Raw genomic sequence first — 53,654 nt, 5'->3', positions numbered from 1 at the left:
AGTCGAACTAGGGCACGCGGTCGCGCGTCATCCCACGCGGGCCGCGGGGCAGGTTTCGTTTCCTGTCATCAGCGCGGAAATCCTAGATCAGCGGATTGGCCTGCCTTAAGAAGGACGAAGGCGAGTTCTTGGTGCTGTCAGGCTTTCTGCGCGTCTCCACGCGAGAGTGCGTCTATGAGGTCTTGGGCGAGGAGTGCTGTCGACACGGAGACGGTGTCGGGATCACCGACGCCTTGCTCTGCGCGGCCGGCCATGGCCGATCCGATCGCATCCGGCCCGCTGGCGAAGTAATCCTTGAGATAGCTCAGGGCCACCTCAGTCACTTTTCGGCTCAGATCATCAGCTAGCAGTCTTGCCGTAGCGTGCGCCAAATCAGCGGTTTCGGTGGCTTGAAGGATCCGGTACAGATCGTGGGCATCTTTATCTTGCAGGCGCTCAGGATCGTCGACGCGTTCGCCGATCTTGTGGAGCTTCGCGACGAGTAGTGCGGCATTGCCCGCAACCTTTGCTGTGGAGCTTCGTGAGTCTTGTGGGTCAAGTGAGCGGATAAACATCTCGCTGTTGTCGACAAGCGCCGCCTCGAGACCGACCGCTCGGCGGGTGGCGTGCTTATCGTGAGGGGGAATCTCGGCCGAACGTCTACCTTTTCCGGCGAGCCGTTCCGGAATCATCAAGTCAATCGGAATACCGTCGGGTCGCACCCACGCGCCTGGCTGGTCCGTGGGGAGGAATCCAGCGCGACGCATTGCCGCTTCGAGGAGCGGGTCGTCGTGGAGCTCGCGCGGATCGATCGTCACGTCGCTGTCTTTGGTTGTCTCAGCTAGCGCGACCTTTAGTGATCCTGTGCGAAGGTATACCGCCTGCGCCCCAACTACGATCACGGCGTCGCGCTGCTCGTCGAGCGCTTCGAGTACGTCCAAGAGCGCAGATCGCGCTCGAACGAGGATGTCACTGGAGATTGCGCCAGTCATCTTCGTGTCCTTTCATCCATTCCAGCAGTTCTTCGGCCTCGCTGGGCGACCTTCCTGGCCCGGTCATGAGATCTACGGCGGCTTGGGCTGGCGCAACCACGCGAATCCCATCGGGCCGGTTGGACGCACCGCGCATGAGTGCAGGGAAGGCCGGTGAAGCGAGGAGAACGTTTGCGCCGCTGTCAGTCTCGCGCAACCCCATGAGCTTCGCAGTTTCAACGACCCCCTGAGTGAAGAGCATCGCTGACCGAGTTGGTGCGTATTCCGCCCAAGTAGAAGCCGCAATGGTTCCGGTTGCGGCGTAGCCTTCGTAGGAACTGTTCCGTAATTTCTCTAAGGCATGGTCTAAGCCTCGAGGTGCGATCCATCGAGTGACCGTGTTCGTGTGCAAGAACTCGTAGTCGCGACTCCACCGGCGAAGGATTTGGCTCCAGTCCGGGACGTGAATGAGGCCATCGTCACGGGTGACGAGTGCTTCGCTACTCAGGAAGTCGACGACTCGGTAGACAGAACCCGTTGCAGCCTCTGACGCGGTGATGAGGGAGCGCATCTTCCAAGGGCCCCGGGTATCGATCAGCGCACGCACGACCTGCGCCGCTGGGGCTCCGTTCAGCGTGCTCCTCGGGCGCCCGGGACCGCGCCATGGGTCGTGGTTCGCGCCACGATCACCAATGAAGAGCGCCGGTCGTTCTGAATGAATGTAGATGTTTCCTGTTGCATCAACATAAGACAGCTCGGCTTCCTTGAGTCGCTTCCGGGCTGTTTCCGAGAGGTACCGGGCGGCAACGAGAGGGATGTCGGCTTGCTGTGCCTGAAGTGCGCCGTGGAGTCGCTCGGCTAGACGTGGGACGTCGCGCGGTTCAACCAGCCGCTTTGTCTCGACAGCAATTCTGCACACCAGCTCGGTTGCTGTTCTCAGCGTGTACCACGCGTCGATACCGTGGTCTGGCCTCGAAGGCACGGGCTCGCGCGACAGGGTCCAGCTGCGAGGGAGCCTCTGCTGTAGCGAGGACTCGACGACGGCGATCAGGTCGGATTCCCTCATCTCGGGCGGCTGTCCGGTGCGCTGGTACATGTTCAGATAATACCAGGGCTCCGTAGTCAACGGAACTCTGGCGTTAGCTGAACGTGGAGCGTATGCAAAGCGAGATGCGCAACTCCTGATTTGGTGATGCGAGCGTACCGGGTTGCTCCGGCTCATGGCTAGGGGGCCTCATCGTGGCGATGGCGACGATGGTGGTACAGCGCCCGGTCGAGCGAGCAGCCCGACCGTGTCGTTCGTCACGCGGAGAAGCCGCAGGCCAACTAACCCCGCACGCGGCGCGCGCCATCCCGCGCGGGCCGGCCCGCGGATCCGGTGCGGGTTTACCATGCTCGTATGCAGCGAGGGAAAACCCTGGATCAGCAGATTGCGGTCTTTGGCGAGAGCGGCAGCGGCAAGACGGTGTTGCTGTCGTCGTTTTATGGGGCGACGCAGGAGGCGTCGTTTCGCGGGCGCGCGCTGTTTGACGTCGTCGCCGACGACATCGGGCAGGGCACGCGGCTACACCGCAACTATCTCGGCATGCGCGACTCGGCGATGGCGCCCACGCCGACGCACTTCGCCGCGACGTCGTATGCGTTCTCGCTGAAGCTGAAGCATCATCGCAAGAACGAGCGCTTCGATGCGGTGCGGCTGACGTGGCACGACTATCCGGGCGAGTGGTTCGAGCAGTCGGTGAGCGGGCCGGAGGAGGCGCACCGCAGGGTGGAGACGTTCCGGGCGCTTCTCGGATCCGATGTCGCTTTCCTGCTCGTCGACGCGCAGAAGCTGCTCGATCACGCGGGGGAGGAGGAGCGCTATCTCAAGTCGCTGCTCGGAAACTTCCGCAACGGGATCCTCTCGATGCGTGAGGGGCTGCTGCGCGGCAAGGGGCCGCTGATCCAGTTTCCGCGCATCTGGGTGATGGCGCTGTCGAAGGCCGATCTGATGCCGGAGGCCGACGTGTATGCGTTCCGCGACCTCATGATCGCGAAGGTTGCCGACGAGATCGACGCGCTGCGCGAGACGATCGCGGGCCTCATCCAGGGCGGATCCGCGTTGTCGGTCGGCGAGGATTTCATGCTGCTGTCGTCGGCGAAGTTCGACCCGCAGCGCATCGACGTGAGCGAGCGGGTGGGCGTTGAATTGATTCTGCCGATCGCGGCGATGCTGCCGTTCGAGCGGCACGTGCGGTGGGCGCAGCGGAAGGAGGCGCCGGGCAAGGTGCTCGAGCAGCTGAACAGCGGGGTGAACCTCATCGCCGGCGCCCTGCTCGGGCGGCTCATCTCGCGCACCGGGCCCGTGGGATTGGTCATGAAGCTGCTGAGCGCCGACCTCGTCGACGAGGCCTCGCGCCTCGCCGGAGACGCCCTGCGCAAGGCGAACGAAGAGGCGAAGTCGAAGCACGAGAACGTCCGCGCGATCCTCACCAGCTTCCGGCTCGAGCTCGACGAGGCCGAAGAGAAGGCCGTGCTGATCCGGAGCCGGCGATGAGCCTCATGTGGGCCACCCGCGGTCGCCGCTGGGGCTTCCGTTTTCTCGAAACGGCCGGGCATGCGGATCCGCTACCCGCCTACGACGCCGCCTTCGGCGCCGTCGGCGACGAGCGGCGCGCGTGCAGCCGGGCGGGCGACGTGGTCGCGCTGCGGTTCCCGGATCCGCTCGGCCGGCGGGACCAGGCCGGCCGGGAGATCCCACACGAGTTCGTGGTCACGGGCGAGCTCGCCGCGCGCGTGCACACGGTCGACGACGGCATCGCGGTGGTGTGGCCGCTCGTCGCCGAGAGGTATGCCGCGGTGTGGGATGCGGAGCCCTAGTATCGCGTTTGCAGAGATTTGACTATCGCGTTTGCAGAGATTTCAGTAACGCGTTTGCAGATCTTCCGCGTTGTTTCTGCCTCGCCTACGCCGACATCGTGACCGGGGCGAAGTCGATGTTGAGGCGCTCGGCGGCGCACAGGTCGACGAAGGCCTGCGAGGCGAGGACCATCGACGGGTACGTGCGGTCGCGCGCTAGCAGGAAGTCGTCGCTCGCGTCGCCGCGGTAGACGACCGACAGCGGGAACCTGGATCCGCTCGACGAGGTGCGCCAAGAGGTCGCGTCGGGGTCGAGCAGGTCGCGATATTCGCGGATCCGCGGGAGCACGAACGTGAGTTCCTTGCCCTTGCAGGTGATCGCGCACGCATAGCCGGGCACGTGGGCCGCGAGGCGCTCGGAGAAGAGCGGGATCGGCAGGTTCGCGGAGAGGTAATCGGACTTCTCGAGCATGCGCGGGCGGAACCGCCCCTGCGCCTCCGCGGTGATGCGGGCGCCGTGCTGGATCGCGCGGTCCAACGGATCCGCGTCTTCGCCCATCACGAGCGCGTTCCAGATCCGCCGATCCGGATCCGCGATGTCGATCACGTCGCCGCGCGTGGGAGCCGTGCTGACCAGGGAGTAGAGCTGCGTCATGGTGCCCATCATGGCGTATGGGGGTGTCCTCCCGGTGACGGGTCGGTTCGTTTGTCGGTGGGGCGCGACCGGGCTCGTTTCGTTTGTCAGTGGTCGGCGATTGACTGAATCATGGACATTTTCGGCAGGGCTGGCGGGCAGGGCGCGGTGGTGCGCGACGTGTCCGTCCGGCGAGCCGCGTCTTCTTCGTGGGCACGATCGCGGTGGTGCACGGACGCTTCAGATCCGTCGCCGTACCTGCTCGCTTCGTTTGTCAGTGCTCGGTGATGGACTGAATCATGGACATTTTCGGTGTGGCTGGCGGGCCGGGCGCGGTGGTGCGTGACGTGTCCGTTCGTCGACCCCGCGTGTTCTTCGTGGCCACGATCGCGGTGGTGCTCGGACGCTTCAGATCCGTCGCCGTACCTGCTCGCTTCGTTTGTCAGTGCTCGGTGATGGACTGAATCATGGACATTTTGGGCGGGGCCGTCGAGCAGATCGAGGTGGTGCGCGATCTGCTGGGCTCCGCCGATAACGTCGCGGGAACGACGCCGCAGCTCGGCGACGACGATGTCATGGGAAAGATGCGACGGCTCGGCGATGATGCCGTCTTCGACATCTCGCAGCACATCGCCGATGCGAGGCGCGCGCTCGACAGCGTGGAGGCTGTGGCGATCGGCGTGATTGCCGAGCGCTCGTCGCGCGAGGCGGGGCAGGACGGGCTCGCGCAGAAGCGTGGGCACCGCAATGCGGCGGCGTTGGTCCAGACGATCACCGGATCCGGAAAGGCAGCAGCCAATCAGCGGATCCGCGTGGGCCGCGCCGTGCTCGAGGGCGCGCCCGCGGGTGGCGAGCGGCCGGATCCGTGGCACGCCCCGATCGCCAGCGCGTTGCTGTCGGGCGAGATTTCGACCGAGCAGAGCGACGCGATCCGGATGGGTCTCGATGCGCCGCCCGAGGGAATGGAAGACGCGTGGCGCGGAGCCGCACGCGACCTCGTGAGGGAGGCCGCGGAGCGCACGCTGGAGGAGTTGCGGGCGCAGGCGCGGCTCTTGCGAGATCTCATGGATCCCGACGGCGCCGAGCGCCGCTTCCTCGCCCGGTACGACGCGAGATCGTTCCGTTCGTGGACGACGGCGGAGGGTATCCACCGGGCCTCGATCGTGTTCGACGACGAGGGCTTCGCCACGGTCTCGACGATCGAATCGGCGGCGCTACGACCGCGGCGCGGAGGCCCACGCTTCGTCGACTCGGCCGAGATCGAGGCGGCGAAGAAGCTCGTGGACGACCCGCGCACCAACGACCAGCTGCTGTACGACCTGATGCTCGACCTGCTGAACGCGGGCGCGGTCGCCGACGCGGAAACGGTCCACGGCACCCGCAAGGCGGGCGTCCGCATGGTCACGATCGTGAACGACCCGCCCCCGCCCACCCACCCCCGCGAGATCGCACCCGTTTCTGAGGGCAGGACAGATCCTGGTGGGCAATCCCGCGAGATCGCACTCATTTCCACTGGCACCGCGGATCCCGACGGAAAAGCCCGCGAGATCTCATCCGTTTCTACCGGCACCGCGGGCGCCGGCGCTGGTGCCCGCGAGATCGCATCGATTTCTACCGACAACGGGCGAACTCGCCGAGGTGCAGCCGCGGCTGTCGACAGCACGAGCTCGGATATCGACCAACGCGCGGGCGGCGCTCGACATCGAGACGCCGCGGGCCCACCACCGGGCGAAAACAGATATGGCGCTGGAGGCATGAAGCCTCGGGGAGGGTATACGGAAGACGGCATGCGTCCTCTACCCCAGGCTGCCATCGAGCAGCGCATCTGCGATACGGGCACGGTGAAGGTGACCGTTGACGGGTCCGGCGATCCACTCAACGTTGGCCGCGAGAGCCGGCTCTTCACGAGCCCGCAGCGCGTGGCGCTCGCGGCGAGGGACGGCGGATGCCGCTGGCCGGGATGCGAGAGCCCGGCGTCGCATTGCGAGGCACACCACATTGATCCGTACTCGGAGGGCGGACGCACCGACATCGATCGCGGCATCCTGCTCTGCCGCTTCCACCACATGCACCTGCACCATCAAAAGTGGCGCATCACGCGCGACGGCAAGGCCGAATTCGTCCTCCGGGGCCCCAACGGCGAGACCCGCGAGATGCCGCGCCGAGCAGGACTCCGCCATCTCTTCGAAAACTACGAACCACCCCCGCGCCGCTTCCGCCAACAGGAGTGACCCGCGCGACCGCCCCACGGTAGCCGCCCGCGGGCGTTCGGCAAGGCTCTTCAGCCTCGGCTTCGAGTCCGCATCAAGGATCGGACTGGATTCCGTGCCGTTATGGGTTCCGACCGCCGAGAGCGACTTCTCTCGGCGCACGCTCACGAACACACGCGAGCGTGACCCGGCACCGCTCAGGACCCGCGGAACTGCGCGGCCCTGCACACGCACCGTCGGACTCGTACTCGCGCGTCGCCCCGCGATCACGGCCCGCGCGGCCGGATCCGGAACCACCCGCGCCACCGCGCCGCACCCGCAACCCGCACCCGTGCGAAACGCGCCGCACCCGCGCCCGCGCGCGGAACGCACCGGATCCGCGGTCAGCTCATCACGAAGGCGGCGAGCTCGTCGGCGCCGAAGTGGTCGTCGGCGGTGATCGTCACGACCGCGTCGGGGCGGAACAGCACCATCTGCCCGTACGCTCCGTGCAGGCGCCATCCTTCGCCCGGGCCGCGCCACGCGCCCAGCGCGTAACCCTCGTACCCCGGACCCGCCGTACGCGAGAACCAGTCGCTGTGCATCGCGTCGATCCAGTCCGATGCCACCAGCCGCCGGCCCTCGTATACGCCACCGTCGCGCAGCAGCACGCCGAGCCGCGACATCTCCTCCGTCGTCAGCGAGATGCCCTCGCCCGCGAGCACGTGCCCGCCGGGGCAGCGCCGCCACGAGATGCCGTCCCACCCGAGCGGAGCGAACAGGCGCGGCTCGAGCCACTCCTCCACATCGCCCACGCGCGCGGCGAGCGTGCGCATCGCGACGTACGTGCTCGCGTTCGCGTACTGGAACACGCGCCCGCGCGGCTCGCGCGCGAGGAACGACGTATACACATCGTCATCGTCGAACATCGTCGGCGACCACGGATAGTCCACGCCACTCGTCATCCGCAGCAGATCGCGCATCGTGTAATCGTGCGCGACGACCTCATCCGGATCAATCAGACCCTCATCCCGCGCCATCCCTACCGCGAGAACCGCGATGGCCTTCGCGACCGAGTGGATCTCCTCGCGCACGTCCGGCGCCCACCGCCGCTCGGCCGTCTCGTCGCCCGCGCGCACGTGCACGCCGTGCGCGACGAACCCGCTCTCGTCAATACGGGATCCGATGCGGTCGAGAAGTTCGCTTGCGACAGTCACACTGCCTATTCTCCCGCGCGCAGGTACTCCACGAGCGAGGCGTCGGCGTCGGCCGGCACGAAGCCCGTCGCCTCGATCTTGTTGAGCGACAGCACGCTATTCGCCGGCCGCGGCGCGATCGGGCCCTGCGCGTTCGCGAAGTACGCCTCCGTCGACGTCGCGCTCACGCGCCCCGCGTCGTGGCCCGTCAGTTCGAACACGCGCCGCGCGACGTCGAACCAGCTCCCCGCGGCACCGGATCCCGTGAGGTTGTACGTGCCAAACGGCGCGCCGCTCTCGAGCAGGTGCCGGATCCCGCGCGCGATCTCGCTCGCGAAGCTCAGCCGGCCGATCTGGTCGTCGACGACCGCCGGATCAATTCCACGCGACGCCAGCGACGCCATCGTCCGCACGAAGTTATTGCCCTCGCCGATCACCCACGACGTGCGCACGATGTAGTGCCGCGGAGCCGTCGACGCCGCCACATCACCCGCCGCCTTCGACTGCCCGTACACGCCGACCGGCGCGAGCGCCGCGCTCTCGTCGTACGAGGTCTCGGATCCGTCAAAAACGTAGTCGCTCGACACGTGAACCAGCGTGATCCCGTACTCGGCCGCGATCCGGGCGAGCTGTGCGACGCCCGTCGCGTTCGCCGCCCACGCGCCCGCGCGGTCGGTCTCGGCCTTATCGACCGCCGTGTACGCGCTCGCGTTGATGATCGCGCCATAGTCGCGCCACCGCCGCGCGCCCGAGATGTCGCTCGTGAGATCCAGGTCGTCCCGACTCGCAAACTCGATGTGCGAAGGGACGGATCCCGCACCGATGGATCCCGCGCCCGCGAGCGAACCCGCGCCGGCGGATCCGGCGCCCGCACCCGCGCGCGAAGCGGCATCCGCGGATCCGGCGCCCGCACCCGCGCCCGCGCGCGAGGCGGCTTCCGCGGATCCCGCGTCGGAGGATCCGGTGCCCGCGCCCGCGAGCGCGCCCGCGGATCCCGCACCCGCGTACGAGTCACGAAGCGCGCGCCCAACCTGCCCGTTCGCTCCGATAATGAGGATCTTCTTCGGCGCGATCGGCACCACGTCGGCGAGGCGTGGGTGTGCGCGATCCTTGTCCGACAGCTCGGCCTCCGACAGCGGAATCGGCCAGTCGATCGCGACCGTCTCGTCGGCGAGGTTCAGGAACGAGTACGACGCGTCCGGCGACCAGTGATCGTTGACGAGGTACGTGTACGCGGTGCCGTCCTCGAGCACCTGGAACGCATTCCCCACCCCGCGCGGCACGAAGATCGCCTTGTCGGGCCCGATCTCGGCCGTGAACACGCGCCCGAATCCCTCGCCCTCGCGCAGGTCAACCCACGCACCAAAGATACGTCCGGTCGCGACGGACACCCACTTGTCCCATGGCTCTGCGTGGATCCCGCGCGTCGTCCCCGCGGTCGCGTTGAACGAGATGTTGTTCTGCACGGGCCCGAAATCGGGAAGCCCCGCCGCGACCATCTTCTCGCGCTGCCAGTTCTCCTTGAACCAGCCGCGGTTGTCGCCGTGAACGGCGAGGTCGAACAGCAGCAGGCCGTCGATCGTGGTCTGCATCACTGGCCCTTCGACGCGTAGAACGCCTCGACGCCGTCCTTCGACGCCGCCCACCAATCCTCGTTATCGCGATACCACTGGATCGTCGCCTCGAGCCCCTCGCGGAAGTTCGTGTACGTCGGCGTCCACCCGAGCTCGCGGCGCAGGCGCGACGAGTCGATCGCGTACCGCAGGTCGTGCCCGGGCCGGTCGGTCACGAGATCGTAGGCCGACGGATCCTGCCCCATCATCTCGAGGATCGTCTCGACGACGACCTTGTTGTTCTCTTCGCCGTCGGCGCCGATGAGGTACGTCTCGCCGATCTCGCCCTTTTCGAGGATCGTCAGCACGGCCGACGAGTGGTCGTCGGCGTGGATCCAGTCGCGCACGTTTTCGCCGGTGCCGTAGAGCTTCGGGCGGATCCCGCGGATCACGTTCGTGATCTGGCGGGGGATGAACTTCTCGACGTGCTGGTACGGCCCGTAGTTGTTGGAGCAGTTCGAGATCGTCGCGCGCACCCCGAACGAGCGCACCCACGCGCGCACGAGCAGATCCGACGCGGCCTTCGTCGACGAGTACGGCGACGACGGGTTGTAGGGCGTCGTCTCGGTGAACCGCTCGGGGTCGTCGAGCTCGAGGTCGCCGTACACCTCGTCGGTCGAGATGTGGTGGTACCGCACGTCGTGGCGGCGCACGGCCTCGAGCAGCGTGTACGTGCCGATCACGTTGGTGTCGAGGAACGGCCGCGGGTTGTCGAGCGAGTTGTCGTTGTGGCTCTCGGCGGCGTAGTGCACGACGGCGTCGGCCTTCGCCACAAGCGAGTTGACAAGCGAAGCGTCGACGATGTCGCCCACCACGAGCTCGACGCGGTCGAGGCCCTCGATCGAGGCCTTGTTGCCCGCGTAGGTGAGCTTGTCGAGCACCGTGACGGTGTGATCCGTGTGTGCGATCACGTGGTGAACGAAGTTGCTACCGATAAAACCGGCGCCGCCGGTGACCAGGAGATGCGCCATTATCGGCCTTCCTTCAAGAGGTTGAGCAGGTACGTTCCGTACCCCGACTTCACGAGCTTCTCGGCGCGGGCGCGCAGACCGTCGTCGTCGATGAAGCCGCGACGCCACGCGATCTCCTCCGGGGATCCGATCTTCTGCCCCGTGCGGTGCTCCATCGTGCGGACGAAGTTGCCGGCCTCGATCATGTCGTCGAAGTTGCCGGTGTCGAGCCACGCGGTGCCGCGGGGGAGAACCTCGACGTTGAGGCGCCCGCGCGACAGGTATTCGCGGTTGACGTCGGTGATCTCGTACTCGCCGCGCGCCGACGGCTGGAGGTTGCGCGCGATCTCGACCACGTCGTTGTCGTAGAAGTAGATGCCCGGCACCGCGTAGGTGCTCTTGGGCTCGGCCGGCTTCTCCTCGAGCGACAGCGCCCGACCGTCGTCGTCGAATTCGACGACGCCGTAGGCCGAGGGATCCGAGACCGAATACGCGAAGACCGCGCCGCCCTCGAGATCCTTGAATCGCGCGAGCTGCGAGCCGAGACCCGGGCCGTAGAGCAGGTTATCGCCGAGCACGAGGGCGACCGAGTCGTCGCCGATGAAGTCGGCGCCGATCGTGAACGCCTGCGCGAGCCCATCCGGCGAGGGCTGCTGCGCGAACGTGATCGAGATGCCGAACTGGGATCCGTCACCCAGCAGGCGCTCGAACCCGGGCGCATCGTGCGGCGTCGTGATCACGAGGATCTCGCGGATCCCCGCCAGCATCAGCGTCGACAGCGGGTAATAGATCATCGGCTTGTCGTAGACCGGTGCGAGCTGCTTCGAGATCCCGAGGGTGATCGGGTTGAGGCGCGTGCCGCTGCCGCCGGCGAGAATGATGCCCTTCATAGCCTCCATCGTGTCATACGGGCCCGCAAGAGAACGGGAAGCTAGCGTAGCCAGAGTGGATTCGACGCGTGACACCTTCTGGCAGCGGCTTCACTGGCCCCTGCTCTCGACGCTTCTGACGATCGCGCTCGCCGCGTCGCGCGTACTCATCAACCCCCGGTTCTATTTCACCGACGACACCGAGCGCGGATCCTTCGGGCAGTGGTGGGCGCTCGGCGAGTACCTGTCGCGCGGGGAACTGCCGATCCTGGATCCGTCTGCCTGGCAGGGCGGCAACTACTTCGCCGAGGGACAGTGGGGCATCCTCAGCCCCATCACGTGGCTCATCGGGCTGACGGCATACGCCGCGCCCGATGCCGCCGTGCACGTCACGATCTGGAAGATCGCGTTCCTCGCCGTGTTCTCGATCGGCATGTACCTGCTGGCAACCCAGTTCGGATCCTCGCGCCCGTGGGCCGCGCTCGTCGCCGTGCTCGCGCCGGCGGCCGGGTTCACCGTCTACATGGACGCCGCCAGCTGGTCGACCGGGCTCTTCGACGCATGCCTGTTCCCGCTCGTGTGGTGGGCGCTGCGCCGCGCCGTCGAGTACGGCAAGTCGCCGTGGCCGTACGTGCTCGCGAGCTTCACCCTCATCACCATCGGATACGTCTTCGGCGTCATCGTCCTCGTCGTCGTGCTCGTCGCCACCCTCGTCGAGCACATCGTTCGCCGCGACCGGATCCGGATCCTGCGCACCCTCGCCGCGAGCGCGTGGGGCGCGCTGTGGACGCTCGTCATCTACCTGCCCGCGATGGCGACGAGCGCCGTCACCACGCGCAGCGAGGCGCCGTACGAGAACACCGGATTCCTCAACGCCGATGTCGCCGACCTCTTCACGACGGCGTCACCGCTGACCACCGGATCCATCTACTCGTGGAACGGCTACACCGACGGACCGCTGATGTACATCGCGTGGATCCTGCCGCTCTTCCCCCTCTTCCTGCCGATCGCGCGCGCCCGCACCCTCGTGCCGGTCTTCGTTCTCGGATCCGCGATGCTCGCCTTCGTGCTCGGCCCGAGCGACCTCGGCGCGATCCGCTGGCCGATCCGCATGATGCCGTACGTCGTCATCGCCGTGCTCGTCGTGTTCGCCGTCGCGGCCACGCGCGCGTACCCCGAGCGCATCACGCGCGCGAAGGTGTGGTGGTCGTTCGGCCTGATCGTGGCGATGGCGTACATCACCTGGGTCGCCGAGATGTGGTCGTGGAAGTCGATCCTCGTCGCGGCCGCCCTGCAGACGGTCGCGCTCGCCGCGTTCAGCTTCACCGGATCCGCCTCGGCGAACTACGTCGCCGGCCGCGCCCCGCGCTGGCAGCGGCAGACGAACCTCGTGGTGGTCGCGTCGCTCGTGGTCACCCTCGGCGTCGGCGGGGTGCAGATGCTGCAGTGGCGCGAGTCGCCGCTGCCGGGGGTTGACGCGCCGACGTCTACCTCTGCTCTGGAGTCGGTGCTCGAAGACGCTTCGGGCGACGCGATCGTCGTCGGCGACTATATGAAGGGTGCCACGGATCCCGAGAGCTGGGACGAGCGCCTCATGGCGAACCTCTGGTACCTGAGCGACACCAACGTGTCGAGCGTGTACACGGTGCTGCCGTTCTCGGCGTACGCGACCGACCTGTGCAGCGACCTGCGCGGGGTGACGTGCGACGACGCGCTCGACGTGTTGTGGTCGGTGGACTCGGAGACCGGGCTGCCGGTGGCCGACCTGCTGGATGTGTCGACGATCATTGCGGCGAAGAAGACGTTCCCGTCTCAGCCCGTTGCCCCCGACGGATGGCACCTCGCCGAGGACGGCGACTACACCTGGCGCTTCGACCGCGACGAGCCGTTGCCGTCGGCGGGCGGCGTGACGTGGACGGGCGAGGGAACCTTGATCGCCGACGAGACGGTGAGCGACACGTCGGTGTCGTTCACGGTGACGTCCGTCGGATCCGACCCCCGTGTGACGCTCTCGCGCCTGCCCTTCCCGGGCTACTCGGTCTCGGGGGCGACGCTCACGGACCCGGTGCGTGACTACCTGCTGACGGTGTCGCTCGCCGACGCTTCGGTGGGCGACACGGTCACGGTGACGTTCCTCCCGCCGCCCTTCCCGGTGCTGGTGGCCTCGTTCGTGGGCGCGTGGCTGGTGCTGCTGGCCTGGCTGATCGCCCGCGCGGCGGCCCGCCGGGCCACCCGCCGCTCCGCCCCGGCCCCGGCCCCGGCTTCGGTTGCGGGCGACGCGTAAGTCAGCCACCCCCCGCGAGGTCGCACTCTTTTCGCGAGGTCGCACTCTTTTCGCGAGGTCGCACTCATTTCGCGAGGTCGCACTCATTTCGCGAGGTCGCATTCGTTTCGCGAGGTCGCACTCGTTTCGCGAGGTCGCACTCGTTTCGGTGCGATCTCGGCAAATGAGTGAGATCTCGCGGGCCGGGCGCCGGATCCACGGGGCTACGCCGCTCGCGCGCACGCGCGCGTGCGCGAGCGGCGCGTACGCGAGGGGCGGACACAATGGGTCGCCATAAAACGCCGCCTCCACGTACCTCGAAGCGACGTTTTGTGGCGACCCACTGTGGAGCAGCGGCCCACCTCCCGCGAGGTCTCACTCATTTCGCGCGAACGCCCGGAAAAGAGTGCGATCTCGCGAAACGGGTGCGACCTCGCGGATCCGGATCGCGCGCTGATCCAGCTCGCGCGCAGAGCGCGGCAGCGCGGGTCTGTCGCCGGCCGAACCCGCGCGCACGTACCCGCGCGCGAGAGCGGACACGGTGGGTCGCCATAAAACGCCGCCTCTACGTACCTCGAAGCGACGTTTTGTGGCGACCCACTGCGGAGCAACGGGCCCGCCTCCCGCGAGGTCTCACTGTTCCCGCGAGATCGCACTCATTTGGGTGAGATCTCACGAAAAGAGTGCGATCTCGCGGATCCGTGGGCCCGGAAAAAAGTGCGATCTCGCGAAAAGAGTGAGATCTCGCGGATCCGGCGGCGCGGATCCGGCGGCGCGCCCGGGCTAACGGGGGAGGGGGCCGTGTTCCGCGACGGCGAAGGCGTAGAGGGGGCGGGCCTGCACCTCTTCGTAGATGCGCCCGATGTATTGCCCCAGCACGCCGAGCATCAGCATCTGGATCCCGCCGAGGAGGAACATCCCGGCAGTTATGAACGTCCACCCCTCGACGACCGAGTCGGGGAACGCCAGCCGCGACACCGCCAGGTACACCGTCCACAGCCCCGCGCCGACGGCGAGCACCATCCCGATCGCGCTAATGAGGCGCAGGGGGAAGGAGCTAAACCCGATGATCCCGTCGGCGGCAAGCTTGATCATCTTGCTCAGCGGGTACCCGGTCTCGCCCGAGTGACGCGCATCGCGGTCGAACTCGACGGCGCGCTGGTCGAACCCGATCTCGGCGACCATCCCGCGCAGGAAGCGGTTGCGCTCGGGATAGCGGCGCAGCTCCTCGACGACGCGGCGATCCATGAGCCGGAAGTCGCCCGTATCGCGCGGAATGTCGATGCGCGCCATCTTCGACAGCACCCAGTAGAACATCCCCGCGGTGAGCTTCTTGAAGTAGCCGTCCTCGCGTGTACGGCGCTTCGCGTACGCGACATCGGCGCCGTCCTCCCATGCCTCGATGAGGGCGTGCGACACCTCGGGCGGATCCTGTAGGTCGCTGTCCATCACGATCACCGCGTCGGCGTCGGCCACGTCGAGCCCCGCTGTCACCGCGATCTGGTGCCCCTTGTTCCGCGCGAGCGAGTACACCGACACCCGCTCATCGGCGGCGCGCAGCCCCCGCAGGAGCGACAGCGAGCGATCCCGTGAACCGTCGTTCACGAAGATGAACTCGCACGTGAACCGCCCCTCGAGCGCCGCGGCAACCCCCACGAGGCGCTCGTACAGCAGCGGAATGTTGCCCTCTTCGTTGTAGATCGGCAGCACAAAGGCGAGTGTCTTCATCGCTTCACCAACTTCAGCACGCGGTACACCATGCGGCGCTGGCGGGCCAGCGACCGCGCCTTCGCGGATCCGCGGGCGACATCGGCCGCAGAAACCGACGAGAACACGGATCCGGCCCACTCGAACAGCCGCGTCATCTCGGCCGCCTGCTCGTCGACGAGCGCGACCGACCACTGCCCGCCGCCGACCCGGAAGGTCGAGGCGACCTCGTCGTCGCGGACGAAGGATCCGTGCTGGAGCACCCCGTAGTAGCTCGCCACGTCGATCGCGTACGACCACTGCCCCTGCCACCCGCCTGCGGCCTCGAGCGCCGACCGCCGCATCATGACCGCGCCCGGCTCGCCGAACGGGTTCGTGCCCGAGATCACCGACGCGCGCACGGCGTCGCCGCCCGACATGATGGGGGAGAGGCCCTGCAATCCGCGGCGCTTGGCGAGGGTGCGGCCGGAGGCGTCGATGATCCGCCGCCGCCCACCGACGAGCGACGCATCGGGGTTCGCGTCGAGAAGCGCGACCTGTCGGGCGAGGGATCCGGGAAGCACGGTGTCGTCGCCCGGGAGCAGCTTGATAAATTCGCCGGTCGCGCGCTCGGTGACGGCCGCCCAGTTCGCGGCGGCTCCGCCGCCCGCGGGCGTCTGGAAGACGCGCACCCGCGGATCCGCCTCAAAAGATTTCGCGACCGCGTAGGTGCCGTCGTCGGAGGAGTGGTCGGCGATGATCAGCTCGAGGTCAACATCTGCCTGATCGAGCACGGAACGGACGGTCTCGGCGAGCACGCCGGCCTGGCGGAACGCCGGTACAACGACGGAGAGCCTGGTCATGCGGAGTCTTTCTTGCTGCGTCGGAAGGAGAACTGGCTGTGGCCGAACCAGCTGATCACGGCGATGACGACCGTGAACGCGAGCTGGGCCAGGATCTTGGGCCACCCGAGCCAGAGCACGACGGGCGGCACGACGAGGAGGTTGAGCGCGGCGCTCGTGGCGTTGACGAGGAGGAAGCGCCCGTAGTCGAGCCAGAAGTGTCCCGTTACCCGGAACACGAGGTGGCGGTAGAGGAAGAAGGCGCAGGTCGCGGACGTCCACTGCGAGGCGAGGATCACGGCGAAGACGTTCCAGGCGGCGTCGGCATCGATCCAGTCGAACAGGGCCGAGAACGCGATGAACCACACGAATCCGATCGCGGTGTTCATGCCGCCGACGAGGATGAACGCGATGCCGCGGTTGCGGAAGAGCTTGAGGAACGGGCCGTCGGGCCCCGCCATCCCGCCTATGGCCTCGGTTTCGTTCGTCACTCGTACCTTCGATCGAAATAACTTCGGCGGGCCCTGTACCTGTCGCGCCGTTAGATGTAAGACTAATCTCGCGCGCTGACCAGCCGCCTACGACACCACGAACCCGAGGGGGAACAATGGGACTCGACGACCTCATCAACAAGGGCAAGGCCGCCTTCGAGGACAACAAGGACAAGATCGACGAGGCGCTGAAGAGCGAGAAGGCTGAGGAGCTCAGCGACAAGGCGCTCGACGGCGCAGCGAACCTCGCGAAGAAGGTCGCTCCGGACTCGGCCGACAGCAAGATCGACGAGGTTCGCGCGAACCTCGACGGCAAGATCGGCAACCAGTAAGCCGGATCCTTAACGGCCCCCCCCCGCGTTCGCGCGGGAGGGGCCGTTTTGCGTACCTGAGAAGACGCCGACGGGATCCGCGAAAACCGCGGAATCACGCGGCACACAGCGCGACACGCCCGGGTTGATTTCTGGGGTGTGGGCCTGGCAGAATAGAGAGGTTCCACATTCTGGTGTTTCCAGATCACTGCGCTGGCAGTGCACGGGCGGCGCATCGCGCACAGACCCGGGCCGCAGGCAGAGGAGCGACACCCACAGATCACAGGAAGCATATTCCTGCCTGCGGGCTGATAGGTGAATATGGCGCAACGTTCGGAAGAACTCGTTCAACTGACGTGGTGTGCCGACCCGAAGGGTTTCCGGAGGGTACGTGCGTCCAATGCCCGAGAGGTAAGACGCTGAAGAGAGTGAGCAGACAAATGGCGGGACAGAAGATCCGCATTCGCCTGAAGTCGTATGACCACGAGGTCATCGACACGTCGGCACGCAAGATTGTCGACACCGTGACCCGCGCTGGTGCGCAGGTCGTGGGCCCGGTGCCCCTCCCGACGGAGAAGAACGTCGTGGCGGTTATCCGTTCGCCCCACAAGTACAAGGACAGCCGCGAGCACTTCGAGAAGCGCACCCACAAGCGCCTCATCGACATCGTCGACCCGACCCCCAAGGCGGTTGACTCGCTCATGCGTCTGGACCTTCCGGCCGACGTCAACATCGAGATCAAGCTCTGAGGTTCGACATGGCTGACATCAACAACAAGATTTCGAAGGGCATGCTCGGCAAGAAGCTGGGCATGACTCAGGTCTGGAACGAAGCTGGCAAGCTCGTTCCGGTGACGGTGATCGAGCTTGCTCCGAACGTCGTTACGCAGATCCGTACCCCTGAGAAGGACGGCTACAACGCCGTTCAGATCGCCGCTGGCGAGATTGACCCCCGCAAGGTCACCCAGCCCCTCACCGGCCACTACGCAGCTGCTGGCGTTACGCCCCGCCGCAAGGTCGCTGAGATCCGCACGGCAGACGCCGCGAACTACACCCTCGGCCAGGAGATCACCGCTGGTGACACCTTCGAGGCCGGCCAGCTCGTCGACGTCGTCGGCACGAGCAAGGGTAAGGGTTTCGCTGGTGTGATGAAGCGTCACAACTTCGCCGGCGTGGGTGCCTCGCACGGTGCACACCGCAACCACCGCAAGCCCGGTTCGATCGGTGCTTCGGCTACGCCCAGCCGCGTCTTCAAGGGCACGCGCATGGCCGGCCGCATGGGTGGCGAGCGCGTGACCGTCCTCAACCTCACGGTGCACGCCGTCGACACCGAGAAGGGTCTGCTGCTCGTCAAGGGCGCCGTCCCCGGTGCTCGTGGCCGCGTCGTGTACGTCCGCAACGCAGTGAAGGGGGCCTGAGTTAGATGGCTGACTCGACTCTCGTTCTCGACGTCCTCGGCACCGACGGAAAGAAGACCGGCACGGTCGAGCTTCCCGCGCACGTGTTCGACGTCAAGACGAACGTTCCGCTGATTCACCAGGTCGTTACCGCGCAGCTTGCTGCTGCTCGCCAGGGCACCCACTCGACGCTTCGTCGTGGTGAGGTCTCGGGTACCGGTGCGAAGCCGTTCAAGCAGAAGGGCACCGGCCGCTCGCGCCAGGGCTCGATCCGCCAGCCGGAGCACCGCGGTGGTGGCATTGTCCACGGCCCGAAGCCCCGCGACTACTCGCAGCGCACCCCCAAGAAGATGATCGCGGCGGCCATTCACGGCCTGCTGAGCGACCGTCTCCGCGGTGAGCGCATTCACGTTGTCGACACGTTCGGCACCGAGAAGCCCGCCACGCAGGCTGCTGCCAAGTTCCTCTCGACGTTCACGGAGAACAAGAAGACGCTCGTCGTCCTCGGCCGTGACGAAGAGATCAGCTACCTCAGCGTCCGCAACCTCGGTAACGTGCACACGCTCGTCGCCGACCAGCTCAACGCTTACGACATCGTCCGTAGCGACGACGTCGTCTTCACCAAGGCCGCCATCGACGCGTTCATCGCGCAGAAGGCTGGCGCCAAGGAGGTCTCGGCATGACCGCTCTCAACAAGGACCCGCGCGAGATCATCTTCGCGCCCGTCGTTTCGGAGAAGAGCTACGGCCTGATCGATGAGGGTAAGTACACGTTCCTCGTGGACACCCGCTCGAACAAGACCGAGATCAAGCTCGCGATCGAGAAGATCTTCGGTGTGAAGGTCGCTTCGGTGAACACCCTGAACCGTCAGGGTAAGAGCCGCCGCACCCGCTTCGGCACTGGCAAGCGCAAGGACACCAAGCGCGCCATCGTCACGCTGAAGTCGGGCACCATCGACATCTTCACGGCTGTCGCCTGATAGCTGGGAAGGACTAGGAAACGAATATGGCTATTCGCAACTACAAGCCCACGACCCCCGGTCGCCGCGGCTCGTCGGTGGCAGACTTCGCCGAGATCACGCGATCGACGCCCGAGAAGTCGCTGCTCCGTCCGCTGCCCAAGACTGGTGGACGTAACAACCAGGGCCGCATCACGACCCGTCACATCGGTGGTGGCCACAAGCGCCAGTACCGCGTGATCGACTTCCGTCGTGCGGACAAGGATGGCGTGAACGCCAAGGTCGCTCACATCGAGTACGACCCGAACCGTACCGCGCGCATCGCGCTCCTCCACTACTTTGATGGCACCAAGCGCTACATCATCGCTCCGGCGAAGCTGAAGCAGGGCGACATCGTTGAGTCGGGCGCAAACGCTGACATCAAGCCGGGTAACAACCTGCCCCTCCGCAACATCCCCACGGGTACCGTGATCCACAACGTGGAGCTCCGTCCCGGTGGTGGCGCGAAGATGGCTCGTTCGGCCGGTTCGTCGGTCCGCCTCGTCGCTAAGGACGGCCCCTACGCGCAGCTCCGCCTGCCGTCGGGTGAGGTCCGCAACGTCGACCTGCGCTGCCGCGCAACGATCGGCGAGGTCGGCAACGCCGAGCAGTCGAACATCAACTGGGGTAAGGCCGGCCGCATGCGCTGGAAGGGCGTTCGCCCGACCGTCCGTGGTGTCGTTATGAACCCGGTTGACCACCCGCACGGTGGTGGTGAGGGTCGTACCTCTGGTGGTCGTAACCCTGTTACGCCCTGGGGTCAGCCTGAAGGCCGTACCCGTCACGCCAACAAGGAAAGCGACAAGTACATTGTGCGTCGCCGTCCGTCGGGCAAGAACCGCAAGTAGGAGTTCAAGAAGATGCCACGCAGTCTGAAGAAGGGCCCCTTCGTCGACGAGCACCTGCTTCGCAAGGTGAGCTCGCAGAACGAAGCGGGAACGAAGAACGTCATCAAGACCTGGTCGCGCCGCTCGATGATCGTGCCGGCCATGCTGGGTCACACGATCGCCGTGCACGACGGTCGCAAGCACATCCCCGTGTTTGTGTCCGAGTCCATGGTTGGTCACAAGCTGGGCGAGTTCGCGCCCACCCGCACCTTCCGCGGCCACGTGAAGGACGACAAGAAGGGCCGTCGCCGCTAAGGCGACGCTGAGAGGAGAGAGAAATGGTGGAGTCCATCGCACGCGTGCGACACATCCGCGTGACCCCTCAGAAGGCCCGTCGCGTTGTTGCTCTGATCAAGGGCAAGCAGGCGGATGAGGCGCTCGCGATCCTGAAGTTCGCAGCACAGAGCGCTTCGGAGCCGATCTACAAGCTCGTTGCGTCTGCAAAGGCCAACGCGCAGGTCAAGGCCGATGCGGCCGGTGAGGCACTGAACGAGGACGACCTGTTCGTGAAGAACGCGTTCGTCGACGAGGGTGTGACGCTCAAGCGTTTCCGCCCCCGCGCACAGGGTCGCGCTGACCAGATCAAGAAGCGCACGAGCCACATTACGGTCGTGCTCTCGACGCCCGAGAACAAGAAGGCGAGCAAGTAATGGGACAGAAGATCAACCCTTACGGCTTCCGTCTCGGCATCACGACGGACCACACGTCGCGTTGGTTCGCCGACTCGACGAAGCCGGGCCAGCGTTACGCTGACTACGTCGCCGAGGACATCAAGATCCGCGCTCTTCTGCAGAAGAACCTGGATCGTGCTGGCGTGAGCCGCATCGACCTCGAGCGCACGAAGGACCGCGTTCGCGTCGACATCCACACCGCGCGTCCCGGCATCGTGATCGGCCGCCGCGGTGCGGAGGCCGAGCGCATCCGTGCCGAGCTCGAGAAGCTCACGGGCAAGCAGATTCAGCTGAACATCCTCGAGGTCAAGAACCCCGAGGCTGACGCTCAGCTCATCGCCCAGGGTGTTGCAGAGCAGCTTGCTGGTCGTGTGGCGTTCCGCCGCGCGATGCGCAAGGGCCTGCAGGGCGCCATGCGCGCCGGCGCCAAGGGCGTCCGCATCCAGGTCTCCGGCCGCCTTGGCGGCGCCGAGATGAGCCGCACCGAGTTCTACCGCGAGGGTCGTGTGCCGCTGCACACGCTTCGCGCGAACATCGACTACGGCTTCTACGAGGCGAAGACCACCTTCGGCCGCATCGGCGTGAAGGTCTGGGTCTACAAGGGCGACCTCACGAACAAGGAGCTCGCTCGCGAGGAGGCTAACAAGAAGCCTGCTCGTGGTGGCGACCGTGGTGGCCGTCGCGGCCCGCGTCGTAACGACGCTGGCGCCGAGAAGCGCGCACCGGAAGGAGCATCGGCGTAATGCTTATCCCCCGCAAGGTTAAGTTCCGTAAGCAGCACCGCCCCGGCCGTTCGGGTCAGGCGACGGGTGGCACCAAGGTGTCGTTCGGCGAGTACGGCATCCAGGCGCTGACCCCGGCGTACGTGACGAACCGTCAGATTGAGGCGGCTCGTATCGCCATGACGCGTCACATCAAGCGTGGCGGAAAGGTGTGGATCAACATCTTCCCCGACCGCCCGCTTACCAAGAAGCCTGCCGAAGTCCGAATGGGTTCGGGTAAGGGTTCGCCGGAGTTCTGGGTTGCAAACGTCAAGCCGGGCCGCGTCCTGTTCGAGGTGGCCGGCGTGAGCGAGGAGCTCGCAAAGGGCGCCCTGACCCGGGCAATGCACAAGCTGCCGCTCAAGGCACGCATCATCAAGCGCGAGGAGGGCGACGCGTAATGGCGATCGGCACCAAGGAGCTCGCTCCGAGCGAGCTCGACACGTTCGAAGACCAGCGCCTCCTCGAGGAGCTGCGTAAGGCCAAGGAAGAGCTGTTCAACCTGCGCTTCCAGTCGGCCACCGGTCAGCTGGAGAGCCACGGTCGCATCCGCGCCGTGAAGCGCGACATCGCGCGTCTCTACACGGTCATCCGTGAGCGCGAGCTCGGGATCCGTGCGACCCCGGCTCCGGTTGAGAAGGCCAAGAAGAGCAAGGCGAAGAAGGCCGACGCGGCCGTCGCTGAGGGAGGGGCTGAGTGATGACCAGCGAGAACACCGTCGAGCGCGGTTACCGCAAGTCTGTCCGCGGCTACGTCGTGAGCGACAAGATGGACAAGACCATCGTTGTCGAGGTTGAAGACCGCGTGAAGCACCCGCTTTACGGCAAGGTCCTTCGCCGCACGAAGAAGCTGAAGGCCCACGACGAGACCAACAGCGCCGGCATCGGCGACCTCGTCGTGATCAACGAGACCCGTCCGACCAGCGCCACCAAGCGCTGGCGCCTGGTCGAAATCGTCGAGAAGGCCAAGTAAGCCTTCGGGCTCACTTGAAGGAGTAACCAGTGATTCAGAACGAATCCCGCCTCAAGGTCGCCGACAACTCCGGCGCGAAGGAGCTGCTCACGATCCGCGTTCTCGGTGGTTCGAACCGCCGTTACGCGGGCGTGGGTGACACCATCGTCGCGACGGTCAAGGACGCGATCCCCGGCGGCAACGTGAAGAAGGGCGACGTCGTCAAGGCGGTTGTCGTCCGCACCGTCAAGCAGACGCGTCGTGAAGATGGCTCGTACATCAAGTTCGATGAGAACGCGGCCGTCATCCTGAACAACAACGGCGAGCCCCGTGGCACGCGTATCTTCGGACCGGTTGGCCGCGAGCTTCGCGACCGCAAGTTCATGAAGATCGTGTCGCTCGCCCCGGAGGTGCTGTAATTCATGGCCAAGATCAAGAAGGGTGACCTGGTTCAGGTCATCACCGGCGCTTCGCAGGAGCGCGGCGGCGACCGTGGCAAGCAGGGCAAGGTCCTGGCTGTCATCGGCAACCGCGTGATCGTTGAGGGCGTCAAGTACGTCACCAAGCACAACCGCGTCGGTCAGACGCAGCGTGGCACCAAGACCGGTGGCATCGAGACCGTTGAGGCCCCGATCCACGTGTCGAACGTCGCGATCGTCGACCCCGAGACCAAGAAGCCGACTCGCGTGGGTTACCGCGTCGAGGAGCAGGTCAAGGACGGCGTCAAGAAGACCGTGCGCATCCGCGTCGCCAAGGGTTCGGGTGCTGACATTCCCGACCCCAAGGGAAAGTAAAGGGTTAACAGATGAGCACTGAAAGTGCCGCGCAGACTGGCAAAATCCAGCCGCGCCTGAAGCAGGTTTACCGCGGCGAGATCCGCCAGAAGCTGCAGGACGAGTTCGGTTACGAGAACGTCATGCAGATTCCGGGCCTCGTCAAGGTTGTTGTCAACACCGGTGTCGGTGAGGCAGCCCGCGACAGCAAGGTGATCGAGGGCGCGGTCGCAGACCTCACCGCCATCACCGGTCAGAAGCCCGTCGTCACCAAGGCGAAGAAGTCGATCGCTCAGTTCAAGCTGCGCGAAGGCCAGGCCATCGGCGCGCACGTCACCCTCCGTGGTGACCGCGCGTGGGAGTTCCTGGACCGACTGATCTCGCTCGCTCTGCCCCGCATCCGCGACTTCCGCGGTCTGTCGGCCAAGCAGTTCGACGGTAACGGCAACTACACCTTCGGTGTGACGGAGCAGTCGATCTTCCAGGAGATCAACCAGGACAAGATCGATCGCGTCCGTGGCTTCGACATCACCGTTGTGACCACCGCCAAGACCGACGCGGAGGGCCGTGCGCTTCTGACGCACTTCGGCTTCCCGTTCGTCAAGGAGGCCTGAGTCTCGACTCAGGGAAACTGCTGAAGATGCCGGGCTCGGTTTGACCGGGCCCGGCGTCTTCGCGGACAATTGAATATTGTCTATCCACGTCGTGGAAGGTCGGCTAGTCGTGTAACGGCTACCGATACCTCATGAACAAAGGAACACTCATATGACCATGACAGACCCGGTCGCAGATCTGCTGACCCGTCTGCGCAACGCGAACTCGGCGCACCACGACCAGGTGTCGCTGCCGTCGAGCAAGCTCAAGAAGAACATCGCGGCAATGCTCCAGCAGGAGGGTTACATCGCGGGCTTCGAGGAGGCCGACGCTCGTGTCGGTAAGACCCTCACGATCACGCTGAAGTACGGCCAGGGCCGTGAGCGTGCGATCGCGGGCCTCAAGCGCGTGTCGAAGCCCGGCCTTCGCGTCTACGCGAAGTCGACGGAGCTCCCCAAGGTCCTCGGTGGCCTCGGCGTTGCCATCCTGTCCACCTCCAACGGTCTTCTGACTGACCGTCAGGCCGAGCAGAAGGGCGTGGGCGGAGAAGTTATCGCCTACGTGTGGTGATCGAATAATGTCGCGTATTGGAAAGCTTCCCATCGACATCCCCGCGGGCGTGACCGTTTCGGTCAACGACCGTGTTGTGACTGTCAAGGGCGCCAAGGGCGAGCTCTCGCTCACCGTGGCCCAGCCCATCGACGTCAAGGTCGAGGACAACCAGGTTGTCGTTACTCGTCCGGACGACGAGCGCGCGTCGCGTGCCCTGCACGGCCTGACCCGCACCCTCATCAACAACGACATCATCGGCGTGAGCCAGGGCTACTCCAAGGGCCTTGAGATCGTCGGCACCGGTTACCGCGTGCAGCAGAAGGGCCAGGGCCTCGAGCTCGCCCTTGGCTTCTCGCACCCGGTCAACGTCGAGCCGCCGGCGGGAATCACCTTCTCCGTCGAGGGCAACACCAAGATCACCGTCTCCGGCATCTCGAAGCAGGCCGTGGGCGAGTGCGCCGCGAACATTCGTAAGATCCGCAAGCCCGAGCCGTACAAGGGCAAGGGTGTGCGTTACGCCGGCGAGCAGGTCCGTCGCAAGGCCGGAAAGGCTGGTAAGTAATCATGGCTGTGAAGTCGAAGTCTGCTGCGCGTTCGCGCCGCCACGCTCGCCTTCGCAAGAAGGTCGTGGGATCCGCCGAGCGCCCGCGTCTCGTCGTGTCGCGTTCGTCGCGCCACGTCTTCGTGCAGGTTATCGACGACGCCAAGGGTCACACTGTGGCCTCGGCGTCGACCCTCGAGACCGAACTGCGCGCCTCTGACGCCGACAAGACCGCGAAGGCCCGCAAGGTTGGCGAGCTTGTCGCCGAGCGCGCGAAGGCTGCCGGTGTTGAGGCTGTCGTGTTCGACCGCGGTGGTAACCGCTACGCCGGTCGCATTGCGGCCATCGCCGATGGTGCCCGCGAAGGAGGGCTGAGCCTGTGAGTGACATCAAGGAAACCGAAGTGGCCACGGAAGCTCAGGCTCCCGCTGAGGCACAGAACAACGAGCGTCAGGATCGCCGTGGCGGCAACGACCGCGGTGGCCGTGGCGGCCGTGGTGAGCGCCGTGGAAACGACCGTAACAACGGTCGCGCCCAGGAGAGCCAGTACCTCGAGCGCGTTGTGACCATCAACCGCGTGTCGAAGGTCGTCAAGGGTGGTCGTCGCTTCAGCTTCACCGCTCTCGTCGTCGTCGGCGACGGTGACGGCCTCGTGGGCGTCGGTTACGGCAAGGCCCGCGAAGTGCCCCTCGCTATCTCGAAGGGTGTTGAAGAGGCCAAGCGCAACTTCTTCCGCGTTCCCCGCGTCGGCAAGAGCATCCCGCACCCCGTCCAGGGTGAGGCTGCCGCTGGTGTCGTCATGCTCCGCCCGGCTTCGGAGGGTACCGGTGTTATCGCCGGTGGTCCCGTCCGCGCCGTGCTCGAGTGCGCCGGTATCCACGACGTGCTGTCGAAGTCGCTCGGTTCGTCGAACACGCTGAACATCGTGCACGCTACGGTGGCAGCCCTGAAGGAGCTCGAGGAGCCCCGTGCCGTTGCGGCGCGTCGTGGCCTCGACTTCGACCAGGTTGCGCCGGCGCGTCTCGTCCGCGCGGAGGCTGAGAAGGCCGCCGCTACCGCGAAGGCAGGTGCCTAATGGCTGCTCGTCTGAAGGTTACGCAGATCAAGTCCAAGGTGAGCGAGAAGCAGAACCAGCGTGACACGCTGCGCAGCCTCGGTCTCAAGCGCATCGGTGACGCGGTTGTCCGCCCCGACGACGCTCAGACCCGCGGCTACGTTCGTGCCGTTGCTCACCTCGTGAAGGTTGAGGAGATCGACTGATGGCTGAGAACACTGAGCGTCCCGCAGTGCTGAAGGCTCACCACCTCCGCCCGGTCCCCGGCGCCAACACCGCGAAGACCCGTAAGGGTCGCGGTGAGGGTTCGAAGGGTAAGACCGCTGGCCGTGGAACGAAGGGTACGCGCGCTCGTAACACCGTGCGCGTGGGCTTCGAGGGTGGCCAGATGCCGCTGCACATGCGCGCACCGAAGCTCCGTGGCTTCAAGAACCCCTTCCGCACCGAGTACCAGGTTGTGAACCTGGCCAAGCTCGCTGAGGTCTTCCCGGAGGGTGGCGACATCAACGCCGACATCCTCGTGGCGAACGGTCTCGTGCGCAAGAACCAGCTCGTGAAGGTCCTCGGCGATGGCGACATCACCGTTGCCTTCAACGTTTCGGTCGACAAGGTTTCGGCTTCGGCCCAGGCCAAGATCGAGGCCGCTGGCGGTTCCGTCAAGTAAGGATTCGCGCTCAGCGAATCACTCGGATAGGCCCGGGAGCGTCATGCTCCCGGGCCTTTTCCGTTAGTCTGGAGAGCGGTGTGTTTGTGTACACGCCGAAAGTTTCTGGGAGGAACCTTCTTGTTCAGCGCCATCGCCCGGATCTTCCGCACGCCTGACCTGCGTCGCAAGATCGGCTTCACGCTCGGCATCATCGCCATCTACCGCTTCGGCGCGCACATTCCGGCGCCGTTCGTCAGCTACCCCAGCATCCGAGAATGTCTCGATGCGACCGCGGGTGCCGGTGGTCTCATGTCGATCGTCAACCTGTTCTCGGGCGGCGCTCTGCTGCAGCTCTCGATCTTCGCCCTCGGCGTGATGCCCTACATCACGGCGTCGATTATCGTCCAGCTGCTGCGCGTGGTCATCCCGCACTTCGAGGCGCTCCAGAAGGAGGGCCAGGCCGGCCAGGCGAAGCTCACCCAGTACACGCGTTACCTCACGATCGCCCTCGCGCTCCTGCAGTCGACGACGCTCGTCACGGTGGCCCGCACGGGGCAGCTCTTCGGCGTCACCGACGTCGCGGCCTGCAACAACCTGCTGCTGAACAACAGCTGGCTGACGCAGAGCATGATCGTCATCACGCTGACCGCCGGTACCGGCCTCATCATGTGGTTCGCCGAGCTCGTCACCGAGCGCGGCATCGGTAACGGCATGTCGCTCCTCATCTTCACGTCGATCGCCGCCTCGTTCCCGGGCGCGCTCGGATCCATCTGGGCCGCGAAGGGCTTCGAGGTCTTCGCCCTCGTCATCATCGTCGGCATCGTGATCATCGGCCTCATCGTCTTCGTCGAGCAGTCGCAGCGACGGATCCCGGTGCAGTACGCCAAGCGCATGGTCGGTCGCCGCACGTACGGCGGCACGAACACGTACATCCCGATTAAGGTCAACATGGCCGGTGTTATCCCGGTCATCTTCGCCTCGTCGCTGCTCTACCTGCCGACCCTGATCGCGCAGTTCAACACCCCGAGCGACGGCACCGCGCCGGCCGCCTGGGTGCAGTGGATCAACACGTACCTCGTCACGGGGGACCACCCCATCTACATGGCGGTGTACTTCCTGCTGATCGTCGGCTTCACGTACTTCTACGTCGCCATCACCTTCAACCCCGTTGAGGTGGCCGACAACATGAAGAAGTACGGCGGCTTCATCCCCGGCGTGCGCGCCGGACGTCCGACGGCCGAGTACCTCGACTTCGTGCTTACGCGCATCACCCTCCCTGGTGCGCTCTACCTGGGCCTCGTGGCCCTCATCCCGCTCATCGCGCTGAGCGCGGTCAGTGCAAACCAGAACTTCCCGTTCGGCGGCACCTCGATCCTCATCATGGTTGGTGTGGGCCTCGAGACCGTCAAGCAGATCGACGCGCAGCTTCAGCAGCGCCACTACGAAGGGCTTCTTCGATGACGACACGTCTTCTGATCGTCGGACCGCAGGGATCCGGCAAGGGTACGCAGGGCGTGCGCGTGGCAGAGGCTTTCGGTGTTCCCGTCGTTTCGACGGGCGACATCTTCCGCGCCAACATCAAGGGCGGAACAGAGCTGGGTCTTAAGGTCAAGGCCATCACCGACGCGGGCAACCTGGTTCCCGATGACGTGACCGGTGACATCGTTCGCGACCGTCTCTCCCAGGACGACGCGACGACGGCCGGCTTCCTCCTCGACGGATACCCCCGTAACGCCGCCCAGGTCGCCTACCTCGATGGTTTCCTCGCCGAGTCGGCCGCCGCGCTTCACGCGGTGATCCTGCTCGACGTGCCGCGCGAGGAGTCGCTCGCCCGCATCACCGAGCGCGCCAAGGTCGAGGGCCGCAGCGACGACACCGAAGAGGCCGTTGCGAAGCGCCTCGACATCTACGAGTCGGAGACGGCTCCGATCATCGAGACGTACGAAGACCGCGGGATCCTCGACCGCATCGACGGCGTCGGCTCGCTCGACGACATCACGGCTCGCATCTTCGCCGCGCTCGACGCGCGCGGCCTCAAGCGCGCCTAAGCGGATCCGCCCGTGTTCCGCCGCTCGGTGTACAAGAAGCCCGCGCAGCTGCGCGGGATGGTCGAGCCCGGTCTCGTGACGTCTGCGGCGCTCGACGCCGTCGCGAAGGCCATCCGGCCCGGCATCACGACGCTCGAGCTCGACGCGATCGCCGAGCAGGCGATCACCGAGCGCGGGGCGCACTCGAACTTCCAGCTCGTCGACGGCTACCACCACACGGTGTGCGTGTCGGTCAACGAGCAGGTCGTCCACGGGATCCCCGGCGGGCGCGTGCTCGAGGCGGGCGACATCGTGTCGGTCGACGCGGGCGCCGAAACCGCCGATGGCTGGAACGGCGACTCGGCCCGCACCTTCATCGTGCCGGGCGAGCCCGTGGATCCGGAGCTCGTCGCGCAGCGACAGGAGCTCTCGGACGTGACCCGCGGATCCATGTGGGCGGGTATCGCGGCGCTCGCATCGTCGAAGCACCTCGGCGAGGTCGGCGCGATAATCCAGGACTACATCGAGGCGAATCCGCTTCCCTCGACGGGCCAGCCTGCGGGGATCCTGCGCGACTACGTCGGTCACGGCATCGGCCGCCAGATGCACGAATCGCCCACGCTGTTCCACTACGCGACCCCGGGGCGCGGCGCGGAGATCAAGCCGGGCCTGTGCATCTGCGTCGAGCCGATGATGACCGCCGGTAGCGAAGAGGTCTTCATCGAGGATGACGACTGGACGATCACGACCGTTGACGGCTCGCAGGGCGCCCACTGGGAACACTCGGTCGCCGTCCACGCCGGCGGCATCTGGGTCCTGACGGCCGAAGACGGGGGAGCGGCGGGCCTCGCGCCCTTCGGCGTGACCCCGGTGCCGATCGCCTGACGCCGTGAAGAACCGCAGCAGCCTCTGGGCGATGCTCCTCTCGATCGTCGTCGTCATCGCCATCACGGTGGTCGCCGTCCTCGTCTACCTGATGAACCGCGACGCCGTTACCGAGGTCGAGGCGCCCGACATCGCGGTCGTCGACCAGGAGTCCGGCGCGATCGTCGTCGGATCCGGCGAGCACGTCCTCGAGACGTACGTCGACTTCATGTGCCCCTACTGCGGCGAATTCGAGCGCAGCTGGGGAGCCGACATCGCGTCCGCGGTCGAAGACGGATCCATCACCCTGCGGGTCGTGGCGGTCGGCTTCCTCGACTCGCAGTCGTCCGGGACGAACTATTCCACGCGTGCGGCGAGTTCGCTGTACTGCGTCGCCGACGAGGATCCCGACGCGGTGGTGCCGTACATGGCGGCCCTCTACGCCGACCAGCCGGTCGAAGGATCCGAGGGGCTCTCGGACGAGGAACTGCTCGCGCATGCGGCCGACGTCGGGGTCTCGTCCTCGTCGTTCCAGTCGTGCGTGACCTCACAGGAGTACGCCGATTTCATCGCGCAGCTGAACGGCACGGTGCCGGTCAACCCCTCGACGGGGAACCGCGGGATCCCGGCGATCCTGCTCGACGGCGACCGGATCGACTACACCGAGGGACCCGGCGTTCTCGCGACCCTGTGATATTTTCAGCTCACGCATACGGCTTGTTCATGCGGGAACGGCAAGCTGGATCGCGGAGTCCCTTCCACACTTCTTGATCCGGAGAATCTTCCATGGCAGCAGCAGCCAAGAACCGCAGTCTCTTCGCGGTGATCATCTCAATCGTCGTTGTCGTAGCAGTCGTCGCAGTCGCGGTGCTCGTCTACATGATGAACCGCCAGGCCACCGCGCCCGCGGCAGCACCGACCTCGGCAGACGGCGCGACCGCGTCGGTCACGATCGACCAGGAGAGCGGCGCGATCCGCGTTGGATCCGGTGACCAGACGGTGACCGAGTACATCGACTTCATGTGCCCTGTTTGCAACTCGGCTCACGCCGCGTACGACGACACGCTCTCGGAGCTCATCTCGAACGACACGATCACGCTCGAGATCATCCCGACGAACCTGCTCGATAACTACTCGCAGGGCACGAAGTACTCGTCGCGCGCGGCCTCGGCCGCGTACTGCGTTGCGGAGAACGACCCCGACGCGTTCTACCCCTACATGGACCTGCTGTTCGACAACCAGCCCTCCGAAAACACTGAGGGTCTGACGAACGACGAGCTCGTGAAGCTCGCCGAGCGCGCCGGCGCGACGAACTCCTCCAGCTGCATCACCGACGAGACGTACGCCGACTTCGCCGCGCAGCAGACGACCAACATGCCCATCATGCCGGGCGCCTCGGGCCGTGCCACCCCGACGATTCTCGTGAATGACGAGTTCGTCAGCGTCGCCTCGACCGGCTTCAACGCCGAGAACGACCTCGTCGCGAACCTCGACTGATATCACATACGCGACACGCCCAAGTTGATACATCTGGGCGTGTCGCTTATGATTGCTCTTTGGTGTGTTGTGTCCGCGCTCGCGCGCACGGAACACCTTCCATCCAACTACCGCAGACCGGCTGGTCTGCACAGAAGGTTAGCGAATTTATGGCTAAAGACGGTGTCATCGAGATCGAAGGCACGGTGACTGAATCTCTCCCCAACGCGATGTTCCGCGTTGAGCTGACGAACGGTCACAAGGTGCTCGCCACGATCTCCGGAAAGATGCGACAGAACTACATTCGTATCATCCCGGAGGACCGCGTGGTCGTGGAGCTCAGCCCCTACGACCTCACGCGCGGACGCATCGTTTACCGCTACCGCTGATCGGCCCAGCCGAGAAGTAACGGCTCGCGCACCCGCGAGCACGAAGACAGCGCATAAGGAACATCATGAAGGTTCAGCCCTCCGTCAAGCCCATCTGCGACCAGTGCAAGACGATCCGTCGTCACGGCGTGGTCATGGTTATCTGCAAGTCGAACCCGCGTCACAAGCAGCGCCAGGGCTAATTGCTCTTTCCCTCTTCTCGCGAGAGGGTCTGACAACTCAATAATTTGGCAGGATCAATAACCCGCATCACGCGGGGGACACCTCGGGGTGGAGGCCCGGGCACCGATCCTGCTCCATACCTCTACTTATCTACAGGAGAATCGCATGGCACGTCTTGCCGGCGTTGACATCCCGCGCGACAAGCGCGTGGTGATCGCACTCACGTACATCTACGGTGTTGGCCGTACCCGTTCGGTCGAGATCCTCGCCAACACGGGTATCGACGAGAGCATCCGTGTGAAGGACCTCACCGACGACCAGCTCGTGGCGCTTCGCGACGCGATCGACGCCTACAAGGTTGAGGGTGACCTCCGCCGCGAGGTTGCTGCTGACATTCGTCGCAAGGTCGAAATCGGCTCGTACCAGGGTATCCGCCACCGCCGCGGCCTTCCCGTTCACGGCCAGCGCACCAAGACCAACGCTCGTACCCGCAAGGGCCCGAAGCGCACGGTCGCTGGTAAGAAGAAGGCACGCTAAGGCGTAAGGGTTTAGGAGAACAACATGGCTACACCGAAGAGCGCCGCGCGCAAGCCGCGCCGCAAGGAGAAGAAGAACGTCGCGCTGGGCCAGGCCCACATCAAGTCGACGTTCAACAACACGATCGTTTCGATCACCGACCCGTCGGGCGCCGTCCTGAGCTGGGCTTCGTCGGGTGGCGTGGGCTTCAAGGGCTCGCGCAAGTCGACCCCCTACGCCGCTGGTATGGCTGCCGAGTCGGCCGCCCGCCAGGCGCAGGACCACGGCGTCAAGAAGGTCGACGTCTTCGTCAAGGGCCCGGGCTCGGGACGCGAGACCGCGATCCGTTCGCTGCAGGCCGCTGGCCTCGAGGTCGGTTCGATCTCGGACGTGACGCCGCAGGCCCACAACGGCTGCCGTCCCCCGAAGCGCCGCCGCGTCTGAGTACGCTTCTGCCGGGGTGAGCCTCGCTCACCCCGGCAACTCGTCGTTCCAACTGCGCGCATGCGCGCAGGTCTCACAAGTCACAGACCTCATTCACAAGTGTCATATAGCGGGCACTTGATCGAAAGGAACACATAGTGCTCATCGCACAGCGTCCGACCCTCACCGAGGAGAAGCTCTCCGAGTCGCGGAGCCGCTTCGTTATCGAACCGCTCGAGCCCGGCTTCGGCTACACGATCGGCAACTCGCTGCGCCGCAGCCTGCTGTCGTCGATCCCCGGTGCCGCCGTCACGAGCATCCGCATTGATGGCGTCCTGCACGAGTTCAGCACGATCCCCGGTGTCCTCGAGGACGTTACCCAGATCATCCTGAACGTCAAGAAGCTTGTTGTCTCGAGCGAGCGCGACGAGCCGATCACCGCCTACCTGCGTAAGACGGGTGCCGGCGAGGTTACGGCTGCCGACATCTCGGCCCCCGCGGGTGTCGAGGTTCACAACCCCGAGCTCGTCATCGCCACGCTCAACGAGGACGCGAAGTTCGAGCTTGAGATCACGATCGAGCGCGGTCGCGGCTACGTTTCGGCCGGCCAGAACCGCAACGAGTACGCCGAGGCCGGTCAGATCCCGGTTGACTCGATCTACTCGCCCGTCGTGAAGGTCGCCTACCGCGTCGAGGCAACTCGTGCCGGTGAGCGTACCGACTTCGACAAGCTGATCATCGATGTCGAGACGAAGCCGTCGATGCTTCCTCGCGACGCCGTTGCATCGGCCGGTCGTACGCTCGTCGAGCTGTTCGGCCTCGCTCGCGAGCTGAACGAAGAGGCTGAGGGTATCGAGATCGGCCCCGCGCCGGTCGCCGAGGTCCTCACCACCGAGCTTTCGATGCCCATCGAAGACCTCGACCTCTCGGTTCGCTCGTACAACTGCCTCAAGCGCGAGGGAATCAACACGGTCAGCGAGCTCGTCGCCCTCTCGGAGACGCAGCTCATGAACATCCGCAATTTCGGACAGAAGTCGGTGGACGAGGTGCGCGACAAGCTCATCTCGCTCGGTCTGTCGTTGAAGGATTCGGTCCCCGGTTTCGAGGGAACGAACTTCTACGCCGGATACGAGAACGACGAGACGCTCTGATCCATCCTTAACTGTTCGATACAGGAGTATTGAGAAATGCCTAAGCCCACGAAGGGTGCCCGCCTCGGTGGCGGCGCCGCTCACGAGCGCCTGATCCTCGCGAACCTCGCGTCGGCGCTGTTCATCAACAAGTCGATCAAGACGACCGAGGCTCGCGCCAAGCGCCTGCGTCCCGTCGCCGAGCGCCTTGTCACGTTCGCGAAGCGCGGCGACCTCGCCTCGCGTCGCCGCGCCCTCGCGGTGCTGCGTAACAAGGAAGCCGTGCACGTTCTCTTCACCGAGATCGCGCCGCTCGTTGCCGACCGCCAGGGTGGCTACACCCGCATCATCAAGGTTGGCTTCCGCAAGGGTGACAACGCCCCCATGGGTGTCATCGAGCTCGTTCTCGAGCCCGTGACCCCCAAGGTCAAGGCCACCAAGACCGAGGCGCCCGCCGCTGAGGTTGAGGTTGAGGCCGAGGTTTCGGCTGACGCTGAGGTTTCGGCTGAGGCTGAGGTCGAGGTCGTCGAGGAAGCTGCCGCTGACTCGGCCGCCCCGCTCGAAGACGGCTCGGCCCCCGAGGGCTTCGACGTCAAGGGCAAGAACTCGACCAAGAAGTTCTACGCCCCCGGCGACGCGGGCTACGCCAACGTGAAGGCAGACATCTACTTCGCGTCGGCCGAGGCCGCTGAGGCCGCTGGCTTCGCCAACTAAGTATCGCCCGGAACGCCCCGCCCCCCACTGGGAGGCGGGGCGTTCCGCCGTCCCGCCCCCCCTTTCCCGCGAGGTCGCATTCTTTTCTGGTCCCACCCCCGCGAGGTCGCATTCTTTTCTGGTCGCATCCCCGCGAGGTCGCACTCTTTTCTGGTCCCACCCCGCGAGATCGCACTCTTTTCTGGTCCCACCCCGCGAGATCGCACTCTTCTCGCGAGATCGCATCGAATTCAGTGCGACCTCGCGAAAAGAGTGAGATCTCGCGGGGAGGGGGAGGGCGTGGCGCGCCCGGGGGTGGCGCCGATTTCTCCTCGTGCGTCATCCTGCGTAGTATTGTTGCTTGCGCCTCCGGTCGTCTGGAAAAGTCGGACGGGTGCGCATATGGCAAGTTGCCCGAGCGGCCAAAGGGAGCTGACTGTAAATCAGCCGTCATCGACTTCGGGGGTTCGAATCCCTCACTTGCCACGTTGGGAAGGCCCGGTCACTGCGACCGGGCCTTCTGCGTTACCAAGAGTTATCCACAGATCCGCCTTCTTCCTGACTCCGTGCCAGCTACGTGCCAGGATGAGTGCATGTCGTCATCACCGAAGTCAGACATCCCGAAGCTCCTCAAGGGCGTGATGTGGGTTGCGATCGTCGCGCTCATCGCCGGCGCCTTTATCTGCGTCTACTGGGTGCTGTTCACGCCTAGCGGCGACGTGATCCCGAAGGCGTTCCTGACGATCCTGCTGCTCGCAGGCTTCGCGGGAGTGGCGCTCGGAGACTCGTACCTCGCACCGAACCGCCCCGCGTGGCTCATCCCCGCGAGCATGGCAGCGTGGATCCTGATCCTCCTCGCGGGCATCTTCCTCATCTGGGTGCCGAACGAGGCGTTCGACTTCGATTACGGATTCGGCGGCGCGTACAAGTTCTGGAACTTCATCCTCGTTGTCGTATACGTCCAGCTCGCGCTCCTGCACCAGCGCCTGATCTGGCGTGCACACGCCCGGTACGTGACGACGTTCACGCGCAGCCTCGTGCTGGTGACGACGGGCCTCGTGTTGGCGCTCCTGGTGACCGCGCTGATCCCGCTCGTCTACCCCCACGACTACCCGCCGCTCTACGGGCGCGTCATGGTTGCCCTCGCGATCCTCGCCGCCGTCGGAACGGCGCTTGTGCCGCTCGTGACCGCGATGTTCGCCCCGCGCACGCCCCGCGCGGCCGCGGCCTCGCGCCCCGCGGCGCAGGCGGCGCTTCCGTGGCCGACGTACGGCGACGGAGTGACGCCGCTTCCCATGCTCCCCAACGGCCAGCCCGACTTCGAGGCGCAGCGCACCGGAGTCCCGTCGCCCGGATCCCGTTCCTTCGGTCCGCAGCCGGCCGCGCACCAGCCGGATCCGGCTTTCACGCGCCAGCAGCACCTCGACCCGTTCGGGGCCGCCGGATCCGCGCAGCCGACCTCCGGGATCCCTGGATCCCTCTCGCAGGATCCGCCGGCGGGCGCCCCGCACCCGCCGCTCTAAGCGATCCCCCCCCCGGAACGCCCCGCCTCCCCCGGGAGGCGGGGCGTTCCGCTGTCCGCGCCCGCCCTTGCCCCATTCCCGCCCCGCCCCGCACCCATCCCACTCCGCGAGGTCGCATTGTTTTCGCGAGGTCGCACTCATTTCAGTGCGATCTCGCGAGATGAGTGCGATCTCGCGGGGCGGGAGGGGGTGGATCCGTGGGGCTTGAAGCGGGCGAATCGCGTGCGTGTACGTGTGTTCACGTCACAGAACTCGGAAGAATCACGAGGCTCGGAGGTTTTCGCTCCAGGGGGCCGATTCTCGTGATTTCTCCGAGGTTTGTGTCCGCGCCGCCCCCGCGAGGCACGGATCCCCCGAGTCTCACGTCACAGAAGTCGGAAGAATCACGAGGCTCGGAGGTTTTCGCCCCAGGGGTCCGATTCTCGTGATTTCTCCGAGGTTTGTGTCCGCGCCGCCCCCGCGAGGCACGGATCCCCCGAGCCTCACGTCACGGAACTCGGAAGAATCACGAGACTCGGAGGTTCTGGCCCCAGGGGTCCGATTCTCGTGATTTCTCCGAGTCTCGTGCGCGCACCACCCCTGCGTGGCACGAATTCCCCGACCCCACACCCGCGGGCGGGTACCGTGGCCCCATGACCACCCAGCTGTTGGATCTTGCCCGGGACATCGCGCACGAGGCGGGCGAGCTCGCTCGCAGGCGCCGCGCGGAGGGCGTGAGCATCGCCGGCAGCAAGTCGACCCTCGCCGACATCGTGACCGAGGCCGACCGCGAGGTCGAGGCGCTCATCCGCGAGCGCCTCGCGGTCGCGCGTCCGGACGACGGCTTCCTGGGCGAGGAGTCCGACGCGACGGCGGGCACGTCGGGCGTGACGTGGATCGTGGATCCGATCGACGGCACCGTCAACTACGCCTCGGGCATGCCGAGCTACGCGGTGAGCATCGCGGCGGTGCGCGGATCCGAGCAGCTCGCGGGCGTCGTGCACGCACCCATGCTCGGCGAGACCTTCGTCGCGGCGCAGGGCGAGGGCGCGTACCTCGAGGTCGACGGAGCACAAACCCGCCTGCAGGTTGCGGCCGAGCACCCTGCCGGCGCCCTCATCGCCACGGGCTTCGGCTACGACCCCGCCACCCACGCGGGCGACATCGCGACGGTCGAGCGCGTCATGCCCATCGCGCGCGACGTGCGCCGCATCGGCGCGGCGTCGATCGACCTCGGTTACGTCGCGGCGGGGCGACTCGACGCCTACTTCGAGCGGGGGCTGAAGCCCTGGGACATCGCGGCCGGAACGCTCATCGTCGCGGAGGCCGGGGGAGCGGTGCTCACCCTCGACGGAGACGCCTTCGGGCGGAAAATGACGGTCGCCGCACACCCCGTTTTGGCCCGGAAAATCGCGGATCTGGTGGAAGCTGAGTGATCTCGCCTCGCCTTTTCAGTGAAGATCGCGTAACGTAGTTACCTGTTCGTTACTTTGCTCCCCCGGCAAGACGAGCTCTTCATCTTGACCGAAGCCCATCTGGGTGCTGGACGAAAGTGCGTGCGTGACCTCCGATAACACCGCTCCCGAGCTGCCTCTGCGCCGCTCGCGCCGCATCGCGGCGACACCGGTGTCCGGCGACAGCAACTCTGTAGCGAGCGACGAGTTCGCCGCTGCCGCCGCGGCACTGAACTTCAGCAACGCCCAGCAGCCGGTCACGCGCCGCTCGATCTCTGCACAGCAGCGCGAGGTCAACAAGACGAGCAAGACCAAGAGCAAGCACCTCGGTACGCCCTTCCGCAAGTTTGCCGCCGCCACCGCATCGGTCGCCGCGGCCGGAGCCATCACCGCGATCATCGTCGGCGTGGCTCTTCCGTTTGTGGCCCCCGCGACGGCCGAGGCCGAAGAGGCAGCGCCCGTAACGACCGAGGCCACCGAGGTCGCCGCCGAGCAGCAGCTCCAGGGCTACGTCGCCGGATCCTCGACCGAGTCCGAGCCGCTCACGCAGGTCAGCGGCTACGAGGCCTCGACGTACCAGAACCTCGCGGCGGTTGCCGGCGTGAACACCGCCGGCGCGTTCTTCGAGAACGACGTCACGGCAGACATCCAGTACCCCTTCGCGATCGGCACGAGCATGAGCTCGGGCTTCGGTGCGCGCTGGGGCCGCCTGCACGAAGGCATCGACTTCACGCCTGGCCTTGGTGCGCCGATCCAGGCGATCGCCGACGGTGTTGTCACCGAGGCGACGGAGGCGGGCGGCGCATACGGCGTCAGCATCCGCATCCAGCACGTGATCGACGGCGAGATCGTCGAGAGTCACTACGCGCACATGATCAACGGTTCGATGACCGTTCAGGTCGGCGACATGGTCCACGTGGGCGATGTCATCGGTCAGACCGGCAACACGGGCCGCTCGACGGGTGCTCACACGCACTTCGAGATCCGGTACAACGGCGTCGCGGTCGACCCGCAGCCGTGGCTCGAGAAGTACGCCGGCACTCACTACTCGAAGGAAGAGAAGACCGCGCAGGAGGCGCTCGAGACCGAGCTCCTCGGCCAGGACTTCACCGACTTCTAAAGGCGCAACGCCCGGGCGACACGCCGTTTTGAAAAGAACGTCACGTCGTTGTTATGATTTTCTAGTTGCCTGCTTCGCAGGAAACGCCCCGATAGCTCAGTGGTAGAGCACTTCCATGGTAAGGAAGGGGTCGTCAGTTCAATCCTGACTCGGGGCTCGAAACGAGAATAGTCGTTTTGCGGCAGGGTAGCTCAGTTGGTGAGAGCGCACGACTCATAATCGTGAGGTCGCGGGTTCAAGCCCCGCTCCTGCTACAGATCAGTATGATCCACGTCCCCGAATCCATTCGCTGAAAAGCGAAGCGGATCCGGGGACGTCGTCGTTTAAGGAACTGGGAGCCGCAGCCCTTGAAGCACGCCACGAAGCGCGGCCTGCTCCTCTCGAGTTGCCTCGCCCTCATCGCGGGCTTCGTCGACGCGATCGGATTCATCGAGACCGGTGGCCTGTTCGTCTCGTTCATGAGCGGCAACTCGACGCAGGCGGGCGTCGACGTCTTCGCAGGTCACGCCCACGTTGCGATCCTGTCGGTGTACCTGATCGTCGCCTTCGTCGTCGGCGTCACGATCGCGGGCGTCGCCGCCGCGCGCACGCGCGACCACCACCCGTTCGTCGTCGGGGGAGCGGCGGTCGCGCTCGTCGCCGTCGCCGTCCTCGATCTCGCGGGCGCTGGATCCGCATGGAATTACGGCCTCGTCTCGATGGTTATGGGCGCCATCAACACGCTCTATCTCGCCGACGGTCGCGCCCGCATCGCGATCACGTACGCGACGGGCACGCTCGTGAGCCTCGGCCTCGCGCTCGCAGCGCTCGTCACGGGCGGATCCCACACCGCGTGGCATCGTCCGCTCCTGCTCTGGGGCGCGCTCGCGTTGGGCGCCGTCGCGGGCGCCGCGGCGCACCGGCTCGGCACGGCGCTGTCGCTGTTCGCGGCGGCGGGGATCCTCGCGGCGCTCGCGGTCTTGATCGTCACCTCGCGGCACCGAAAACTACATTAGGGTTGCCTAGCCTTACCAATCTCTGTAGAGTCGCAGCGTTTGTGTTCTCCGAGAGATTGGTATTCCCGTGCGCCGTAGTTCCTCCCTTGCCGCGATCGTTGCAGCCTCCGCCCTCCTCCTGACCGGGTGTGCGCAAGCGGCGGAAGAGCCCGCCGCGGGAGGCACCGAGAAGGACGGCGCCGAGAACATCGTCATGGACTGCTATGCCTACAGCTCGCTGCACGAGTACGGCATCGAGCCCGTCGCCCTCTTCGGCTACGAGTGCGACAACCCGTTCGTGATGGGCGACGCCGACATCTCGGGCATCGACTTCGTCGGCAAGGACGGCGAGATCGACGTCGAGAAGCTCGCAGAGCTGCGCCCCGACGCGATCGTCGGCCAGGGCACCGAGGCCGGCTGGTCGTGGTTTGACGAGGACGTGAACGCGCAGATCACCCGCGTCGCCTCGTTCGTGCCGCTGCCGTCGGGCGACACGATCGATAGCCGCATCGCCGACACCCGCGAGATCGCCGCGTCGTTCGGCGCCGACGTCGAGGCCGAGGCGGTCGAGCAGTCCGACACCGCCCTCGCCGACGCGAAGGCCGCCCTGAGCGAGGCGCTGGCCGCCAACGACGTCAACATCATGCTCACGAGCCCGACAAAGGAGATGCTCTACACGGGCGTCGGCTTCGCGCAGGCGACGCTGCTCGAGGAGCTCGGCGCGACGATCGTCGGCGCCGACGCACCCGAGACGGGCAACCCGTGGGGCCAGGTCGCGTGGGAGGACGCGTCGACGTACCCCGCCGACATTCTGCTCATCGAGGGCTACAACGACGACTTCGCCTTCTCGACCGAGCTGTGGGACGTGCTCCCGGCCGTCGAGGCGGGCCAGCTCGGTGCCTGGAGCTCGAAGGGCGCCATGACGGCGACCGCCTACGCCGCCTGGCTGAACGAGGTCACGGGCCTCGTCACCTCGTCGGCCAAGGTCGCCTGACCCCCGGATGACTTCGCAATCCGCAACGCTCGGATCCGCCCCGCAGGCGGCGGATCCGGGCGCCGCCGCGCCGGGGTCGCCGACGCGGCGGCGCTGGGTCGGGCTCGTCCCGCTCTTCGCGCTGTGCGCTATCGCGCTCGCGGCGAGCATGCTCGTCGGCTCGCGCACGATTGCGGTGGGCGACGTGACCCACTTTCTGCTGTACCCGGATCCGGATGACGCGCTCTCGCAGACCATCTGGTTCTCGCGGGTGCCGCGCACCGCGCTCATCATCGTCGCGGGCGCGGCGCTCGGCGTCGCCGGCACGCTCATGCAAGCCGTGACGCGCAACCCGATGACCGACCCCGGCATTCTCGGAGTCAACGCGGGCGCCTCGCTCGCGGTCGTCGTGGGCCTGGCATTCTTCGGCGTGGGCGACATCTCGCAGTACATGTGGTGGTCGTTCGCGGGTGCGATGGTCACCTCGGTTCTCGTGTTCGTGATCGGCAACACCGGATCCGCGCGCGGCAACCCCGTGCGCATGACGCTCTCGGGCGTCGCGCTGGGCGCCGTGCTGTCGGGCTTCTCGTCGGCCGTGCTGCTGACGAACTCGCGCGTGCTCGAGAAGTTGCGCGGCTGGTCGGCGGGCACGACGGCGTCGCAGCCCCTCGAGGCGACGATGGCGATCGTGCCGTTCATCGCGGCGGGCCTCGTGATCGCCTTCCTCAGCGCGCGCTCGCTCAACGTGCTCGCGCTGGGGGAGGCGTCGGCGGTCGCGCTCGGCGCCCACCCGAACCGGATCCGCACCGTCGTGCTCGTCGCGATCGCGCTGCTCGCGGGCGGCGCGACCGCCGCGGCCGGCCCGATCGGCTTCCTCGGCCTGCTCGCCCCGCACCTCGCGCGCATGATCGTCGGCCCGCACCAGGGCTGGATCCTCGCGTACTCGGCGCTCATCGCGCCGACGGTCATGGGCTTCGCCGACGTGCTCGGCCGCGTCATCACGGCCGGCGAGGTGCCCGTGGGCGTCGTGACGGCCTTCATCGGCGCGCCCGTGCTGATCTATATGGTGCGGCGCTTCCGCGTCGCGGAGATGTGACGGCGATGACGGATCTCGATTTCGGGCGCAGGGTCTACCGCATCGGCCCGCGCCAGCGCCCCTTCTTCGTCGCCGATGTGCGCTCGAGCGTCGTCTGCGCGGCGATCTGGAGCGCCATCGCAGCCCTCGCCGTCTACGGGGTGTTCACGGGCTCGGCCCAGATCACTCCGGCCGAGGCCTTCCAGGCCCTCATCGGGCGCGGCGACTCGTACACCTCGATGGTCGTGCTCGAGTGGCGCGCGCCGCGCGTGCTCATCGCGGTGCTGCTGGGGGCCTCGCTCGCGATTAGCGGCGCGATCTTCCAGAACCTCACGGGCAACCCGCTCGGATCCCCGGACGTCATCGGTTTCCAGACCGGCTCGTACGCGGGCGCCCTCATCGTGATGCTGATCTTCGGCGGCGGATCCGCCGAAACGATGGCCGGTGCGTTCACGGGCGGAGTCGTCACGGCGTTCGTCGTGTTCTTCCTCTCGTCGAAGCGCGGCGCCGTGCGCGGCGTGCGGCTCATCATCGTCGGCATCGGCGTGAGCGCGATGCTCGCGTCGGTCAACGTCTGGATCCTCCTCACCGCCACGGTCGAAGACGCCATCATGGCGAGCCTCTGGGGTGCCGGCAACCTCTCCGGCGTCTCGTGGTCGACGTTCTGGGGCGTCTTCGGCGGATCCGTGCTCTTCCTGATCGGCGCCCTCGCGCTTAGCCGACCGATGCGGCTGATGCAGATCGGCGTGCCGTTCGCGACCGCCCTCGGGCAGAACGTGCGGCTCGTGCAGGTGTTCGCGATCGTGATCGGCATTGGGCTCACGGCGCTCGCCACGGCGTCGGTCGGGCCGATCTCGTTCATCGCGCTCGCCGCGCCGCAGATTGCGCGCCGCGTCGTGCGCTCGGACGGCCTCGCGCTCGGCCCCACCGCCGCCATCGGCGCGCTGCTCCTGCTGCTGGCCGACGTCGTCGCCCAGCGCATCTACCGCGACTCCCCGCTGCCGGTCGGCATCGTCACCGTCTCGATCGGCGGGCTGTACTTCCTGTGGCTGCTCCTTCGTGAAGGGAAGAAGAAATGACCCGCCTGATGGCCGAGAAGGCCGCGCTCGGATACGCCGACAAGCTCATCTGCGAGGAGGTCACCGTCGAGATCCCCGACGGTGCCTTCACCGTGATCGTCGGGCCGAACGCCTGCGGCAAGTCGACGCTGCTCAAGAGCCTGACGCGCCTGCTCCCGCCCGCGCGGGGCCGGATCCTGCTCGACGGCCGCAGCCTGCACGAGATGCCGACGAAGCAGGTCGCGCGCGAGATCGGCCTGCTGCCGCAGGGGCCGATCGCGCCCGACGGGATCCGCGTGATCGACCTCGTGACCCGCGGCCGCTACCCGCACCAGCGGCTCTTCGCGCCGTGGTCGCCCGAGGACGAGCTCGCGGTCGCGAACGCGATGGACGCGACGGGGATCCGGCACCTGTCGGGCCGCATGGTCGACGAGCTCTCCGGCGGCCAGCGGCAGCGCGTCTGGATGGCCGTCGCGCTCGCGCAGGAGACCCCGATCCTGCTGCTCGACGAGCCGACGACCTACCTCGACGTGAGCCACCAGATCGAGCTGCTCGAGCTCTGCCGCGGCCTCAACAAGTCGCAGGGCAACACGCTCGTGGCGGTGCTGCACGACCTCAACCAGGCAGCCCGCTACGCCGACCACATCGTCGCGATGAAGGACGGATCCGTCGTCGCCACGGGCGCCCCCGAAGACGTCATCACCGAATCGCTCGTCGAAAACGTGTTCGGACTGCGTGCCCGCGTGATCCCGGATCCGGAATCGGGCAGCCCCCTCGTTGTCCCGCGCTGGGCCCACGCGGTCGCGGTCGGGGGATAACCCCACCCGGATCCGGAGGCCCGCCCCGCTGTGCGGATCCGCGGGCTTCCGTAGCGTTAGGGGCATGAGTTCGATATCCGCACCCCAACCCCGGGTGAACACGCCCGTACGATTGCTCGGAGCAACCGCACACCTGGTCGTCGTGGGCCTCCTCGGCGGCCTCGTCTTCGCCGCTCTCGTGACCTTCCTGAGCGTCGGCCTCGGCCTGCTGCCCGTGCTGGGCATCGGCGCTCTGTTCCTCATCGCCTTCATCTACCTGCTCTTCGCCACAGCTTTCACCGAGACGGCCCGCGTCGAGGGCCTCTACGGGTTCGGCATGCCGATGCTGCGGCCGCGGCGCTCGCCGAAGCGCGGCTTCGTCGGATTCCTCCACACCATGTGGCTGCAGTTCATCGACGCGGGCATGTGGCGGGCGATCGCGCACTTCGCGATCGCGACGGTGCTCGGCTGGATCGTCCTCGCCGCGACCTCGACCTTCGCGAGCGGCATCGCGGCGGCGTTCTCGCCGCTGTACGCCAACGGCGCGTCGGTTCCGATTGCCGGATTCCGCATCACTTCGACCTTCGCCGCCGTCATCGGCGTCGCCGCGGCGGTGCTCTCGCTGGCCCTCATCTTCGGCCTCGCCATGCTTCACGGCGTGCTGTCTCGCGTGCTCATCGCCCCGATCCGCGAGGCCCAGCTGGCCGCCGCGGCCCGCGACGCCTCGGCGCAGCGCCAGGATGCGATCCGCGCGAGCGACGTCGAGCGCACCCGCATCGAGCGCGACCTGCACGACGGCGTCCAGCCCCGCCTGGTCTCGGTCGGCATGACGTTGGGCCTCGCCCAGCAGAAGATCGACGCCGACCCCGAGAAGGCCAAGGAGCTCCTCGCCGAGGCGCACACCTCGACGAAGGCCGCGATCACCGAGCTACGCCAGCTCGCCCGCGGGATCCATGCCTCCGTCCTCGACGACCGCGGACTCGACGCGGCCCTCTCGGCCGTCGCGAGTCGCTCCCACATCCCCGTCGTGCTCGACGTGCGGATGCCCGGCCGCGTCGACCGCGACGCCGAGGCCGCCGTCTACTTCGCGATCGCCGAGTCGCTCACGAACGCGGCCAAGCACTCCCGCGCCACCGAGGCGCGCGTGACGGTCCGCGCCCGCCCCGAAACCGGATCCCTCTGGGCCCGCGTCGAAGACAACGGCGTCGGCGGGGCACGCGTGCTCGCCGGCGGCGGCCTCGACGGGATCCAGAACCGCATCGCCGCCCTCGGCGGCACCTGCCGCCTCGACAGCCCGGCGGGCGGCCCGACCTCGCTGGAGGTGAGCGTGCCATGCGCATCCTGATCGTCGAAGACTCCGTGCTGCTGCGGGAGGGCCTCGTGCGCCTCCTCGAAGACGCCGGACACGAGGTAACCGCCGCCCTTCCCGACGCGAGCCGCGCGCTCGACGCGGCCGCGGAACAGGATCCGGACCTCGCGATCGTCGACGTGCGATTGCCGCCGACCTTCACCGACGAGGGGATCCGCGCCGCGCTCGCGCTGCGTCGGCAGGATCCACGCCTCGCGGTGCTCGTCTTCTCGCAGTACGTCGAGGAGCGATACGCCGCCGACCTCGTCGCCCAGCCGGGCGGCGCGATCGGCTACCTGCTCAAGGATCGCGTGACCGACGTCGCCGAGTTCCTCGAGTCGCTCGACCGGATCGCGTCCGGCGCGACCGTCCTGGATCCGGAGGTCGTCGCGCAGCTCCTCACCCGCCGATCGCGCGATGAGCAGATCGGCCGGCTGACGGATCGCGAGCGATCTGTGCTCGCCCTGATCGCCGAGGGAAAATCCAACGGCGCGATCGCCCGATTGCTGTTCATCAGCGAGGGCGCCGTCGAAAAACACATCACGTCGATCTTCGGAAAGCTCGGGCTCGAGCAGGACGACACCGGCAACCGCCGCGTGCTCGCCGTGCTCGCGCACATCGACGCCACCACGCAGCCGGGCCCCGTCGGGCCCTCACAGAACGGACCAGTTCGATGAGTAACGACACCCTGATCCCGCCCGCGCAGCAGACTCCTGAGGCGCGAACCGGATCCCGTGCCCTCGCCATCACCCTCGGGGTTGTCGGCGGCGTGGTGATCCTTGGAACCCTCGGCTTCTCGGGCCTCTACGCCGCGATGGGCGCGGCGCGACCGGGCAGCGGCGAGTTCCAGACCCTCACCTCGGACGTCACGGGCGTCAGCGGCGTCGAGATCAACTCGTCGGCCGGCGACTTCCGCGTCGAGTTCGGCAATGTCGACGAGGCCGTGTTCAACGGCGTCACGGACGGCGGCACCTGGACCATGACGCGGCACGGCGACACCCTCGTCATCGACTCGCCGCGTAGGTGGTTCACCTTCGGAATCGACTGGAACTTCGACAGCACCTCGACCCTCGTGCTGCCCCGCTCGCTCGACGGCGTCGACCTCGACGTCTCGATCTCGGCCGGAAGCTTCGGCGCCGAGGGCGAGTTCGGCGACGTCTCGTACGGGCTGAGCGCCGGCGACTTCTCGATCTCGGGTTCGGCCCGCTCGCTCGACGCCGACATGTCGGCCGGCAGCAGCATGATCGAGCTGTCGGGGCTTCAGACCGCCTCGTTCGAGGTGGCCGCGGGCGACCTGTGGGGCGACCTCAGAGGAGAGGGAGCCCCCGACGAGATCGACATCGACGTGTCTGCCGGATCCGTCGAGCTTCAGCTGCCCGACGTGCCCTACGCCATGACCCGCGAGAGCGTGTTCGGCGACATCAGCTCGAACCTCGACGAGTCGGCCCGCGCCACCCGCACGATCAGCGTGGAACTGGCCGCCGGGGATGTGACCCTGACGGCCGGCTGATTCCTGCCCCCCGTACACAACGACGCAAATTTTCGGCTGAATGACGGTATGAACCGGTTTCTACCCCACCTCGGCCCAAAATTTGCGTCGTTGTGTACGCGGGCGGGGCGGGGGAACCGCCGGGATTAAACTGGGGGCGATGAAATATCTACGCGACCGTGGCCCCAAGGCACTTTTCACCTTTGTGGCGATCGGGCTCGTGTCCGGCTTCATGTCGGGCCTCTTCGGTGTCGGCGGCGGCACCGTCATCGTTCCGCTCCTCGTCGGCATCGCGCTGTTCTCGCAGAAGCTGGCCTCGGGCACCTCCGGCGCCTCGATCATCATCACGGCGTCGATCGGCGTCATCACCTACGCGCTGCACGGCGAGGTCGACTGGATCGCCGGCGTCCTGCTCGCCATCGGCGGCATCATCGGGGCGCAGCTGGGGGCGCACCTGCTCCACGTGATCCGCGAGAACATCGTGCGCTGGATCTTCATCGTCTTCCTCGCCTGCATGGTCGTGATGATGTTCATCGTCGTCCCGGAGCGCGGCGCGACCGTCGACATGCACGTCGGCACGGCCCTCGCGCTCGTCGCGCTCGGCATCGTGACCGGGATCCTCTCGGGCCTTATCGGCGTTGGCGGCGGCATCATCGTCGTCCCGGCGATGATGTTCCTCTTCGGATCCAACGACCTCGTCGCGAAGGGCACGTCGCTGCTCATGATGATCCCGACGACGGTCTCCGGGGCCTTCCGCAACGCCCGCAACAAGAACATCGACTTCGTCGCGGCCGGCGTGGTCGGGCTCGCGACGCTCATCACGACGCCGCTCGGCGTGATCGTCGCCGCGAAGCTGGATCCGTTCACCGCGAACATCCTGTTCGCCGCCTTCCTGCTGGTCATCGGCGTGCAGATGACGATCAAGGCTCTGCGCGGTCGCCGCAAGTAGACTCGTGGGGTGACTGTGAACCCCGATCTCGTAGAGCGGACTTTCCCGCCGACGCCCTCGTATCTGGTCGGTCGAGAGAAGGTGCGCGAGTTCGCTCGCGCAGTCTTCGCGACCGCGCCCCAGCACACCGACGCGGAGGCCGCTCGCGCAGAGGGATACTCCGACGTCGTCGCGCCGCCGACGTTCGCGATGGTCATCGCCGACCAGACCCTGCAGCTGCTGCTGAACGACGAGTCGACCGGCATCGTGCTCGAGCGCGCCCTGCACACCGACCAGCAGTTCACCTACACGCGGCCGATCGTCGCGGGCGACGAGCTCACTGGCCAGCTGAACGTGACGCGCGTGCGCGCCATGGGATCCGGCGCGATGGTCACGAGCGAGACCGTCATCACCGACGCCGCGGGCGAGCACGTCGTCACCGCCACCTCGACGCTTCTCATCGGATCGGAGGACGAGTGATGTCGTTCGAAAAGGGCCAGATCCTCACCGAGCAGACGGTGCACCTCACCCGCGAAGACCTGGTGCGCTACGCGGGCGCCTCGGGTGACTTCAACCCGATCCACTACCGCGACGATATCGCGCAGCGCGTCGGGCTCCCCGGCGTGCTCGCGCACGGCATGCTCACGATGGGCATCGGATCCTCGATCCTCGTCGGCGCGCTCGGCGACGCCGCGCGCCTGCAGTCGTACGTCGTGCGCTTCACGAAGCCGGTGCTCGTCGCCGCCGACGAGGGCGCCGACGTCACGTATGTCGCGACCGTCGGGCTGGTGAAGGACGACGGATCCGCCCGCGTCGACCTCACCGTCACCTTCGGGGACGACAAGGTCTTCGGCAAGGCCCAGGCTCTGGTGACGGCCGCGTGAGGCTTGCCGACCTCACCACGATGGGCGTCGGCGGCGAGCCGTCGCTGATCGTCGACGCCTACTCGCGGGAGCAGCTCGTCGCGGCGCTCGTCGACGCGGCCGACGACGACTGGTTCGTGCTCGGCGGCGGATCCAATCTACTCGCCGCCGACGAGCCCTTCGATGGCACCGTGATCCGGATCCTCACCAGCGGTTTCGCGCCGATCGACGGCGCGCCGGAGGGGTTCCAGCGCGTGTCGGTCGAGGCCGGTCAGAACTGGGATGAGTTCGTCGCGTGGACGGTCGCCGAGGGGCTGCAGGGCGTCGAGGCGATGAGTGGGATCCCCGGAACCGCGGGCGCCGCACCCATCCAGAACGTCGGCGCCTACGGGCAGGAGATCGTGCAGACGCTCGTCTCGGTCGACCTGATCGACGAGGGATCCTCCGAGATCGTCGAGGTTCCCGCCGCCGAGCTGGGCCTCGGTCCGCGCACCTCCGACCTCAAGCGCCACTATGGCGAGGAACCGATCCGTAACGCCGTCATCGCGGGCATCACGCTTGATCTCCGCGTCGTCGGCACGGATCCGACCCCGGTCGCCGACGAGCGGATCCGCGGAGCGCTCTCGCTGTTGGAAACCGACGCGCTCTCGCTCGCGGAGATCCGCGATCGCGTGCTCGCGATCCGCGCGTCGAAGGGCATGGTCCTGGATCCGTCGGACGCCGATACGCGCAGCGCTGGAAGCTTCTTCAACAACCCGATCATCGCGGAGGCCGACGCGCGACGCCTGCCGGCGGAGTGCCCGCGCTGGCCCGTCGACGAGGTCGTCGAGGCGGTGCAGGTGTTCGACCTCGCGACGTGGGACGGCCAGGTGCCGCGCGTCGCGGCCCCCGCCTCGCGCGTGAAGGTGAGCGCGGCGTGGCTGATCGAGAACTCGGGGCTGCCGAAGGGCTTCGCGCTGCACGGATCCCGCGCCTCGCTCTCGACGAAGCACACCCTCGCGATCACGAACCGCGGGGGAGCGACGGCCGACGAGGTCGCCGCGCTCGCCCGCTACGTGCGCACGCGGGTGGCATCGGAATACGGCATCACGCTGAACCCCGAGCCGGTGTTCGTGGGCGTCGAGCTGTAGCGCGCCGGGACGCCCCCACGGGTCGCCCCCACGGGTCGCCCCGTTGGGTCGCCCCCACGGGTCGCCCCCACAACGTGTCGCCCCCACATTGGGTCGCCATAAATCGTCGCCTCGGCGCCGCCCGAGGCGACGATTTATGGCGACCCATCGTTAGCGCGCGAGCTGCATGGCGATCAGCCGGTGGATGCGCTCCGCGAGTCGCTCCGGATCCTCGAGATCCTCCTGCGTCACGTAGGTCACGACGTATCCGAGCGACTCGAGCTCGGCTCGGCGCTGTTCATCGCGACGCCATTGCTTCGCGTCGCGGTGGTAGTCGCCCTGATACTCGATCACAATCTTCGCATGGCGGATAAGCATGTCCACGCGCCCCACGAAGCGATCGCCGTTGAAGATGTCGACGTTGAGCTCCGGCCGCGGAATTTTTGCTTCGTGAAGAAGCACCCGGAGCTCGGATTCCTTCGGAGACTCCGAGCGCGGATCCGCAAACCAGAGCGCGCGACCGCGCCGTTCGCGACCGGGCTTGCGTCGACCCGCGCGCTCTTGGGCGCGCTCGAGCTCGTATCGCTGGATCCCGCCGCGAAGGAGGAAATCGGTGATCGCGACGAGCCTCGGAAGCGAGACTTCCTCGGAGATATCTACCCACGTGCGCTCGGGCTTCGTGACGCGGTAGCCATCGCGTTCGACGATGTCCTCCGGATCCAGCTGGAGAGCGCGCCCGCGCACCCCGGGCCGGCGGATCCGGTTCTGTTTCGCCGGAACTCCGACGCAGAGCACGCCGCTTGCGCGTTCGCGGAGCGGCAAAGTGAGCGGGAAGCCCCAGGCGAGCGCGGCCGTGGGGCCGGCGATGAACGCGTGTTCGGGGAGCGCCTCGCAGAGCAGGCGCATCCGGTCGTCGAGGCTATCGAGCGGCAGGCGCGACCGCGTGCCATGAAACGGCGTGACGAGGTCAGAGGCACGCAGCCGCCGAGGAGTGACGCCCTCCGCGCGCGTGCTCGATCGTGAAGGAAGGCGGAAGTGATTCTGGCAGGGGCGAGGGGTTCATGCGAGCGATCCTGCGCCGCCCGCCGCGCCGGATCCGCACTATCCACAGCCGGATCCGCGAAAAACGGGCTGTGGACGCGCTGACCCCCCCTCCCGACACGGGGTCGCCATAAATCGTCGCCCCGAGCGGTGCGGAGGCGACGATTTATGGCGACCCACTAGAAGCGGCGTCGAACCCTGCGATGGGTCGCCAAAAAATGCCGCCTCGAGGTCCCCCGAGGCGGCATTTTTTGGCGACCCAAATGAGGGGTTACGCGAAGAGGCGCTGCAGGCGCTGGACGCCCTCGAGCAGCTGGTCCTCGCCGAGGGCGTAGCTCAGGCGCAGGTATCCGCTGGGGCCGAAGGCCTCGCCCGGAACCACGGCCACCTCGGCCTCGTCGAGGATGTAGTCGGCGAGCTCGAGCGAGGTGTTGATCTGGCGTCCGCCCCACTCGCGGCCGAGCAGGCCCTGCACGTCGGGGTACACGTAGAACGCGCCCTGCGGCGTCGGCACCGTCACGCCCTCGATCTTCGAGAGCTCCTCGACGATCAGCTTGCGGCGGCGGTCGAACGCCTGGCGGAACTCCTCGGCCGAGTCCTGCTGGCCCGTGAGCGCCTCGATTGCGCCGCGCTGGGCGACGTTGTTGACGTTGCTCGTCAGGTGCGACTGCAGGTTCGCGGCGGCCTTGATGGCGTCGACGGGGCCGACCATCCAGCCCACGCGCCATCCGGTCATCGCGTAGGTCTTCGCGACGCCGTTGAGCAGCAGCGTCTGCTGGGCGACCTCGGGCACGGCCTCGACGATCGACACGGCGCGCACGCCGTCGTAGGTGAGGTTCTGGTAGATCTCGTCGGTGATGATCCACACGCCGTGCTCGAGCGCCCAGCGCGCGATCGCGGCGGTCTCCTCGGGGGTGTAGACGGATCCGGTCGGGTTCGACGGCGACACGAAGACGAGCACCTTCGTCTTCGGCGTGCGGGCGGCCTCGAGCTGCTCGACGGTGACCTTGTACTCCTGGTCGGCGCCCGCGAACACCTCGACGGGCGTGCCATCGGCGAGCTGGATCGCCTCGGGGTACGTCGTCCAGTACGGCGCGGGGAGGAGAACCTCGTCGCCCGGGTTCAGCAGCACCTGGAAGGCCTGGTAGACGGCCTGCTTGCCGCCGTTGGTGACGACGACCTGGTTCGGCTCGACCTCGAGGCCCGAGTCGCGCTTGGTCTTCTCGACGATCGCCTGCTTGAGCGCCGGGAGGCCGGCGGCGGGCGAGTAGCGGTAGTTCGCCGGATCCGCGAGCGCGGCCTGCGCCGCCTCGACGACGTTCGCGGGCGTCGAGAAGTCGGGTTCGCCCGCGGCATACGAGATGACGGGGCGTCCCTCGGCCTTGAGGGCCTTGGCCTTGGCGTCGACCTTGAGGGTCGCAGACTCGGCGATGGCGGTGATCTTCTGGGAGAGAGGAGCGCGTTCAGTCACACGCTTAGCGTACTTGGCCCGGGCGGATCCGCGGGCGCGGCAGAGCGGATCCGCCACGCGCGAGAAGCTGGCTCGGTTCGCGCGCACCCTGCGCATGCCGTATGATCGCTAGAGCAGTTCTTCACTGCATCCTTCGGGGTGCGGCGAGAACTCTAGAGTCACACGACTCTAGGGCGGTAGCTCAATTGGCAGAGCAGCGGTCTCCAAAACCGCAGGTTGCAGGTTCGATTCCTGTCCGCCCTGCTCGTCTCAGCACATGGCTGATCCACGAAAGGTGACGAATGGCTCAGGACGTAGCCGCCGCGGGAGGCGCGGGTTCCGGCGAGAAGGTCAACTTCTTCCGCCGTATCGTGATCTTCTTCCGCGAGGTCATTGCGGAGCTCCGCAAGGTCGTCACGCCGACGCGCAAGGAGCTCGTGAAGTTCACGAGCATTGTCCTCGGGTTCGTCATCGTGATGATCGCCCTGGTGTTCGGATTCGACACGCTCTTCTCGTGGATTGTGGACGTCGTTTTCGGCATTCCGACCTAAACCGAAAGAGGGTGTAGTCGTGTCTGAAAAGCATCTCGACGACGCTGATTGGGCTCCTGCCGCAGAGCAGTCCAGCGAGGATGACGAGGCCCAGACGGGCAGCGTCCTCACCGAGGACGAGCGCGCGAGCGAGGCTGCGGAACATCGGGCAATGCATGTCGATGATGACGGTGCGGGACTTGCCGACAACGAAGACATCGACATCGAAGACCCGGAGGCAGACGCCATCGTGAACGACGCACTCGAGATCGACGAGACCAGCGAGGCCGAGGCCGCCGCTGAGGTTCTCACGGAAGACGCCGAGGAAAACGGCGAGCTTCTCGAGGAGACCGCGGAAGAGGCGGAAGAGGAAGACGAAGACCCCTACGCCGAGTTCCGCGCGGAGCTGCGCATCCTCGAGGGTAAGTGGTACGTCATCCACACCTACGCCGGCTTCGAGCGCAAGGTCAAGGCCAACATCGAGCAGCGCAAGTCGACGCTCGAGGTCGAAGAAGACATCTACCAGATCGAAGTTCCGATGGAAGATGTCGTCGAGATCAAGAACGGCCAGCGCAAGATGGTCACCCGCGTGCGCGTCCCGGGCTACGTGCTCGTGCGCATGGAGCTGAACGAAGACTCCTGGTCGGTCGTTCGCCACACGCCGGGCGTCACGGGCTTCGTGGGCAACGCCCACAACCCCGCGCCGCTGCGTTTCGAAGAGGCCTTCAACATGCTGAAGCCCCTCGCCGAGATCCGCGAGGCCGAGAAGGCAGCGTCGGGCGACGCGAAGGCCAAGGAAATCAACGCGCAGCGCACCATCGCCGCCGAGGTCGACTACGAGATCGGCGAGACGATCACGATCAAGGACGGCTCGTTCGCGGGCCTCCCCGGCACGATCAGCGAGATCAACGCCGCGAGCGGCAAGCTCACGGTCCTGGTGTCGCTCTTCGAGCGCGAGACTCCGGTCGAGCTGGCGTTCGACCAGGTCACCAAGATGAACTAAGAGTTTTTCGCACGATGCCCCGCTCCGGCGGGGCATCGTCGTTTCCGGAGGATCCGGAGTTTCCGGAGGACCCGGAGGATCCGGAGAAGCAAGAGGAACCCAGCGGATCCTGAGGAACAGATCCCGATGGATCCGGTAGACTTGCATGGTTTGCGCGTCCTCGTGGCGCGCTCGCAGACACCACGCCCCGCCAGGGCGTGGGAGAGCATGCGCATTCGGTGCGTGTTCGACGAAAGGAAACCCAATGGCACCTAAGAAGAAGGTCTCGGGTCTGATCAAGCTTCAGATCCAGGCTGGTGCGGCCAACCCCGCCCCGCCCATCGGCCCCGCGCTCGGTCAGCACGGCGTCAACATCATGGAGTTCTGCAAGGCGTACAACGCGGCGACCGAGTCGCAGCGCGGCAACGTCATCCCCGTTGAGATCACCGTCTACGAGGACCGCAGCTTCACCTTCGTCCTGAAGACCCCGCCGGCGGCGGAGCTCATCAAGAAGGCTGCTGGCGTCAAGAGCGGTTCGGGCACGCCCCACACCGTCAAGGTCGGCAAGCTCACGAAGGCTCAGGTTGAGGAGATCGCCAAGCAGAAGGCGCCCGACCTGAACGCGA

The 53,654-nt window shown here is 66.6% G+C and carries 67 protein-coding genes and 4 tRNA genes (1 of these 71 cut by a window edge); 59 read left to right on the top strand and 12 right to left on the bottom strand.

From position 1 onward, the window contains the following. Nucleotides 1-137: 137 nt before the first annotated feature. A complete protein-coding gene (locus DTO57_RS13685; RefSeq protein WP_114118796.1) occupies nucleotides 138-971 on the bottom strand; it encodes a hypothetical protein in 834 nt (277 codons plus the stop codon). Then, complete coding sequence (locus DTO57_RS13680; protein WP_222843277.1) at nucleotides 949-2,046, bottom strand: hypothetical protein; 1,098 nt, start codon at nucleotides 2,044-2,046, stop codon at nucleotides 949-951. The genes DTO57_RS13685 and DTO57_RS13680 overlap by 23 nt, the downstream gene beginning before the upstream one ends. A 303-nt stretch (nucleotides 2,047-2,349) precedes the next feature. Here DTO57_RS13680 and DTO57_RS13675 point away from each other — a divergent pair, with 303 nt between their 5' ends. Both DTO57_RS13675 and DTO57_RS13670 read left to right on the top strand, forming a co-directional pair. After that, nucleotides 2,350-3,486, top strand: a complete 1,137-nt coding sequence (locus DTO57_RS13675; protein WP_114118795.1) for a TRAFAC clade GTPase domain-containing protein — start codon at nucleotides 2,350-2,352, stop codon at nucleotides 3,484-3,486. Next, nucleotides 3,483-3,809: a hypothetical protein gene (locus DTO57_RS13670; protein ID WP_114118794.1), complete on the top strand. Its 327-nt coding sequence runs from the start codon at nucleotides 3,483-3,485 to the stop codon at nucleotides 3,807-3,809. Before DTO57_RS13675 ends, DTO57_RS13670 begins: the two co-directional genes overlap by 4 nt. Nucleotides 3,810-3,894: 85 nt before the next feature. On the opposite strand, the gene DTO57_RS13665 is transcribed toward DTO57_RS13670, so the two are convergent. Continuing rightward, the gene (locus DTO57_RS13665) at nucleotides 3,895-4,443 is read right to left on the bottom strand and encodes a hypothetical protein (protein WP_162785786.1); all 549 of its coding nucleotides are present in this window, start codon (nucleotides 4,441-4,443) and stop codon (nucleotides 3,895-3,897) included. 278 nt (nucleotides 4,444-4,721) lie between these two features. Here DTO57_RS13665 and DTO57_RS14435 point away from each other — a divergent pair, with 278 nt between their 5' ends. Then, nucleotides 4,722-4,886: a hypothetical protein gene (locus tag DTO57_RS14435; protein WP_162785785.1), complete on the top strand. Its 165-nt coding sequence runs from the start codon at nucleotides 4,722-4,724 to the stop codon at nucleotides 4,884-4,886. A 3-nt stretch (nucleotides 4,887-4,889) separates the two neighbouring features. Further along, nucleotides 4,890-6,653, top strand: a complete 1,764-nt coding sequence (locus DTO57_RS13660; protein WP_114118792.1) for an HNH endonuclease signature motif containing protein — start codon at nucleotides 4,890-4,892, stop codon at nucleotides 6,651-6,653. A gap of 362 nt (nucleotides 6,654-7,015) precedes the next feature. On the opposite strand, the gene DTO57_RS13655 is transcribed toward DTO57_RS13660, so the two are convergent. Genes DTO57_RS13655 through rfbA form a run of 4 tightly spaced genes read right to left on the bottom strand, consistent with a single transcriptional unit; the run spans nucleotide 7,016 to nucleotide 11,260 of the window. Continuing rightward, nucleotides 7,016-7,828, bottom strand: a complete 813-nt coding sequence (locus DTO57_RS13655) for a serine hydrolase domain-containing protein (RefSeq protein ID WP_114118791.1) — start codon at nucleotides 7,826-7,828, stop codon at nucleotides 7,016-7,018. Between the two features lie 5 nt (nucleotides 7,829-7,833). Further along, on the bottom strand, nucleotides 7,834-9,399 hold the full coding sequence (locus DTO57_RS13650) for a sugar nucleotide-binding protein (RefSeq protein ID WP_114118814.1): 1,566 nt from the start codon (nucleotides 9,397-9,399) through the stop codon (nucleotides 7,834-7,836). Beyond that, nucleotides 9,399-10,391, bottom strand: coding sequence for a dTDP-glucose 4,6-dehydratase (gene rfbB / locus DTO57_RS13645; protein ID WP_114118790.1), 993 nt, complete (start codon nucleotides 10,389-10,391; stop codon nucleotides 9,399-9,401). Before rfbB ends, DTO57_RS13650 begins: the two co-directional genes overlap by 1 nt. Continuing rightward, nucleotides 10,391-11,260: a glucose-1-phosphate thymidylyltransferase RfbA gene (gene rfbA, locus DTO57_RS13640; RefSeq protein WP_114118789.1), complete on the bottom strand. Its 870-nt coding sequence runs from the start codon at nucleotides 11,258-11,260 to the stop codon at nucleotides 10,391-10,393. The genes rfbB and rfbA overlap by 1 nt, the downstream gene beginning before the upstream one ends. Before the next feature lie 55 nt (nucleotides 11,261-11,315). Between rfbA and DTO57_RS13635 the strand changes: the two genes are divergently transcribed. Beyond that, nucleotides 11,316-13,523: a glycosyltransferase family protein gene (locus tag DTO57_RS13635; protein WP_114118788.1), complete on the top strand. Its 2,208-nt coding sequence runs from the start codon at nucleotides 11,316-11,318 to the stop codon at nucleotides 13,521-13,523. Between the two features lie 762 nt (nucleotides 13,524-14,285). Here DTO57_RS13635 and DTO57_RS13630 read toward each other — a convergent pair. From DTO57_RS13630 to DTO57_RS13620, 3 genes are read right to left on the bottom strand one after another with little or no spacing between them, the layout of a single operon-like run. Continuing rightward, on the bottom strand, nucleotides 14,286-15,230 hold the full coding sequence (locus DTO57_RS13630) for a glycosyltransferase family 2 protein (protein ID WP_114118787.1): 945 nt from the start codon (nucleotides 15,228-15,230) through the stop codon (nucleotides 14,286-14,288). Further along, nucleotides 15,227-16,051: a glycosyltransferase family 2 protein gene (locus tag DTO57_RS13625; protein ID WP_114118786.1), complete on the bottom strand. Its 825-nt coding sequence runs from the start codon at nucleotides 16,049-16,051 to the stop codon at nucleotides 15,227-15,229. The genes DTO57_RS13630 and DTO57_RS13625 overlap by 4 nt, the downstream gene beginning before the upstream one ends. Further along, nucleotides 16,048-16,521, bottom strand: a complete 474-nt coding sequence (locus tag DTO57_RS13620) for a GtrA family protein (protein WP_162785784.1) — start codon at nucleotides 16,519-16,521, stop codon at nucleotides 16,048-16,050. The genes DTO57_RS13625 and DTO57_RS13620 overlap by 4 nt, the downstream gene beginning before the upstream one ends. Nucleotides 16,522-16,637: 116 nt before the next feature. Here DTO57_RS13620 and DTO57_RS13615 point away from each other — a divergent pair, with 116 nt between their 5' ends. The 50 genes from DTO57_RS13615 (at nucleotide 16,638) to DTO57_RS13370 (ending at nucleotide 49,046) form a co-directional block, all read left to right on the top strand. Beyond that, nucleotides 16,638-16,853, top strand: coding sequence for a hypothetical protein (locus DTO57_RS13615; RefSeq protein WP_114118784.1), 216 nt, complete (start codon nucleotides 16,638-16,640; stop codon nucleotides 16,851-16,853). A gap of 419 nt (nucleotides 16,854-17,272) precedes the next feature. Further along, nucleotides 17,273-17,581: a 30S ribosomal protein S10 gene (gene rpsJ, locus DTO57_RS13610; protein WP_110589670.1), complete on the top strand. Its 309-nt coding sequence runs from the start codon at nucleotides 17,273-17,275 to the stop codon at nucleotides 17,579-17,581. An 8-nt stretch (nucleotides 17,582-17,589) separates the two neighbouring features. Then, entirely contained in the window at nucleotides 17,590-18,249 is a 660-nt protein-coding gene (rplC, locus tag DTO57_RS13605) for a 50S ribosomal protein L3 (RefSeq protein WP_114118783.1), read from the top strand. Nucleotides 18,250-18,254: 5 nt separating this feature from the next. After that, a complete protein-coding gene (gene rplD / locus DTO57_RS13600; protein WP_114118782.1) occupies nucleotides 18,255-18,911 on the top strand; it encodes a 50S ribosomal protein L4 in 657 nt (218 codons plus the stop codon). Next, nucleotides 18,908-19,207, top strand: a complete 300-nt coding sequence (rplW, locus tag DTO57_RS13595) for a 50S ribosomal protein L23 (protein WP_114118781.1) — start codon at nucleotides 18,908-18,910, stop codon at nucleotides 19,205-19,207. The genes rplD and rplW overlap by 4 nt, the downstream gene beginning before the upstream one ends. Nucleotides 19,208-19,233: 26 nt before the next feature. Continuing rightward, nucleotides 19,234-20,073, top strand: a complete 840-nt coding sequence (gene rplB / locus DTO57_RS13590) for a 50S ribosomal protein L2 (protein ID WP_114118780.1) — start codon at nucleotides 19,234-19,236, stop codon at nucleotides 20,071-20,073. 12 nt (nucleotides 20,074-20,085) lie between these two features. Further along, nucleotides 20,086-20,367 carry a 30S ribosomal protein S19 gene (gene rpsS / locus DTO57_RS13585; protein WP_029152724.1) on the top strand — a complete coding sequence of 94 codons (282 nt, stop codon included), beginning with the start codon at nucleotides 20,086-20,088 and terminating at the stop codon, nucleotides 20,365-20,367. 23 nt (nucleotides 20,368-20,390) lie between these two features. Beyond that, nucleotides 20,391-20,762, top strand: coding sequence for a 50S ribosomal protein L22 (gene rplV / locus DTO57_RS13580; protein ID WP_114118779.1), 372 nt, complete (start codon nucleotides 20,391-20,393; stop codon nucleotides 20,760-20,762). After that, a complete protein-coding gene (gene rpsC / locus DTO57_RS13575; protein WP_114118778.1) occupies nucleotides 20,762-21,526 on the top strand; it encodes a 30S ribosomal protein S3 in 765 nt (254 codons plus the stop codon). Before rplV ends, rpsC begins: the two co-directional genes overlap by 1 nt. Then, nucleotides 21,526-21,945, top strand: coding sequence for a 50S ribosomal protein L16 (gene rplP / locus DTO57_RS13570; RefSeq protein WP_114118777.1), 420 nt, complete (start codon nucleotides 21,526-21,528; stop codon nucleotides 21,943-21,945). The genes rpsC and rplP overlap by 1 nt, the downstream gene beginning before the upstream one ends. Next, on the top strand, nucleotides 21,945-22,244 hold the full coding sequence (rpmC, locus tag DTO57_RS14790) for a 50S ribosomal protein L29 (protein ID WP_114118776.1): 300 nt from the start codon (nucleotides 21,945-21,947) through the stop codon (nucleotides 22,242-22,244). Before rplP ends, rpmC begins: the two co-directional genes overlap by 1 nt. Then, nucleotides 22,244-22,516, top strand: coding sequence for a 30S ribosomal protein S17 (gene rpsQ, locus DTO57_RS13560; protein ID WP_114118775.1), 273 nt, complete (start codon nucleotides 22,244-22,246; stop codon nucleotides 22,514-22,516). The genes rpmC and rpsQ overlap by 1 nt, the downstream gene beginning before the upstream one ends. A gap of 29 nt (nucleotides 22,517-22,545) precedes the next feature. Continuing rightward, nucleotides 22,546-22,914 (top strand): 50S ribosomal protein L14, encoded by a 369-nt coding sequence (gene rplN, locus DTO57_RS13555; RefSeq protein ID WP_114118774.1) that lies wholly within the window; start codon nucleotides 22,546-22,548, stop codon nucleotides 22,912-22,914. A gap of 3 nt (nucleotides 22,915-22,917) precedes the next feature. Then, complete coding sequence (gene rplX / locus DTO57_RS13550) at nucleotides 22,918-23,289, top strand: 50S ribosomal protein L24 (protein WP_114118773.1); 372 nt, start codon at nucleotides 22,918-22,920, stop codon at nucleotides 23,287-23,289. An 11-nt stretch (nucleotides 23,290-23,300) separates the two neighbouring features. Further along, a complete protein-coding gene (rplE, locus tag DTO57_RS13545) occupies nucleotides 23,301-23,882 on the top strand; it encodes a 50S ribosomal protein L5 (RefSeq protein WP_114118772.1) in 582 nt (193 codons plus the stop codon). Between the two features lie 151 nt (nucleotides 23,883-24,033). After that, complete coding sequence (gene rpsH, locus DTO57_RS13540; RefSeq protein ID WP_114118771.1) at nucleotides 24,034-24,432, top strand: 30S ribosomal protein S8; 399 nt, start codon at nucleotides 24,034-24,036, stop codon at nucleotides 24,430-24,432. A gap of 7 nt (nucleotides 24,433-24,439) precedes the next feature. Next, entirely contained in the window at nucleotides 24,440-24,976 is a 537-nt protein-coding gene (rplF, locus tag DTO57_RS13535; protein ID WP_114118770.1) for a 50S ribosomal protein L6, read from the top strand. 2 nt (nucleotides 24,977-24,978) lie between these two features. Further along, nucleotides 24,979-25,338 (top strand): 50S ribosomal protein L18, encoded by a 360-nt coding sequence (gene rplR / locus DTO57_RS13530; protein ID WP_114118769.1) that lies wholly within the window; start codon nucleotides 24,979-24,981, stop codon nucleotides 25,336-25,338. Nucleotides 25,339-25,358: 20 nt separating this feature from the next. Beyond that, nucleotides 25,359-26,030, top strand: a complete 672-nt coding sequence (gene rpsE / locus DTO57_RS13525; RefSeq protein ID WP_229730654.1) for a 30S ribosomal protein S5 — start codon at nucleotides 25,359-25,361, stop codon at nucleotides 26,028-26,030. After that, nucleotides 26,030-26,215: a 50S ribosomal protein L30 gene (rpmD, locus tag DTO57_RS13520; protein WP_114118767.1), complete on the top strand. Its 186-nt coding sequence runs from the start codon at nucleotides 26,030-26,032 to the stop codon at nucleotides 26,213-26,215. Before rpsE ends, rpmD begins: the two co-directional genes overlap by 1 nt. Further along, on the top strand, nucleotides 26,215-26,673 hold the full coding sequence (gene rplO, locus DTO57_RS13515; RefSeq protein WP_114118766.1) for a 50S ribosomal protein L15: 459 nt from the start codon (nucleotides 26,215-26,217) through the stop codon (nucleotides 26,671-26,673). Before rpmD ends, rplO begins: the two co-directional genes overlap by 1 nt. A gap of 120 nt (nucleotides 26,674-26,793) precedes the next feature. Then, entirely contained in the window at nucleotides 26,794-28,116 is a 1,323-nt protein-coding gene (secY, locus tag DTO57_RS13510; RefSeq protein WP_114118765.1) for a preprotein translocase subunit SecY, read from the top strand. After that, on the top strand, nucleotides 28,113-28,703 hold the full coding sequence (locus DTO57_RS13505) for an adenylate kinase (protein ID WP_114118764.1): 591 nt from the start codon (nucleotides 28,113-28,115) through the stop codon (nucleotides 28,701-28,703). The genes secY and DTO57_RS13505 overlap by 4 nt, the downstream gene beginning before the upstream one ends. 12 nt (nucleotides 28,704-28,715) lie before the next feature. After that, entirely contained in the window at nucleotides 28,716-29,567 is an 852-nt protein-coding gene (gene map / locus DTO57_RS13500; RefSeq protein WP_114118763.1) for a type I methionyl aminopeptidase, read from the top strand. A 4-nt stretch (nucleotides 29,568-29,571) separates the two neighbouring features. Beyond that, complete coding sequence (locus tag DTO57_RS13495; protein ID WP_114118762.1) at nucleotides 29,572-30,240, top strand: DsbA family protein; 669 nt, start codon at nucleotides 29,572-29,574, stop codon at nucleotides 30,238-30,240. A gap of 92 nt (nucleotides 30,241-30,332) precedes the next feature. Beyond that, a complete protein-coding gene (locus DTO57_RS13490) occupies nucleotides 30,333-31,043 on the top strand; it encodes a DsbA family protein (RefSeq protein WP_114118761.1) in 711 nt (236 codons plus the stop codon). A gap of 149 nt (nucleotides 31,044-31,192) precedes the next feature. Continuing rightward, nucleotides 31,193-31,411, top strand: coding sequence for a translation initiation factor IF-1 (gene infA, locus DTO57_RS13485; RefSeq protein WP_114118760.1), 219 nt, complete (start codon nucleotides 31,193-31,195; stop codon nucleotides 31,409-31,411). Between the two features lie 65 nt (nucleotides 31,412-31,476). Then, on the top strand, nucleotides 31,477-31,593 hold the full coding sequence (gene rpmJ, locus DTO57_RS13480) for a 50S ribosomal protein L36 (protein WP_114118759.1): 117 nt from the start codon (nucleotides 31,477-31,479) through the stop codon (nucleotides 31,591-31,593). A gap of 145 nt (nucleotides 31,594-31,738) precedes the next feature. After that, on the top strand, nucleotides 31,739-32,110 hold the full coding sequence (gene rpsM / locus DTO57_RS13475) for a 30S ribosomal protein S13 (protein WP_114118758.1): 372 nt from the start codon (nucleotides 31,739-31,741) through the stop codon (nucleotides 32,108-32,110). A gap of 24 nt (nucleotides 32,111-32,134) precedes the next feature. Then, a complete protein-coding gene (gene rpsK, locus DTO57_RS13470) occupies nucleotides 32,135-32,533 on the top strand; it encodes a 30S ribosomal protein S11 (protein WP_114118757.1) in 399 nt (132 codons plus the stop codon). A gap of 137 nt (nucleotides 32,534-32,670) precedes the next feature. Beyond that, the gene (locus DTO57_RS13465; RefSeq protein WP_114118756.1) at nucleotides 32,671-33,663 is read left to right on the top strand and encodes a DNA-directed RNA polymerase subunit alpha; all 993 of its coding nucleotides are present in this window, start codon (nucleotides 32,671-32,673) and stop codon (nucleotides 33,661-33,663) included. A gap of 36 nt (nucleotides 33,664-33,699) precedes the next feature. Further along, nucleotides 33,700-34,356, top strand: coding sequence for a 50S ribosomal protein L17, sunset domain variant (rplQ, locus tag DTO57_RS13460; protein ID WP_114118755.1), 657 nt, complete (start codon nucleotides 33,700-33,702; stop codon nucleotides 34,354-34,356). A 383-nt stretch (nucleotides 34,357-34,739) separates the two neighbouring features. Further along, nucleotides 34,740-34,821, top strand: a tRNA-Tyr gene (locus DTO57_RS13455). A 107-nt stretch (nucleotides 34,822-34,928) separates the two neighbouring features. After that, nucleotides 34,929-35,858 carry a hypothetical protein gene (locus tag DTO57_RS13450; RefSeq protein ID WP_114118754.1) on the top strand — a complete coding sequence of 310 codons (930 nt, stop codon included), beginning with the start codon at nucleotides 34,929-34,931 and terminating at the stop codon, nucleotides 35,856-35,858. A 632-nt stretch (nucleotides 35,859-36,490) separates the two neighbouring features. Beyond that, a complete protein-coding gene (locus DTO57_RS13445) occupies nucleotides 36,491-37,273 on the top strand; it encodes an inositol monophosphatase family protein (RefSeq protein WP_114118753.1) in 783 nt (260 codons plus the stop codon). Nucleotides 37,274-37,397: 124 nt separating this feature from the next. Continuing rightward, nucleotides 37,398-38,411, top strand: coding sequence for a M23 family metallopeptidase (locus DTO57_RS13440; protein ID WP_114118752.1), 1,014 nt, complete (start codon nucleotides 37,398-37,400; stop codon nucleotides 38,409-38,411). Nucleotides 38,412-38,496: 85 nt separating this feature from the next. Continuing rightward, a tRNA-Thr gene (locus DTO57_RS13435) sits at nucleotides 38,497-38,568 on the top strand. Nucleotides 38,569-38,591: 23 nt separating this feature from the next. Further along, a tRNA-Met gene (locus tag DTO57_RS13430) sits at nucleotides 38,592-38,665 on the top strand. 93 nt (nucleotides 38,666-38,758) lie between these two features. After that, the gene (locus DTO57_RS13425) at nucleotides 38,759-39,406 is read left to right on the top strand and encodes a YoaK family protein (RefSeq protein WP_114118751.1); all 648 of its coding nucleotides are present in this window, start codon (nucleotides 38,759-38,761) and stop codon (nucleotides 39,404-39,406) included. Nucleotides 39,407-39,473: 67 nt separating this feature from the next. Beyond that, nucleotides 39,474-40,379: an ABC transporter substrate-binding protein gene (locus tag DTO57_RS13420; protein ID WP_114118750.1), complete on the top strand. Its 906-nt coding sequence runs from the start codon at nucleotides 39,474-39,476 to the stop codon at nucleotides 40,377-40,379. A 7-nt stretch (nucleotides 40,380-40,386) separates the two neighbouring features. After that, nucleotides 40,387-41,454 carry a FecCD family ABC transporter permease gene (locus DTO57_RS13415; protein WP_114118749.1) on the top strand — a complete coding sequence of 356 codons (1,068 nt, stop codon included), beginning with the start codon at nucleotides 40,387-40,389 and terminating at the stop codon, nucleotides 41,452-41,454. A gap of 5 nt (nucleotides 41,455-41,459) precedes the next feature. After that, nucleotides 41,460-42,512, top strand: a complete 1,053-nt coding sequence (locus DTO57_RS13410; RefSeq protein ID WP_114118813.1) for a FecCD family ABC transporter permease — start codon at nucleotides 41,460-41,462, stop codon at nucleotides 42,510-42,512. Beyond that, nucleotides 42,509-43,309, top strand: coding sequence for an ABC transporter ATP-binding protein (locus tag DTO57_RS13405; RefSeq protein WP_114118748.1), 801 nt, complete (start codon nucleotides 42,509-42,511; stop codon nucleotides 43,307-43,309). Before DTO57_RS13410 ends, DTO57_RS13405 begins: the two co-directional genes overlap by 4 nt. Nucleotides 43,310-43,373: 64 nt before the next feature. Then, nucleotides 43,374-44,633, top strand: coding sequence for a sensor histidine kinase (locus DTO57_RS13400; protein ID WP_114118747.1), 1,260 nt, complete (start codon nucleotides 43,374-43,376; stop codon nucleotides 44,631-44,633). Beyond that, entirely contained in the window at nucleotides 44,621-45,313 is a 693-nt protein-coding gene (locus tag DTO57_RS13395; protein ID WP_114118746.1) for a response regulator, read from the top strand. Before DTO57_RS13400 ends, DTO57_RS13395 begins: the two co-directional genes overlap by 13 nt. After that, a complete protein-coding gene (locus DTO57_RS13390) occupies nucleotides 45,310-46,146 on the top strand; it encodes a DUF4097 family beta strand repeat-containing protein (protein WP_114118745.1) in 837 nt (278 codons plus the stop codon). Before DTO57_RS13395 ends, DTO57_RS13390 begins: the two co-directional genes overlap by 4 nt. Before the next feature lie 139 nt (nucleotides 46,147-46,285). Beyond that, nucleotides 46,286-47,074 carry a sulfite exporter TauE/SafE family protein gene (locus tag DTO57_RS13385; RefSeq protein ID WP_187346634.1) on the top strand — a complete coding sequence of 263 codons (789 nt, stop codon included), beginning with the start codon at nucleotides 46,286-46,288 and terminating at the stop codon, nucleotides 47,072-47,074. Between the two features lie 9 nt (nucleotides 47,075-47,083). Further along, the gene (locus tag DTO57_RS13380; protein WP_114118744.1) at nucleotides 47,084-47,533 is read left to right on the top strand and encodes an FAS1-like dehydratase domain-containing protein; all 450 of its coding nucleotides are present in this window, start codon (nucleotides 47,084-47,086) and stop codon (nucleotides 47,531-47,533) included. Then, on the top strand, nucleotides 47,533-47,937 hold the full coding sequence (locus tag DTO57_RS13375; RefSeq protein ID WP_114118743.1) for a MaoC/PaaZ C-terminal domain-containing protein: 405 nt from the start codon (nucleotides 47,533-47,535) through the stop codon (nucleotides 47,935-47,937). The genes DTO57_RS13380 and DTO57_RS13375 overlap by 1 nt, the downstream gene beginning before the upstream one ends. Continuing rightward, a complete protein-coding gene (locus DTO57_RS13370) occupies nucleotides 47,934-49,046 on the top strand; it encodes a UDP-N-acetylmuramate dehydrogenase (protein WP_268235379.1) in 1,113 nt (370 codons plus the stop codon). The genes DTO57_RS13375 and DTO57_RS13370 overlap by 4 nt, the downstream gene beginning before the upstream one ends. A 150-nt stretch (nucleotides 49,047-49,196) precedes the next feature. Here DTO57_RS13370 and DTO57_RS13365 read toward each other — a convergent pair whose 3' ends face one another. Continuing rightward, the gene (locus DTO57_RS13365) at nucleotides 49,197-49,931 is read right to left on the bottom strand and encodes an endonuclease domain-containing protein (protein WP_114118742.1); all 735 of its coding nucleotides are present in this window, start codon (nucleotides 49,929-49,931) and stop codon (nucleotides 49,197-49,199) included. Between the two features lie 406 nt (nucleotides 49,932-50,337). After that, complete coding sequence (locus DTO57_RS13360; protein ID WP_187346633.1) at nucleotides 50,338-51,537, bottom strand: pyridoxal phosphate-dependent aminotransferase; 1,200 nt, start codon at nucleotides 51,535-51,537, stop codon at nucleotides 50,338-50,340. A 170-nt stretch (nucleotides 51,538-51,707) separates the two neighbouring features. On the opposite strand from DTO57_RS13360, the gene DTO57_RS13355 reads away from it, so the two are divergent. The 4 genes from DTO57_RS13355 to rplK all read left to right on the top strand — a co-directional run. After that, nucleotides 51,708-51,780, top strand: a tRNA-Trp gene (locus DTO57_RS13355). Between the two features lie 38 nt (nucleotides 51,781-51,818). Then, entirely contained in the window at nucleotides 51,819-52,067 is a 249-nt protein-coding gene (secE, locus tag DTO57_RS13350; protein WP_114118740.1) for a preprotein translocase subunit SecE, read from the top strand. Between the two features lie 19 nt (nucleotides 52,068-52,086). Next, nucleotides 52,087-53,049: a transcription termination/antitermination protein NusG gene (gene nusG / locus DTO57_RS13345; protein ID WP_114118739.1), complete on the top strand. Its 963-nt coding sequence runs from the start codon at nucleotides 52,087-52,089 to the stop codon at nucleotides 53,047-53,049. A gap of 244 nt (nucleotides 53,050-53,293) precedes the next feature. Continuing rightward, nucleotides 53,294-53,654, top strand: the 5' portion of a protein-coding gene (rplK, locus tag DTO57_RS13340) for a 50S ribosomal protein L11 (RefSeq protein ID WP_114118738.1). 71 nt of this gene lie beyond the right edge of the window; the window shows 361 of its 432 coding nt (coding positions 1-361); the start codon lies at nucleotides 53,294-53,296; its stop codon lies off the right edge, out of view.

Source organism: Microbacterium sorbitolivorans (assembly GCF_003327285.1).
Lineage (GTDB): Bacteria > Actinomycetota > Actinomycetes > Actinomycetales > Microbacteriaceae > Microbacterium > Microbacterium sorbitolivorans.
This window is presented reverse-complemented; position numbering and strand designations above follow the sequence as displayed.

Bases quoted from the DNA above. Each gene is read 5' to 3' on its own strand.
- rpsS (WP_029152724.1), top strand. From the start codon at position 20,086: ATGCCACGCAGTCTGAAGAAGGGCCCCTTCGTCGACGAGCACCTGCTT.
- rpsH (WP_114118771.1), top strand. From the start codon at position 24,034: ATGACCATGACAGACCCGGTCGCAGATCTGCTGACCCGTCTGCGCAAC.
- DTO57_RS13405 (WP_114118748.1), top strand. From the start codon at position 42,509: ATGACCCGCCTGATGGCCGAGAAGGCCGCGCTCGGATACGCCGACAAG.
- DTO57_RS13660 (WP_114118792.1), top strand. From the start codon at position 4,890: ATGGACATTTTGGGCGGGGCCGTCGAGCAGATCGAGGTGGTGCGCGAT.
- DTO57_RS13490 (WP_114118761.1), top strand. From the start codon at position 30,333: ATGGCAGCAGCAGCCAAGAACCGCAGTCTCTTCGCGGTGATCATCTCA.
- rpsC (WP_114118778.1), top strand. From the start codon at position 20,762: ATGGGACAGAAGATCAACCCTTACGGCTTCCGTCTCGGCATCACGACG.
- rplP (WP_114118777.1), top strand. From the start codon at position 21,526: ATGCTTATCCCCCGCAAGGTTAAGTTCCGTAAGCAGCACCGCCCCGGC.
- rpsJ (WP_110589670.1), top strand. From the start codon at position 17,273: ATGGCGGGACAGAAGATCCGCATTCGCCTGAAGTCGTATGACCACGAG.
- DTO57_RS13445 (WP_114118753.1), top strand. From the start codon at position 36,491: ATGACCACCCAGCTGTTGGATCTTGCCCGGGACATCGCGCACGAGGCG.
- rplD (WP_114118782.1), top strand. From the start codon at position 18,255: ATGGCTGACTCGACTCTCGTTCTCGACGTCCTCGGCACCGACGGAAAG.
- DTO57_RS13400 (WP_114118747.1), top strand. From the start codon at position 43,374: ATGAGTTCGATATCCGCACCCCAACCCCGGGTGAACACGCCCGTACGA.
- rplF (WP_114118770.1), top strand. From the start codon at position 24,440: ATGTCGCGTATTGGAAAGCTTCCCATCGACATCCCCGCGGGCGTGACC.
- rplW (WP_114118781.1), top strand. From the start codon at position 18,908: ATGACCGCTCTCAACAAGGACCCGCGCGAGATCATCTTCGCGCCCGTC.
- rpmJ (WP_114118759.1), top strand. From the start codon at position 31,477: ATGAAGGTTCAGCCCTCCGTCAAGCCCATCTGCGACCAGTGCAAGACG.
- rplB (WP_114118780.1), top strand. From the start codon at position 19,234: ATGGCTATTCGCAACTACAAGCCCACGACCCCCGGTCGCCGCGGCTCG.
- DTO57_RS13615 (WP_114118784.1), top strand. From the start codon at position 16,638: ATGGGACTCGACGACCTCATCAACAAGGGCAAGGCCGCCTTCGAGGAC.
- rplR (WP_114118769.1), top strand. From the start codon at position 24,979: ATGGCTGTGAAGTCGAAGTCTGCTGCGCGTTCGCGCCGCCACGCTCGC.
- rplX (WP_114118773.1), top strand. From the start codon at position 22,918: ATGGCCAAGATCAAGAAGGGTGACCTGGTTCAGGTCATCACCGGCGCT.
- rplC (WP_114118783.1), top strand. From the start codon at position 17,590: ATGGCTGACATCAACAACAAGATTTCGAAGGGCATGCTCGGCAAGAAG.
- DTO57_RS13505 (WP_114118764.1), top strand. From the start codon at position 28,113: ATGACGACACGTCTTCTGATCGTCGGACCGCAGGGATCCGGCAAGGGT.
- infA (WP_114118760.1), top strand. From the start codon at position 31,193: ATGGCTAAAGACGGTGTCATCGAGATCGAAGGCACGGTGACTGAATCT.
- DTO57_RS13625 (WP_114118786.1), bottom strand. From the start codon at position 16,051: ATGACCAGGCTCTCCGTCGTTGTACCGGCGTTCCGCCAGGCCGGCGTG.
- DTO57_RS13650 (WP_114118814.1), bottom strand. From the start codon at position 9,399: ATGCAGACCACGATCGACGGCCTGCTGCTGTTCGACCTCGCCGTTCAC.
- DTO57_RS13395 (WP_114118746.1), top strand. From the start codon at position 44,621: ATGCGCATCCTGATCGTCGAAGACTCCGTGCTGCTGCGGGAGGGCCTC.
- secE (WP_114118740.1), top strand. From the start codon at position 51,819: ATGGCTCAGGACGTAGCCGCCGCGGGAGGCGCGGGTTCCGGCGAGAAG.
- DTO57_RS13450 (WP_114118754.1), top strand. From the start codon at position 34,929: ATGTCGTCATCACCGAAGTCAGACATCCCGAAGCTCCTCAAGGGCGTG.
- DTO57_RS13410 (WP_114118813.1), top strand. From the start codon at position 41,460: ATGACGGATCTCGATTTCGGGCGCAGGGTCTACCGCATCGGCCCGCGC.
- rplO (WP_114118766.1), top strand. From the start codon at position 26,215: ATGGCTGAGAACACTGAGCGTCCCGCAGTGCTGAAGGCTCACCACCTC.
- rplV (WP_114118779.1), top strand. From the start codon at position 20,391: ATGGTGGAGTCCATCGCACGCGTGCGACACATCCGCGTGACCCCTCAG.
- DTO57_RS13670 (WP_114118794.1), top strand. From the start codon at position 3,483: ATGAGCCTCATGTGGGCCACCCGCGGTCGCCGCTGGGGCTTCCGTTTT.
- rpmD (WP_114118767.1), top strand. From the start codon at position 26,030: ATGGCTGCTCGTCTGAAGGTTACGCAGATCAAGTCCAAGGTGAGCGAG.
- DTO57_RS13365 (WP_114118742.1), bottom strand. From the start codon at position 49,931: ATGCGCCTGCTCTGCGAGGCGCTCCCCGAACACGCGTTCATCGCCGGC.
- DTO57_RS13685 (WP_114118796.1), bottom strand. From the start codon at position 971: ATGACTGGCGCAATCTCCAGTGACATCCTCGTTCGAGCGCGATCTGCG.
- rfbB (WP_114118790.1), bottom strand. From the start codon at position 10,391: ATGGCGCATCTCCTGGTCACCGGCGGCGCCGGTTTTATCGGTAGCAAC.
- DTO57_RS13630 (WP_114118787.1), bottom strand. From the start codon at position 15,230: ATGAAGACACTCGCCTTTGTGCTGCCGATCTACAACGAAGAGGGCAAC.
- DTO57_RS13375 (WP_114118743.1), top strand. From the start codon at position 47,533: ATGTCGTTCGAAAAGGGCCAGATCCTCACCGAGCAGACGGTGCACCTC.
- DTO57_RS13675 (WP_114118795.1), top strand. From the start codon at position 2,350: ATGCAGCGAGGGAAAACCCTGGATCAGCAGATTGCGGTCTTTGGCGAG.
- rplE (WP_114118772.1), top strand. From the start codon at position 23,301: ATGAGCACTGAAAGTGCCGCGCAGACTGGCAAAATCCAGCCGCGCCTG.
- DTO57_RS14435 (WP_162785785.1), top strand. From the start codon at position 4,722: ATGGACATTTTCGGTGTGGCTGGCGGGCCGGGCGCGGTGGTGCGTGAC.
- DTO57_RS13680 (WP_222843277.1), bottom strand. From the start codon at position 2,046: ATGTACCAGCGCACCGGACAGCCGCCCGAGATGAGGGAATCCGACCTG.
- rpsQ (WP_114118775.1), top strand. From the start codon at position 22,244: ATGACCAGCGAGAACACCGTCGAGCGCGGTTACCGCAAGTCTGTCCGC.
- rpsM (WP_114118758.1), top strand. From the start codon at position 31,739: ATGGCACGTCTTGCCGGCGTTGACATCCCGCGCGACAAGCGCGTGGTG.
- DTO57_RS13390 (WP_114118745.1), top strand. From the start codon at position 45,310: ATGAGTAACGACACCCTGATCCCGCCCGCGCAGCAGACTCCTGAGGCG.
- DTO57_RS13385 (WP_187346634.1), top strand. From the start codon at position 46,286: ATGAAATATCTACGCGACCGTGGCCCCAAGGCACTTTTCACCTTTGTG.
- DTO57_RS13665 (WP_162785786.1), bottom strand. From the start codon at position 4,443: ATGACGCAGCTCTACTCCCTGGTCAGCACGGCTCCCACGCGCGGCGAC.
- rpmC (WP_114118776.1), top strand. From the start codon at position 21,945: ATGGCGATCGGCACCAAGGAGCTCGCTCCGAGCGAGCTCGACACGTTC.
- rfbA (WP_114118789.1), bottom strand. From the start codon at position 11,260: ATGAAGGGCATCATTCTCGCCGGCGGCAGCGGCACGCGCCTCAACCCG.
- rplQ (WP_114118755.1), top strand. From the start codon at position 33,700: ATGCCTAAGCCCACGAAGGGTGCCCGCCTCGGTGGCGGCGCCGCTCAC.
- DTO57_RS13415 (WP_114118749.1), top strand. From the start codon at position 40,387: ATGACTTCGCAATCCGCAACGCTCGGATCCGCCCCGCAGGCGGCGGAT.
- rpsK (WP_114118757.1), top strand. From the start codon at position 32,135: ATGGCTACACCGAAGAGCGCCGCGCGCAAGCCGCGCCGCAAGGAGAAG.